This window comes from Ramlibacter aurantiacus (assembly GCF_016722895.1).
In the GTDB taxonomy this organism is placed as follows: Bacteria; Pseudomonadota; Gammaproteobacteria; order Burkholderiales; family Burkholderiaceae_C; genus Ramlibacter; species Ramlibacter aurantiacus.
Window position 1 is genome coordinate 279,423 of the sequence record NZ_JAEQNA010000001.1, and the last position, 57,173, is coordinate 336,595.

Here is a 57,173-nt window from a genome sequence, read left to right on the forward strand (position 1 = left end):
GACGACGCCCGCAACATCTTCGCCCTGACTTCGCTGCTGGAGAACCAGGAGATGGAGGTCATCAGCGCCACCGATGGTCGCCAGGCGATCCGCACGATCGAGGAAACGCCCGACCTCGACATGGTGCTGATGGACATCATGATGCCGGAGATGGACGGCTACGAGACCATGCGCGAAATCCGCAACGACCCCTCGCGGCGCAGCCTGCCCATCCTGGCGCTGACCGCCAAGGCCATGCGTGGCGACCGCGAGAAATGCCTGGACGCAGGCGCCAGCGATTACATCGCCAAGCCCGTCAACACCGACCAGCTGCTCTCGCTCATGCGCGTGTGGCTGTTCCGATAGGAAAGAGGCCAGGATGTCGCTCCTCCACGAAGACCGGCCCGACCCGGTCAACGTCCTGGTCGTCGATGACGAACCCAAGAACCTCACGGTGCTGGAAACCGTGCTGGACGATCCGTCGTACCGGCTGGTGCGCGCCGCCTCCGCCGACGAAGCCCTGCTGGCCCTGGTGGCGCAGGAGTTCGCGGTGCTGGTGCTGGACGTGCGCATGCCCGGCATGACCGGCTTCGAACTCGCGCAGCTGGTGCGCCAGCGCCGCAAGACCTCGCGCATCCCCATCATCTTCCTCACCGCCTACTACAACGAGGACCAGCACATGCTGGAAGGCTATGGCAGTGGCGCGGTGGACTACCTGCACAAGCCGGTCAACCCCACGGTGCTGCGATCGAAGGTGGCGATCTTCGCCGAGCTGCACCGCAAGGAACGGGCCCTGGAGGCCGCCAATCGCCAGCTCACCAGCGAAGTCGCCGAACGGCGGGAGGCGCAGGCCCGCCTGGCGGACCTCAACGCCAGCCTAGACCGCCGCGTGCGCGAGCGCACCCTGGCGCTGCAACGCAGCGAGGCCCAGCTGCGCGAGGCCAGCCGGCGCAAGGACGAATTCCTCGCCACGCTGGCGCACGAGCTGCGCAACCCGCTGGCGCCGGTGCGCAGCGCGGCGCACGTGCTGGGCCTGAAGGTCGGCGATGCGCCCGACCTCAAGCGCGCGGCCACGGTGATCGAGCGGCAGGTCAAGGTGATGAGCCGGCTGATCGACGACCTGATGGACGTCAGCCGGATCAGCCAGGGCAAGCTCGAGCTGCAGTGCGAGCCGGTCGACCTGCACCAGGTGGTGGCCGATGGCATCGAGACCTGCAAGCCGCTGTTCGACGAACTGGGCCACCGGCTGGAGCTGCGCCTGCCCGAGGGACCGCTGTGGCTGAACGCCGACCGCACCCGGCTCGCCCAGGCCTTCATGAACCTGGTGAACAACGCGGCCAAATACACCAACCCGGGCGGCCTGATCCGCCTGGAAGCCCAGGCCGCACCGGACAGCATTGCCGTCACCGTCACGGACAACGGCATCGGCATCGCCGCCGATCGCCTGGGCACGATCTTCCAGATGTTCTCGCAGGTGGAGGATGCGCTCTCGCGCTCGCGCGGCGGGCTGGGGATAGGCCTGAGCCTGACCCAGCAGTTGATCCAGATGCATGGCGGCACCATCGAGGCGCGCAGCGAGGGCCTGGGCCGTGGCAGCGAGTTCGTGGTGCGGCTGCCCCGGCCGCTCGACCGGGACGCCCCGCCCTCCTGCCAGCAGCACCCGCTCTCGCACTGAAGCGGCCACGCATGATCAAGGACCTCTGGTACAAGAACGCCGTCATCTACAGCCTGGACGTGGGGTCGTTCATGGACTCCAACGGCGACGGCATGGGCGACTTCGAGGGCCTGTCGCGGCGGCTCGACTACCTGCACGGGCTGGGCATCACCTGCATCTGGCTGGCGCCGTTCCAGAAGTCGCCGCGCCGTGACCACGGCTACGACATCAGCGACCACTACATGGTCGACCCGCGCTTCGGCACGCTGGGCGACTTCGTCGACTTCACGCACGAGGCCAAGCAGCGCGGCATCCGCGTGATGATGGATCTGGTGGCCAACCACACCAGCGACCAGCACCCCTGGTTCCAGGAGGCCCGGCGCAACCCCGAGTCGCGCTTCCGGGACTTCTACGTCTGGTCGGACACCCGACCCGAGACGCACGACGAAGGCATGGTGTTCCCCGGCGTGCAGGAGACCACCTGGACCCGCGACCCGGTGGCGGGCCAGTACTACTTCCACCGGTTCTACGAGTTCATGCCCGACCTGAACATCGAGAACCCCGCGGTGATGGCCGAGATCCGCAAGATCATGGGCTTCTACCTGGAGCTGGGCGTGAGCGGCTTCCGCATGGACGCGGTGCCCTTCCTGATCGAGACCCAGGGAGCGAAGGGCCGGCACCGCCCCCAGTACGCCATGCTGCGCGAGTGGCGCGAGTTCCTGCAGTGGCGCCGGGGGGACGCGATCGTGCTGGCCGAGGCCAACGTCGAGCCGAGGCAGAACGTGCAGTACTTCGGTGACGACGGCGACCGGCTGCAGATGATGTTCAACTTCTGGGTCAACCAGCGCCTGTTCCTGGCCCTGGCCACCGGCGACACGCGGCCGCTGGCCAAGGCCCTGGAGCAGACGCGCGAACGACCGGCCAACGCGCAGTGGGCGCAGTTCCTGCGCAACCACGACGAGCTCGACCTGGGGCGGCTGACCGACGAACAGCGGCAGGCGGTGTTCGCCGCCATGGGGCCCGAGCCGTCCATGCAGCTGTACGGCCGCGGCATCCGCCGCCGCCTGGCGCCCATGCTGCACGGCGACCGGCGCCGCCTGGAACTGGCCTACAGCCTGCTCTTCACCCTCCCCGGCACGCCGGTGCTGCGGTACGGCGACGAGCTCGGCATGGGCGACGACCTGAGCCTGCCCGAGCGTGACTGCGCCCGCACCGCCATGCAGTGGTCCACCGAGCCCCAGGGCGGATTCACCCGCGCGGCCCGCCCCGTCGTGCCGGTGATCAGCGGCGGGCCGTACGGCTACGAGGAGATCAATGCGGCCGACCAGCGCCGCGACCCCGGCTCGCTGCTGAACTGGACCGAACGCATCATCCGCATGCGCAAGGAAGTGCCCGAACTCGGCTGGGGCGACTTCAAGGTGCTGGACACCGGCAACCCGGGCGTGCTGGCCCTGCGCCACGACTGGCGCAACAACACCGTGGTCACGGTGCACAACCTGCTGGACGAGCCGGCGGAGATCCAGCTGCGGGTCGGGGGCGAACGCGGCCGCGACCTGGTCAACCTGCTCACCACCGACCACAGCCAGGCCAACGGGCGCGGGGTGCACCGGATCATCATGGAGCCCTACGGCTACCACTGGTATCGGGCGGGCGGGCTGGGGTACCTGCTGGAGCGCAGCTCGCAGTGAAGCCGGCCGGGCGGGCCTGCACCGGTGTGACGCCTAGTCGAACTCAGGGTCGCTGAAATCCACGATGCCTTGCTCGCCTACATCGTCCCTGCGCAGATTCATATGGGCATTCAACGCTTCCACCGGAGACTGCCCTTTGAGCGTCTCGTTGAGTTGATCCTTCTTGTTCCCCGTGCCGGTGAGGACGCCCTCCGATTTCGGCACCACGTTCTGCACCGTCGCACGCGTCGCGAGGCCCGCAGCGACGGGCCGGGCCACGGCAGCGTGCGGCTGCCTCGCCGCTCCCGTGGCGGGGGTGACCTCAGGTTTTTTCAGATTTGCCCTGCCGAGTTGCAGCGCGCTGGCTGATGGCTTGCTGGGCTCTTCGGAAGACGCACCCGAGGTGGCCGAAATCCCCGGCGAGGAAACAGAAGCGGCCAATGGATCAGCCTTTCGCAGCGGCTTGCCTCCCCTGATTTCCGCCATCAAATCACCCTGGCCGCCCGCAGGTTGCTGCACCGCGGCACCCTTGCCAGCGGAAGTCGATGCCCCAGAGGCGGCCGGTCGACCGTCGCCTTGTACGGCGGCCGAAACCGTCAGGACCGGTGGGGCGACTGGGATGGTGCCCGCCGCGGCCGACTGACCCTGGGGCGGCAAATTGCCTGTCGCGCGAACAGAACTCGACGACACCGTTGCGGCATGGCCACCGCTGGCGCCGGCGGCCGCACCAGCCGAGGCTTGCTGCTGCTGGGCGTCTGGCTCGTCGTCCGACGGAGGCGGCGGAACTAACTTTCCCTGGTCAAGCTGACCGGCGCGCAAACTGGGCGCGATCATTGGGCCCACCGGCTCGTACTCCGGCGGTCCCGGCGGCACCGGTCTGCGCTTCCCGTCGACGGTGATCCCTTCGTCGCTCTCGAGACGTCGCGCATTCTCCGGCAACAGCAAATCAGCCGAACCGAACTTTGCAGCGTTCACGTCTTCGCGACTACGGCCACCGACCGCCGGAAGGGCTGCACCCTGGTCAGCAACGGCTGGCGCGCCTTCCGCCACCGGTTTGGCGAACATCGTCTGCAGGTTGTCCTTGTCGGTGACGCCACTCGTCTGCGTGCTGACGTCAAACGCCTGCGTTGCGCGCGCCAACGCATCCGGGGTCTTCTCCGTCCAAACGCTCTCGATCAGAAGCGCAAGCTTGGCTTTTTCACTCGGCGACATGTCGGGCCCGCCTTGGGCGTGAATAAGCCCGGACAGCACCTGGACCATCTCTTCATTCGGCAAATCCGCATCGCGCAGCGCCATGAGTGCCCCCTTCATCCGCCCCGCACTGATGCCCCCATCGTTGGCCTCGCCGAGCGCTAGGCCTGCCGCAAAAGCCGCCTCGGACCGGCTTTGGGAGCCCTCTGCTCGAATGTCAATCTCCTCAATCACTTGATGCGGTTGAAGAAGGTCCTCGACAACCCGAATGGCGCCGGACTGCGCCGCTTCGGGGCCGAGAACGCTGGCGCGGCGCCCCTCGATGGGCGTGTACGGGCCGCCCTTCTCCGGCGGGTGGGCGCTGGCCGATGGCGGCTGCGGCTTGGAAGCCGTCGCAGGCTTGGCCGGACTCGATCCCGAACCGACTCGGAACATCGAACCAAACGAACTCAAGGAAGTGCTGATGTTGGGCAACGCAAGCTCCTGAACGGCGGCCTCCAGACCTTCAGCCGACCAGGTCCGCCGAACGGGTGACCTAAGCTGTCAGGAACCTGACTTGCAGGAGAGTTCCATCGCCACCTTGGGTCAGAGCGCCACGCCCGGCCCCGTGCCGGGCTTGAGCTCCAGCGTTCGCTGGCTGCCGTTGATCGCCTGCACCAGGCTCATGCCGTCGCCTCGCATGCTGATCTCCCCCGCCGCCGGCGCCGACAGGCTGCCCCGGATGCTGGCGCGCACCTCGTAGCGAACCGGTGCCGCAGCCAAGGCGGGGTCGTAGGTCTCGACAGTGGCCTGCACCTCGATCGAGCCCTCCGCGGCGTCGGCCGGCGCCTGTGCGCTGTAGTCGGTCAGCGTCATCGAGCTGCCCGTGGACTGGAAGATGGTCTTGGTGCTCATGCCCGTCTCCGCCTGATCGAGCGCGCTGGTGGTCAGGGTGACGTCGCCGTTGCTCTCGCTGCCGGCCTCGCTGAATCGCGCCAGGTTGAACTGCAGTTCGACCCGGCCGCCGGCGCCTGGTCGGCCGGTCATCTCGACCACGCCCGCATAAGCCGCACCGTCAACGCGGCCCCTGCAATCGATGGCCTCCACCGTGAGCTGATCGCCAGGCCGCAGCGCCTGCAGCCGGTTGCCGCTGGTGCTGCCCCTGATCCTGAGCGAACCACCCCCTGCGCAGGAGCCGATGCGCCAGCCGTCCGCCTCGGTTCCTGCGAGGGGGGTGCCCAGCGCCACGTCCATGAACCGGGCCACGGCCTGGCCCGGCAGCAGGCCGATGGCATCGGCCGCGCTCCGGGCTGCTGCCTGCGCATTGGCCGGCGTGATCACCAGCGCCGTGGCCCTGGGCTCCCACAGGCCATGTACCTGGGCGGGCGTGATCGGGGCCAGGGACGCCAGCTGGTCGCTGCCCGGCGCGGCCAGGGACAGCCGCACGAAGTGCTCCTCGGGGACGATCACCAGTTCCGCAGAGCTGCCGGTCATCCGCAGGCTGCTGCGGTTGCCATCGAGGGTCACCCGGGCAGACAGGCCGTAGGTGTACGCCCGCGGCAGCGCCGGGTCTTCGCGCGACACGGTGGCTTCCAGCTGGTACTGCCCGGCCTCGAAGAGCAGATGCAGAGCCTGGAACGAGGTGACCTGGTCAGGGCCCCCGGGACGCAGGTGCACGCGCCGGACACGGATGTCGTGGCCCGAGGCCCGCACATGCGAGTTCTCCAACCGGAAGCGGAGCGCACCGTCGAAGTGGACGGCTTCGTTGTCGTCGGAGATCGAAAACGCCCGCAGGGTAAGCAGGACGTCGGCACCGGCGGGCCCGCCGGTGCGCTCCCACTGCAGGGTCCCCTCGAAGCGGGGCGCGCCTGGTGCCAGGGCGCAGGACTGGAACACGACCGTGCGCGATTCGCCCATCGTCGAATGGGTGTGGCTTTCCGTGGCGCACGCGGGGATCTCCAGGCCGTCGAAGTCCCATGGCGACCGGGCAAGCGGCGTGGCCTTGCGCCCGACGTGCCACGAGGGGGTGGGTACGCCAGCTGCGAGCTGCTTCGCCACGATCCCCGCATGGAGCTGGTCGGCCAGGCCGACCAGCGTGGCGATGTGCTTCTGCGCCAGCAGCCCCTCCGCCGCCGCGGCCCGGGCGTTCTGGTCACCGATGGCCAGGCGATCGTCGTCGGGGCCCGAGCCGCCCGTGCAGGCCACCAGGACCAGGACGAGGGCCGCGCTCCAGGAGCGCAGGCGAGGAGCAGGGGAGCGGGAATCAGCGAGGGATCTCATGGCGAGCTCTTTCGGGTTACTTTCATCGCGCAATGTAAACCCCGCGTTTCCGGTGCGACAACTCCGCCGGCGTTGCGATGTCGCCTCATCTAGTCCGAACGGGCCACCCCCCCAAGCCACCTTCCTACGGCAGAGCCCCGGGCGCGACCGCACCATTTGTCGCAGGCAAGACGAGAGGAGGCCAGCCATGTTCGACATCCCCGCCAGCGACGCGCACGCGCCCGTGAAGCGCCTGTTTTCGTCCTCGGCCAGTGCGCTGGCCGTCTACACCAATGGCGATGGCGACGTGGTGATCCGGCACCGGGACGTGCTGGAGGACTGCGACACCCTCATGGTGATCCCTCCCGAGTTCGCGGCGCGCCTGGCCCAGGCCATCGGCCGCGCGGCGCGCCGGGCCGCCCCCGGAACCGGGCGAGCCTAGGGGCCGTCGCCCGCCATGGCCACCCTGCCCGCGACCGGCGCCACGACCGCCGACGCCCTGGCGGCCTGGGACGCGCTCGATCCGGTCGACGTGGCGTTCATGCTCGGCGCATGGAGCGGCCGCAGCTGGCGCAGCGGCCATCCGCTGGATGGCGTGCTGGAGGCCTACGGCTGGCACGGCAAGCGTTTCGACGATGCCGACACCGTGCATCCGCTGGTGTTCGACCGCGCTTCGGGCGCGCCGATGCGCCTGTCCCCGGGCAGGCTCGCGCCGCTGCTGCCGGCACTGCTGGGTTTCGCCCCGCTGCGCACCGGGCTCGCCGCGCGCCTGGCCCGGCCGCTGCTGGCGGTGTTCGCCACCCAGGCCCCGGGCGGGCGGCTGCGCATGATGCGTTACCGGGGCCGCGACTCCGCCACCCTGGTCTACGACCGCCTGGCCCTGCTGGACGTGTTCCGGCGCGTGGATGACGACACCGTACTCGGCCTCACCGACCTGCGCGGCATGCCGCGGCCCTACTTCTTCGTGCTGCGGCGCGAGGTGCCAGCGCGCGGCGGTGCGGCCGGCGTATAACCGATCGCTCGATCAGGCTGGACCCGCATGAGAAGAACGCCCCCCCTCCTGGCCCTTGGCGCCATCGCCGCCTGCAGCACGGCCGCCCTGGCCGCCGAGCCGTCCCCCACGTCCAGCGTCAAGCTCTATGGCTCCCTGGACCTCGGCGTGCTGGACAGCAACCGCGGACGGCCGCAGATCGGCACCATCCAGCGCAGCTATGTCGGCATCCGTGGCGAGGAGCAGCTCGGCGCGGGCATGGCCGCCACCTTCCACCTGCAGTCGCGATGGGAGCTCGACTCCGGAACGCGCGAGGCCAGTGGTGCCCAGCCCGCCTTCTACGGTGAGTCGACCGTGGGCTTGAAGGGCGGCTTCGGCGCCATTCGGCTGGGTCGCGCCCTGTCGCCGCTGTGGGCGCAGGACTGGGCGTTCGATCCGTGGAGCAACTTCAACCGCGTGTCCTCGCCGGCGTGGCAGGTGTTCCATCCGTCGTACCGCACCCAGCCGCACCACAACGGCCCGATCGGCGACTACTCGCGCCTGAACAACGGCATCTTCTACGACTCGCCGGCTGTCGGTGGCTTCACGCTGCACGTGGCGGCAGGGCTGGAGAAGAGGGAGACGCCCGACGCCAACGGCCTGGTCGACACCCGGCGCAACATTGGCGCCTCGATCAACTACGCGGCCGGCCCCTGGGCGGCGATGCTGGCCGGCGAGCGCAACAGCGCCGACGACAACACGGGGTTCGCCGGCCTGGCGTACGAGTTCGGCGCCACCAGGCTCATGGGCAGCTACAACCACACGGGGCTATCCGCCACCAGCCAGGCCTTTCTCGGCGACACGAGCCGCACGCGCCGCGCGGTGACGATGGGGGTGACGCACGTCATCGGCGCCCACACCCTGCGCCTGGGCTGGGGCCGCGATTTCGAAGGCTACGGCACCGCCGGCGCCACCCACCACGCCGGCTTCGGCGTGAGCCACGCGCTGTCCAAGCGCACCTCGCTGTATGCGGACCTGGGCGCCAGCTATCCCGACGCAGGCGACCGCACCACGCGCTGGGGACTGGGCGTGAACCACTCGTTTTGATGAACCTGGCGGCGGCCTCGGTGCTGGGCCGCCGCCACGCTCCTAGGTGCCTCCCAGCCGCTTCAGCATCTCGGGCACCACCATCTTCTGCATCACTCGAACGACCCTGGCTTCGGCGCCGATGAACCGGCTCGCGGCGTCAGGCGCGCGCTTCTGCCGCTCCTCCAGGGCCGCGGCCTCCCTGGCCAGGGCCGGCGGCAGCTTCGCCACGATTTCCCGCAGGATGCGCTGGGCCGCGGGGGTCGGCACCCCCAGAGCACGGCCCGCTTCGAGCACGCTCCTGGCCGTCACTTCTCCAAAACTCGTCGCTGCGGGAAGCGCGAATCCCATCGGCCCGCCGGGCCAGGTCTGCCTGTCGTCCGCGAATGCTCGCGTGTTCCAGACACTGGTGGCCAGCAGGTCGTAGTGGGGGGCGAGCCGCACCCCGTCCGCGCCCACGAAGAAAGACAGGTTCTTCAGGTGGCAGTCGTCGTTGCCGGCGACGATGTTGAACACCAGCCATCGGAACAGCTGCAAGCGCGTCGCGACCTTGTTGGTGCTGCGCTCGATGATGTGCTGCAAGGACTCCAGCGTGGCGCCTGTGTGCTTGAAGCCGCGCGCACGATTCAGCAGTTGGCAGGCATCGATGATGTGCCGGCGATGCACCTGGAGTTCGGCAAGCGGCGCGCCCTTTTTCAACGGCTCGACGCGCCGGTCGAATCGCTCGACGAGGTACACGGGTTCGGGCACGTAGCGTATCTCGACCGGGGGGACCTGCAGGCCACAGGCGGCGGCCAGCCTCATGGTGACGAACTCGTTGGCCACCGAACCGGGGTACTCGGCGGCCACCGGATGGCTGGGCTTGAGGATGTGGGTGGAAGGTGTCGCGCCCGCCGGTTCGTAGAGTTGCTCACCGAACTTCACGACCAGCAGCTTGTGCTGAGCGCCGGCGAGCGACATGCGCTTGGGAGCGTCCGCCGTCAAGGTCGATCGAGGCAGCTTCCCGATGCGCGCGCTGAGGGCCTCGTCGGGCAGCGCCTTGAACCCTCGAGCGATCGGACACGGCTGACCAGGGGGCAGCAATGTCAGCGAACCCGCAGACTCGGCGCCCAGGTACTCGAGGAGCGCGAAAGCGTCCTCGCCCTTGATGCCCGCCTCCCGGGAAATCGCTTGCCGCAGCAGCTCTTCGGGCAGCAGGTTGTCGAAGTACCACTGCACCGGGCGCTGCGTGCCGCCATCGACATGCCTGAGCGTGTCGCGCGCCAGTGCGGGCGAGAGGTCGAAACCCAGCGGCGACTCGGCCCAGGCCTCCTCGTACTCGAACGCCCAAAGGTCTTCTCCCTCGGAGAGGGTGCCGACCGGCGCTTGGTCGAGGTAGACCTTCAGCTGGCGCATCATTCGCCCCCGGCTTCGTCGCGCTTCTTCATGTGCAGCGCGTCCAGCACCGTGGCGGCTTCGTCCGGAATATCGGCGGTGAGGGTGATGCCGAGCTCCTTGAGCAGCAGCAGGACGCGACCGAGCTGAGCGGTCGGCTTGCCGCGCTCGACATCGACCGCGAACTGCCGGCTGACGCCGGTCACGGCAGCCAAGTCGTCCTGGCGGACTTTCGCGCTCTTGCGCACCGCTCGGATCACGAGCCCGAGGTCTTGCGAGGAGGTGATGATCTTTTTCATACGGCAGTGCCTACGATCGCGGGCATTCTAGGCACCACAGCGAGCGAAAGTCACAAAATATCTACGATCTTAGACATTTCAATGTCTACCTCGTCTCGCTGTCCCCCATGTCTGCGCTCACAGACGTTCCTCTCTGGAGCCGGGCGGTACAGCCCAAGGCAGGCGATTCAGCCGCCGCGCAGCGGCCGGCCCTTCCAGAGCCACCGCGGAACCGGCCTGGCCGGGCCGCCGGTGGCTCCCCTCGAGGGGAGCCGCCGAAGGCGCCCCGGGGCTCATCCTTTCGCCAGCGGCACCAGGAAGTCGCGGGTGATGCGAAGGCCCAGGTCGTTGACCCGGTCGAGGAACCTCGCGAGGTAGGCGTGCAGCCCGTCCGCCAGGATCTCGTCGATGCGGCCATAGGCCAGCTCGGCGCGCAGCCGGCCGGCCAGGCGCCGGGTCTCGGCCGCCACGCCGTCGCTGCTCACCGCCTCCAGGCGCGCGACCACTTCGTTCAGGCTGGCATGGAGCGAGCGCGGCATGTCCGCGCGCAGGACCAGCAGCTCGGCCACCCGGTCGGGGCGGATCACGTCGCGGTACACCTTGCGATAGATCTCGAAGCAGGAGCAGCTGCGCAGGATCGCGCTCCAGTGATAGAAGTCGTAGTCCTGGTCCTGCTCGGTGGCCACGCCGAAGAACTCGCTGTGCACCGCATGGAACTTCACGTCCAGCAGCCGCGCGGTGTTGTCGGCACGTTCGAGGAAGGTGCCCAGTCGCAGGAAGTGCAGCGCCTCGTCCATCTGCATGGTGCCGGCGGTGACCCCTCGCGATAGATGCGACTGGTGCTTGACCCATTCGAAGAACTCGCCGGGGTCGCGTTCCAGGTGACCGTCGATCAGCTTGCGCCGCAGTTCCAGCCAGGTCTGGTTCTGCGTCTCCCAGACCTCGGTCGTCAGCGAGCCGCGCACCGCCCGCGCGTTCTCGCGGGCAGCCCGAAGGCACGAGACGATGGACGACGGGTTGCTCGCGTCGCGCACCATGAAGTCGATGACCTGCGGCGCGCTGATGGCGTCATGCCGCTCGCGGTAGGCGGACAGCAGCTCGCTGATGGACAGCACGCTCTGCCAGCTCAGCTCGGTGACGGCCCGCGACTGCGGCAGCAGCGAGGTCTGGTAGTTGACGTCCAGCATGCGGGCGGTGTTTTCCGCACGCTCGGTGTAGCGGGCCATCCAGAACAGATGGTCGGCGGTTCTCGACAACAAGGCGCTTTCTCCTTTGCGGCTGCTCATGCTTCCAGCACCCAGGTGTCCTTGGTGCCGCCGCCCTGCGACGAGTTGACCACCAGCGAGCCTTCCCGCAGGGCCACGCGGGTGAGCCCGCCGGGCACCATCCGCACCTCGCTGCCCGAGAGCACGAACGGGCGCAGGTCGATGTGCCGCGGGGCCACGCCGCTGTCCACGTAGGTTGGGCAGGTGGACAGGCTGAGGGTGGGTTGGGCGATGTAGCCGGCCGGGTCGGCCAGGAGCGCCGCCCGGAAGTCCTCGATCTCCTGGCGCGACGCCGTGGGGCCGATCAGCATGCCGTAGCCGCCGGCGCCGTGCACCTTCTTGACCACCAGCTCTTGCAGGTTCGCCAGGATGTACTGCAGCGACTCCGGCTCGCGCCCCATCCAGGTGGGGACGTTCTTCAGGATGGCCTGCTCGCCCAGGTAGAACTCGATCATGCGCGGCACGTACGGATAGATCGACTTGTCGTCGGCCACCCCGGTGCCCACCGCATTGCAGATGGCCACGTTGCCGGCCGCATACGCCTGCATCAGGCCACGGCAGCCCAGGGTGGAATCGGCCCGGAACACCGCCGGGTCGAGGAAGTCGTCGTCGAGTCGCCGGTAGATCACGTCCACGCGGCGGGGTCCGCGCGTGGTCTTCATGTAGACGAAGTTGTCCTTGACCAGCAGGTCCTGGCCCTCGACCAGTTCCACGCCCATCTGCTGCGCCAGGAACGCATGCTCGAAATAGGCGCTGTTGTACATGCCGGGGGTGAGCACCACCACGGTGGGGTCGGCCGCGCCCGCCTGTGCACAGGACCGCAGGGTCTCCAGCAGCAGGTCGGGGTAGTGCATCACCGGTGCCACCCGGTGCTGCACGAACAGCTCGGGGAACAGGCGCATCAGCATGCGGCGGTTCTCCAGCATGTAGCTCACGCCGCTGGGCACGCGCAGGTTGTCCTCGAGCACGTAGTAGTCGGCCTGGCCGGCGGCGTCGGGTGCGCGCACGATGTCGATGCCGGCGATGTGCGCGTAGATGTCGCGCGGCGTGGCCAGGCCCACCATCTCCTTGCGGAACTGCGCATTGCCCAGCACCTGCTCGGCCGGGATCACGCCGGCGCGCAGGATCTCCTGGCCGTGATAGATGTCTTGCAGGAAGCGGTTGAGCGCGGTCACGCGCTGCACCAGGCCTTGCTCCAGCGCCCGCCACTCTTGCGCCGGAATGATGCGCGGGATCAGGTCGAAGGGAATCAGCCGCTCCGTGCCGCCCTGCTCGTCGTCGGGTTCGCCATGGATGGCGAAGGTGATGCCGACCCGGCGAAAGATCATCTCGGCCTCGGCCCGCCGCGCCTGCATCACGGTGTCGGGCTGGCGTGCCAGCCACTGGCTGTAGGCGTGGTAGTGCCCACGCACGGTTTCGCCACCCTCCCCGCCCGGCGCGCGCATCTCGTCGAATCGTTCCATGGTTCCGTGTCGTCCTTGCTGCAGAGCCTGCAAGTTCCGGGCCGAGGCCGGCGTCTTGCCGGCCTCGCCTGTGCACTGCCGAGCCATCGTAGCCTGCGCGCCGGGCGGACGCAGCCGCGACGCGTCAGAACACTCGCGCGCGACAGTCGCAGCCCGCGTGCCGTGGCCTTTGGCCAGGAACGGATCGATCAGCGCCAGGTCCCAGCCGTCACGGTGGTCGGCCAGCCAGTCCAGCGCGGCGTGCTGCGTGTGGCAGATGCGCACGCGAGGTGGCGGACGACGGCTGCGTCATCCTCGATGACGACCACCCGCAGGTCTGAGGCCTCTTTTCGTTGTCGGTCCAGCCGCGGACCCTCACCGATGTTGTGCATGCGCCGGGATGGTAAGTAGATCTGCCTGCGCACCATGTAGGAGCAGACGGCCACGCACCGGCAGCCGGCAGCCCATGCAGCGCCGCCACCCGGCCGCAGCGCGCATTTCCTACGCATCACGCGCGGGTGTGCAGCGATGATGGCCCGGCCCTTCTGATCGACTGCACCCGTGAAGCTCTTCAACTGCCAGGTCTGCGGACAGGCCCTCTACTTTGAAAACGACCGATGCCTGGGCTGCGCGAGCCGCGTGGCCTTCCTGCCCGACGGGCTGGCCATGGCCGCCATCGAGCCGGCCCGCGAAGGCGGTGAGGAGTGGCAGGTGCGCCCAGGTACCGGCCATCGCGGCGGGCCGCCGCGTTACCGCCTGTGCCGCAACGCGCAGGAGCACGGCATCTGCAACTTCTGCGTGCCGGTGCACGACCCGAATACCTATTGCGTGGCCTGCCGGCTCACCCGCGTGCTGCCCGACCTGTCCCGCGAAGGCAACCTGCAGCGCTGGTACGCCATCGAGGTGGCCAAGCGGCGGCTGTTCTACACGCTCGCGCGCCTGGGGCTCATCGCCGTCGATCCGCCGCCGGGCCATGTCGAGAAGCTGTCGTTCGAGTTCCTGCAGGACCAGCCGGGGCAGGCGGTGATGACCGGGCATGCGGATGGCCTCATCACCCTCAATGTGGCCGAGGCCGACGACGACGAGCGCGCCCGCCGCCGCGTCCAGCTGCACGAGCCCTACCGCACGCTGCTGGGGCACCTGCGGCACGAATCCGGCCATTACTACTGGGACCTGCTGATCCGCGATGGCGGACGCACCGAGGGCTTTCGCGCCGTGTTCGGGGACGAGTCGGCGGACTACGGCGAAGCCTTGCGCCGGCACTACGAGACGGGCGGCTGCCCGCCCAGCTGGCAGGCCGCGCACGTCAGCGCCTACGCCACCTCGCACCCCTGGGAGGACTGGGCCGAGACCTGGGCGCATTACCTGCACATGGTCGACCTGGTGGAGACCGCCGGCGCGCACCAGACGCGGGTGGCGCTGCCGGCCGGCGGCGGCCCGCACGACACGCCCGAGGTCATCGACCCGTTCGAGGCGACCGGCGTCGAGTTCGACGACCTGGTGCGGCGATGGGCACCGCTCACCCTGCTGGTCAACAGCCTCAACCGCAGCCTGGGCCAGCCCGATGCGTATCCCTTCGCACTCAGCCCGGGCGCGCTGCGCAAGCTGCGCTACGTGCACGACGTGATCGAGGCGGTGCGCCTGGCCGGACACGTGCCGCACGCGGCGGCTTGAGCCGCGCGCGATTCAGGCCAGCGCGCGCAGTTTCTTCACCAGGTCGGCGATGCGGTACGGCTTGGACAGGAACTCGAAACCGTGGAGATCGCCCGAGTCCTGCAGCGCCGGCTTCGGGTAGCCCGACACCAGGATGATCTTGAGGTCGGGCCGGATCTGCCTGGCCCGCTGGCCCAGCTGGATGCCCGTCATGCCCGGCATCACCACGTCGGTGACCAGGAGCCGCAGGTCGGGCGTGCGCTGCAGCACCTCGAACGCCTCGGTGCCCGAGCGGGCGACCAGCACCTCGAAGCCCAAGGTGCGGAACAGCTCCGCGGCCATCTCCAGCACGTCCGGCTGATCGTCGACCAGCAGCACCTTCTCGGCGCCCTCGGTGTCCTGCGCTTCGACCGTGTCCTCGGCCAGGCCCGGAAAGTACATCGTGATCGTCGTGCCCCGGCCCGGCTCGGACACGATCTTCAGGTCACCGCCGGACTGCTGCGTCAGGCCATACACCTGGCTGAGCCCCAGGCCCGTGCCCTTGCCGACTTCCTTCGTGGTGAAGAACGGCTCGACCGCGCGTTCGATCACCTCGGCCGACATGCCGGTCCCCGTGTCCTGCACGCACACGCTGGCATAGCGTCCCGGCGGCAGCTGGCCGACTTCGGATGGCCCGAGGTCCACCGTCCCGGTGCCGACGACGATCTGCCCGCCATCGGGCGTGGCGTCACGGGCATTCACCACCAGATTGAGCAGCGCGGTCTCGAACTGCGTGCCGTCGAGCATGGCCAGGGGCACCCCGGGCTGCAGCCGCAGGTCGAACTGGACGGCGCTGCGGGACCCCCGCCGAAGCACCGGCTCGAAGTGGGTGATGAGGCGGTTCAGGTCGCGCGGTTCGCTGCGCAGCGGCTGCTGCCGCGCGAAGCTCAGCAGCTGCTGGGTCAGGGCGGCTCCGCGCCGGGTGGCCTGGTCCACCGAATCGAGCACGCGCAGGTCGGCCGGCTCCTTCAGGCGCTCGCGCAGCAACGCCACGCCGTTGCCGACGACGCTGAGCAGGTTGTTGAAATCGTGCGCGACACCGCCGGTCAACTTGCCGATGGCCTCGAGCTTTTGCGACTGGAACAGCGCTTCGCGCGCACTGGCCAGCGCCGCCTCGGTGTTCCTGCGCTCAGTGATGTCGCGCGTGATCTTGGCAAAGCCCACCAGCTCGCCGGCGTCATCGCGGATGGCATCGATGATGACGTGGGCCCAGAAGCGGCTGCCATCCTTGCGCATGCGCCAGCCCTCGGCCTCGAAGCGGCCGTGTTCCCGCGCCTGGGCCAGCGCTGTCGCCGGCTTGCCGGCCGCCTGGTCCTCTTCGGTGTAGAACCGCGAGAAGTGGCTGCCCACCACCTCGTCCTGCTCGTACCCCTTGATCCGCCGCCCGCCTTCGTTCCAGTTGGTGATCTCGCCCGACGGCGAGAGCATGTAGATGGCGTAGTCGGTGACACCCTGCACCAGCAGCCGGAAGCGCTCCTCGCTCTGGCGCAAGGCGTCCTGCATCAACTTGCGATCGGTGATGTCGCGGGTGATCTTGGCGAATCCCAGCAGCCGTCCCGTGGCGTCGCGGATCGGGTCGATCACCACGCTGGCCCAGAAGTGCGTGCCGTCCTTGCGCACGCGCCAGCCCTCGGCCTCGAACTTGCCCGTCTCTTCGGCGATGCGAAGCGCCCGCCAGGGCAGACGCGTGTATTGGTCCTCGGCCGTGTAGAAGCGCGAAAAATGCTGGCCGATGATCTCGTCGGCCGTGTAGCCCTTGAAGCGCTGGGCGCCGGCGTTCCAGCTCACCACGTGGCCCTCGGGGGAGAGCATGTAGATCGCGTAGTCGGTGACTGAACCGATGAACAGCCGAAGGCGCTCGGCCTCTTCGGCCGTCGAGACCCAGAGCGAGGGGCCGACCACGGACGATGATTCAGCTAGAAGGTCTTGAGCCACTTGAAACAGAGCGCTACGGCTCCCTGGGAAGCAGCTCAAATTATGAGCGAACGACCCAGCGGTGAACCGCAAACGCGCCCCAATCGGCGATGGGCCCGGGAACTGCCTACGCCCGCGTAGGACCGCTCCGACGCGCCTGGCACCGATACTTCGCCTTTCACCGAAATACCACGTGCTGAGAGAAGACTCCCGCCTGCTGAAGGCCATCACCTTGAACGCCAGCGTCGCCCTGTTCGTCATGGACCCGCACCAGCAATGCGTGTTCATGAACCCGGCCGCCGAGGCATTGACCGGCTATACCTTCGCGGAGGTCCAGGGCCGTCCGCTGCACGATGTGATCCACCACACGCACCCGGACGGTCGGCCCTACCCGCTGCACGAATGCCCGATCGATCGGGCGTTTCCAGAGCGCCATCGCATGCAGGGCGATGAAGTGTTCGTCCACAAGCAGGGCCACTTCTACGACGTCGCCTTCACGGCGAGTCCCATCCTGGACGACGACGGACGGCCGATCGGTACCGTGATCGAGGTTCGCGACATCACGGAGCGCAAGCGACAGGCCGCGCTGGTGGCAGCGGAGGCGGAACTGCTCGAGCTGCTCAACGAGACCTCCAGCCAGATCGCGGCGGAACTCGAACTGGACAAACTGCTGCAGCGCGTGACCGACGCGGCTACCCGGCTCACCGGGGCCCAGTTCGGAGCGTTCTTCTACAACGGGCAGGACGACCAGGGCGAGGCCATGGTGCTCTACACCCTGAGCGGAGCTCCGCGCAGTGCCTTCGAGAGTTTTGGCCATCCGCGAGCCACGCCGCTGTTCGCACCCACCTTCCACGGCGAACCGGTGGTGCGCATCGAGGACGTGCGGGCCGATCCGCGGTACGGCAAGTGGGGGCCGCACTTCGGCATGCCGCCCGGCCATCTGCCGGTGCGCAGCTACCTGGCGGTGTCCGTGCACTCGCGGCGCGGCGACACGATCGGAGGCCTGTTCTTCGGGCATTCCGCACCGAGGATCTTCACCGAACGCAGCGAGCGCCTGGCCCTGGGGATCGCGGCCCAGGCCGCCACGGCCATCGACAACGCACGCCTGTACGCGGAAGCCCAGCGCGTGGCGCGGCAACGCGACGTGCTCCTCACCAGCGAGCGGGCGGCCCGCAGCGAGGCGGAAAGCGCGAGCCGCCTGAAGGACCAGTTCCTGGCGACCCTGTCGCACGAGCTGCGCACGCCCCTGAGTGCCATGCTGGGATGGCTGCACATCCTGCGCACGAAGGGCGTGGAAGATCCGGCGGTGCTGGAACGCGGGCTGAACGTGATCGAGCGAAGCGCCCGCACGCAGCACCAGCTGATCGAGGACCTGCTGGACATGAGCCGCATCTCCACCGGCAAGCTCCACCTCGAGCCGGCGGTGATGGACCTGCGCGAGGTCCTGGATGCCGCACTCGAGCTGATCGAGCCGGCCGCCGCGGAAAAGCGGCTTGTCCTGTCGCTGGACCATGATGGCGCGGCCGAGCCCGTCCTGGGCGACGCGGCCCGGCTCAAACAGGTGTTCTGGAACCTGCTGTCCAACGCGGTGAAATTCACGCCGGACGGTGGTCGCATCCACGTGCGGGTGCGCCGGCTCCCGCAGGCCGTGCAGGTCGCCATCGAGGACACCGGCGTGGGCATCCGGCCTGAATTCCTGCCCCACCTGTTCGAGCGATTCCGGCAGGCCGATGGGACCACCAGCCGCCGGTACGGGGGCCTGGGGCTGGGACTGGCCTTGGTGCACAAGCTGGTGCACCTGCACGGGGGCAGCGTCGAGGCCCGCAGCCCCGGCGAAGGCCAGGGCGCCACGTTCACGGTGTCGCTGCCGCTCGCCAGTCACGCCGCGGACGACAGGCCGGAGCGGGACGAACGCGTTGCCGAAGCGTCGCCGCTGGCGGCACGCGTCCTGCTGGTCGAGGACGATCCCGGTACCCGCGAATTCCTGGAGAGGTTCCTTGCCGACGCCGGTGCCCAGGTGCAGGCCGCGCCCGACGCGGCGGCGGCGATGGCCTGCATCACCGGGCAAGGCCCTTTCGATCTCGTCATCAGCGACATCGGCATGGCCGGGCTGGACGGATATGGGCTGGTCCGCTGGCTGCGGCGCCAGTCCTCGCATGCGGCCGACATTCCCGCCATCGCGCTGACTGCATTCGTCCGCTCCGAGGACGTGGATGCCGCCAGGCGGGCCGGCTTCGATGAGCACGTGTCCAAGCCGATCGATCCCCAGCTCTTGTTGCGAACGGCCATGGCGCTCCTGGCCCGGCGCGCATCCGCGCGGACCTGATGCCGGCGAGCCTGCGCGTGCGCTGCCGCGCCGGGCAGCCGCCGTCGGCCGCGTCGCAGCCGGTCACGACCGGTCATTCGACCGGTCGGGCGGATCGCGGCTCCATCAACAAACCCGGAAGTCCAGCACGCGCGCCTGGTAGAACGGGAAGTACTCGGGCGTGCCGAAGAAGTTGCCGCCGTCCACCCGGAACGGCACCTGGAACCCAGCGACGCGCCGGAAGTCCCCGACCTCTCCTCCGAAGGGCTGCAGCCGGTACACCCCGTCCGGGTTGGCATGGCTCCAGCGCGGCATGCGAACCCACAGCGGCTGGCCTTGTGCGTCGACCCGGATCTCGACCTCCTGCGTGAGCGACCCGTGCGTGACGGTGGCCCGCGCGGTGTCGGCGTCCACCGCGCTCCACGACACCGACGGGCCCGGCAGCAGGAAGGCCGGGGACCAGAACGCCGCCTCGGCGACCACGCGGCCAAAGCTGGATCTCAGGTGGTCGGCATCATCGCCCGCCCGCACCACCGGCCAGCTGTGCCAGAGCCAGAAGCGGGTCCAGGAATGCCCACCCACCATGGCGTCCGATCCCGCCAGGCGCAGCGCACCCTGGCCCGCGCGCACCTGCCACAGCAGGCCGTGGGGCGGCGCCAGCACCTGCCGCGCCTGCATCGGCAGGAAGCGCGGGTCTTCCCGCGAGCCCAGCGACAGCCGCCCCGCCATCCGGATGTCGACCACCGTGCGCAGCGGGGTGCCGGGCTCGATGGCGAACAGGAAGAAGCGCCGAGCCGCCTCCGGCAGCCCGTCGACGCTGGCGGGGTCGAAGCGATGGGCGACGCGATCGCCCGCCCGCGAAAGCAACTCGCGCCGTGCCTGCTGCTCCACCCGCCGGTCGGCCGCCCACCGCCCCAGCTGCCAACCCAGCGCCACCGGCAAGGCCAGGGCTCCCAGGCGCCACCCGAACCTCATGTCAGTCCCCCTGGCCCAGGTCCAGCCGCATCGTGCAGCCTGCTTCGTCGCCCTCGAGCTGCAGGCCCAGGCCCCGGGCCAGCCTGACCATCGCATCGTTCTCGGGAAGGCAGGTGCCCACCACCCGCTGCACACCCCGCCCTCGCAGGTACTCGAGCAGCTTGGCCATCAGCCGATGGCCCAGCCCCCGGCCCTGCCAGTGCGGCGCCACCTGCACCGCGAACTCGGCTTCGATGCGGTCGGGGTCGCACACCGCGCGCGCCTCGCCCACCATCCGCTCCCCGTCCAGCGCGATGAAGGCCATTTCCCGCTCGTAGTCGATCTGGCAGAAGCGCGCCAGCTCGGAACGCGGCACCTCGCGCCGTGAGCACAGGAAGCGCCTGCGCAGGTCGGCCGGGCCCGCGGCGGCATAGAAGTCGACGAGGCGCTTGCCGTCCTCGGGCCGGATCGGCCGCAGCAACAGCACCCGCTGGGCCAGCGACACGGTTTCTTCCAGCTCGGACGGATAGGGCCGCAGCGCCAGCCGGCCATCGGCCGCCCCGGTGGCGCGCGCCAGCCGGACCCGCGCGTCGACCGCGCGCACGCCGTGGGCGTCGGCCACCAGGGGGTTGATGTCCAGCTCGGCCACCTCCGGCAAGTCGCAGGCGATCTGCGACACCGCCAGGATGGCGTGGACCAGGGCCGCCTCGTCCACGCCGGGCAAGCCCCGATGGCCGGCCAGGAGCGGCCCGATGCGCGTGCGCGAGACCAGCTCGCGGGCCAGCGCCGCGTTCAGTGGTGGCAGGTCCAGCGCCCGGTCCTTGCGGATCTCGACGGCGGTGCCGCCCGCCCCGAACAGCACCGCCGGGCCGAACACCGGATCGGTCGCCAGGCCCACGATCAGTTCGTGCCCGTGGGTGTTGCCGGCCATGCGCTGCACCATGAACCCGGTGATGAGCGCCTGCGGCTGGCGCGCCGCCACCCGCTCGCGCATCTGCGCGATCGCCTGGCGCAGGTCGTCGGCCGACGCGATGTCCAGCGCCACGCCGCCCACGTCGGTCTTGTGCTGGATCTGCGGCGAGACCACCTTGAGGGCCACGGGATAGCCGACCTCGTTGGCGGCGGCGACGGCTTCATCGGCGTCGCGCACGCGCCGGGTGCCGAGCACCGGCACGCCGTAGGCCGCCAGCAGCGCCATCGCGTCGGCGGCGTCCAGCCATTCGCGGCCGCTCTCACGCGCTCGGGCGAGCACCCGCTCGGCGGCCTGCCGATCGGGGCGGATGCGCTCGGGCTGCGCGTCGGGCAACTCGAGCAGCGCCTGCTGGTGCCGGTGGTATTGCACCAGCTGCAGCCAGGCCTGCACCGCATGCTCGGGCGTGTCGTAGCAGGCCAGTCCGGCGGCGCTGAAGGCCTGCCGGGCCGATTCGACCGAGCGGCCCCCGAGCCAGCAACTGAGCACCGGCTTGCGCATCTCGCGCGCCAGCGGCAGGCAGGCCGCGGCGATGTCGTACGCGGGCACCACCGCCGTGGGCGCATGCATGAAGACCACCCCGTCCACCTCGGCTGCGGCCGCCAGGATGCGCAGCGCCTCCCGGTAGCGGGCCACCGGGGCGTCGCCCACCAGGTCCACCGGATTGCCATGCGACCAGTTCGCCGGCAGCACCGCATCGAGCGCCGCCAGCGTGTCCGCGCCCAGCTCGGCCAGGGTGCCGCCACCCAGCGACAGGGCATCGGCCGCCAGCACCCCGGCGCCGCCGCCGTTGGTGAGCAGCACCAGCCGCTCGCCACACCAGGGCCGCGGCCGTGCCAGCGTCTCGGCCGCACCGAACAACTCGTCCAGCGTGAAGACCCGCAGCATGCCGGCGCGGCGCACGGCCGCATCGAACACCGCGTCCGATCCGGCAAGGGCCCCGGTGTGCGAGGCGGCCGCCCGCGCGCCCTCGGCCGCGCGTCCCGCCTTGACCACGATCACCGGCTTGTTGCGGGCCGCGGCGCGCGCCGCCGACATGAACTTGCGCGCGTGCTTGACCGATTCCATGTACATGAGGATGGCGCGCGTGTCGCCATCGCTGGCCAGGTAGTCGAGCACGTCGCCGAAGTCCACGTCGGCACTGTCGCCCATGGAGATGAAATGCGAGAAGCCGATGCCGCGCGTGCCGGCCCAGTCGAGCATGGCCGTGGCCAGTGCGCCGGACTGGGTGACGAAGGCCAGCGGGCCCGGCGTCGCGTGGCCGGGCGCGAAGCTGGCGTTGAGCCCGATGCCGGGCACCAGCGCGCCGATGCAGTTGGGCCCCAGCACGCGCAGCAGCCAGGGCCGGGCGGCCTCCAGCATGGCCTGCTCCAGGGTGCGCACGCCGTCGGGAGCGACCTGCTTCAGCCCGGCCGACACCACGATGGCCGCCCGCGTGCCCTTGCGTCCGAGTTGCTCGACCAGCCCGGGCACCGTCGCGGCCGGCGTGCAGATGACGGCCAGCTCGGGCGCGGCCGGCAGCGAGTCGACGCCCGGCCACACCTGCAGCCCGTCCACCTCGCCGGCCTGCCGTGCCACGGCCCACACCGGGCCTGCGAAGCCGGCACCGCGCACGTTGCGCAGCACGATGGCGCCCAGGTTGCCGGGCTTGTCGGAGGTGCCGATCACGGCCACCGAACGGGGCGCGAACAGGAATTGCAGGTTTCGGATGCTCAAGGAAACTCCCAGGCCGGCGGCGCCGGCGCGTCGCAGGCAGGTTATCCGGCCCGCCCCGCCGGCGCTTGCGACAGATCAAGGCCGGCGCGGTGACCGACTTCCAGCCACCGGACCGGGATGTCCCTAGTCGGTGCCCGCACCAGGCCCGGCTGGGTCAGAATGCCCGGCCTGCGCTTTCCCTACCCTGCCCCACGTGATCGCCCCACCTATTGCCGAGAACGAGTCCGCGCGACTCGCCGATCTCCAAGCCTATGAAATCCTGGACACACCGGCCGAAGCCGTGTTCGACGAGATCGCCGAACTCGCGGCGGCGATCTGCGGCACGGCCTATGCCGCCATCACCTTCGTCGACCGCGACCGCCAGTGGCTCAAGAGCAAGCACGGCCTGACGTTCAGCCAGAGCAGCCGTGACCAGAGCGTCTGCGGCCACGCGATCCTGGAGGACACCTTCTTCGAGGTGCCCGACCTCTCGCTCGATCCGCGCTTCAGCGGCAATCCCCTGCTCTTTCCGCGCGGCGGTCCGCACATGCGCTTCTATGGCGGCAGCCAGCTCACCAGCGACCGCGGCAACAACCTGGGCATGCTGTGCGTGCTGGACGAGCAGCCGAGGCAGCTCACGGCGCAGCAGCGCCGCGCCATGGCGCAACTCGCCGATGTGGTGATCGCCCTGGTCGAGGCCCGCCGCAACCGCAGCCGGCACGAAGTCCTGGGCCAGGTGCTCGACCATTTGCGGGCGTCCATCACCGTGTTGGACGCCCAGACACACCGGCACCTGCACGCCAACACGGCGGCCCTGCAGGAAACCGGGCATTCGCTGGAGCAGCTGCGAGCCCTCACGCCGCCCCAGGTGCTGCAGGGGCTGCCCCAGGCGCGCTTCGAAGCCGCCATGCAGCGCTTGCATGGCGGAGCGCGCCAGGCGGTGGAGGACTACAGCGTCGCGGGGGCCGATGGTCGCCCGATCCCGATGGAAACCCGCTGGGAGAAGCTGGAGGCGCTGCAGCGCGAGCTGGTCGTGGGCATCGGCCGCGACATCAGCGAGCGCAAGGCGCTGGAGCGCATGAAGGACGAACTGGTGTCCCTCATCAACCACGAGCTGCGAACGCCGCTGACCTCGATCCGGGGCGCGGTCAAGCTGCTGGAAAGCGGCGCCGCCGGCCCCTTGCCCGACGCGGCCGCGAAGCTGATCGGCATCGCTTCGCAGAGCACCGACCGGCTGCTGGCCATCGTGGGCGACCTGCTCGACCTGGACCGGCTGGCCTCGCAGCAGATGACCTTCCGGCTCGACAGGCTGGACGCCGCGGCGGTGCTGGCCCAGGCCGCCCAGCTCGCGCGGCCGCTGGCGCTGGACGCACAAGTCCGCCTCGACGTGCAGGCGTCGCCTCGGTTGCTGTTGCGCGCCGATGCGCAGCGGCTGCAGCAGGTGATCGACAACCTCGTCTCCAACGCCATCAAGTTCGCCCCGAACGACAGCGCCGTGACGCTTGCGGCCACCCGCGAAGATGGCGGCTGGGTGCGCCTGGCCGTGACCGACCGGGGACCTGGCGTGCCCGAGTCGTTCCGCTCGCGGATCTTCCAGCGCTTCGCCCAGGCCGACGCGCGAACCACGCGGGCCAAGGGCGGTTCGGGCCTGGGCCTGTCGATCGCCAAGCAGATGACCGAGCAGATGGGCGGCCGCATCGGCTTCGACTCCGAGCCGGGCCGCACCAGCTTCCACCTGACTTTTCCGGAGGCGACGCCATGACGCGCACCCGCATCCTCCTGGTCGAGGACGACGACGGCGTCCGCAACGTCGCCCAGACGACGCTCGACATCCTCGGCGGCTACGACGTGCTGGCGCTGGCTTCGGGCGAAGAGGCGTTGGCCCGGGCCGAGGCCTTCGCCCCGCGACTGCTGCTGCTGGACGTGGCCATGCCCGGCATGGACGGCCCGCAAACGCTGGCCGCGCTGCGCCGCATCGAGGCGCTGGCCGCGGTGCCGGCGGTGTTCCTCACCGCCCGCACCCAGGCGCGCGAGGTGGTGCACTACCGCTCCCTCGGTGCCCGCGACGTGATCGCCAAACCCTTCGAGCCGGCCCAACTCTGCGAGCGGGTCCAGGCCGTGCTGGCGGACGACGGCGCGCCGGCCGCCCCCGACAGCGGCGACACCCGCACCGCCCTGGTGGTCGAGGACGATCCCACCATCCGCTACCTGCTCGGATACGTGCTCGAACAGAACGGCTGGCGCATGCGGGTCTGCGAGGGCGGCGACGAGGCCCTCGCGGTCATCGAAGCCGGCGAGCTGCCCGATGCGGTGCTGCTCGACGTGCAGCTTCCCGGCGTGGACGGCCTGACGCTGCTGCAGCGGCTGCGGGCCCGGCCCGAGTGGGGGCAGGTCCCGGTGATGATGCTCACCGCCGGCGGCGACGAATCACAGGTGACCCGCGCCCTCGCCCTCGGGGCCGACGATTACGTGGGCAAGCCCTTCGACTTCACCGAGCTGGTGGGGCGGCTGCAGCGCCTGCGGCGCCGCTGAATCGCCGCTTTCATTTCTTGGCTTTCGACCGCGTCGTCACCACCCAGGTGGTCTCGCCCAGCGCCTCCTTCAGGTGGGCGATGCGGTTCCAGGCGTTCTTCAGGCCCGCGTAGAACAGCACCGACGTCACCAGGTAGAAACCGAACCAGCGCGGGTGCCGGCGCAGCTGCGGGTCGGCCAGCTTCCAGGTGAACCAGACCTGTCCCGGTCCCGTGGTGAGCGTGAACAGAGAAGTCACCACGAACAGCGGCACGAACCAGTCGATGCGCGACAGCGACCCGGCCTCGACCGCCCACCAGGCGATCAGCGGCAGGATCTGCATGGACACCCACGGGTACACCTCGCGCCAGGCCAGCAACTGCAGCATGCCCAGCTTCTGCTGCAGCGTGAGCCGTGGCGAGCGCATCGCCGGCAGCACCCACTTCAGCGAAATCTGCAACCAGCCCTGGGCCCAGCGCAACCGCTGCTTGGCCAGCGCCTGCAGCGTCTCGGGCGCCAGTTCCCGCGACACCAGGTACGGGTCCGACACGATGCGCCGCCCCCGCAGCACCGCCCGCATGGACGAATCGATGTCCTCGGTCAGCATGAACCCGTGCATGCGCAGCTCCCGCAGCAAAGGCGTTCGCCAGTAGCCATTGCTGCCGCCGAAGATGCCGAAGCCGTGCAGCCGCGCGCGCCCCGGATGGCTCACCGCGTAGATCTGCTCGAACTCCACCGCCACCATGCGCGCCACCCAGGACGAAGCCCCGTTGCGGATGTAGCAGTGGCCCTGGATCACGTCGGCCCCGTGCGACAGCCAGCGCCAGGCGCGGCGGAAGCTGTCGGGGTCGGGCTGGTGGTCGGCGTCGAACACCGCGGTGAACTCGCCGGTCGCGTACGGCAAGGCCGCGTTGACGTTCTGTGCCTTGGACGTGCTGGTGCGCACCCGCATCGGCAGGAAACGCGGGTCCTCGCGGGCGATCTGCTGCAGGCGATCCTCGATCTCCGGCATGTCGCGCGGCGTGTTGTAGGCCAGGATGATCTGCAACGGACCGGGGTACTGCACCCGCAGGAAGGCCTGCACCGTGTCCTCGATGATCGGCGCCTCGTTGGGCAGGTACGCGGCGATGATGGCCGACGCCTTCGGGTACGGAGCCGCGGGCTGGCTGGGTGGATCGACCCGTTTCATCGCCAGCCATCCCTCCGCCCAGATCGACAGCGCCGTGAGCGTGAGCGACACCACCACGAACACATACACCCCGCGGCTGATGTCCATGCCGTGGCTCCCCAGGCCCCAGTACACGAGGAAGGGCAACCCCAGCCCGAGCAGCATGGTGATGGCGTACTGCACCAGCAGCGCATGCCGTGCCTGCAACTGGCTGAGCCAGCCGAGCAGCGCCGAACGCGGCGGCGGCTTGGGCGCGGTTTCGCGCGCCGCCCGGTACAAGGCCGGCTGCAGGTCCAGGTGCAGCGCCGACTGGCGCGCCGCGGCCCGCGCGTGTTGGACGGCCTGCACCGCGTCGGCGCTGCGGCGCACCGAGGCATAGCCCAGCGCCGGGGTGTATTGGGTCGACTGGCCCTGCAGGTCGAAGCGATGCCCCGCGATCCGTCGGCTCAGCATCCGCAGGCGCCGGCCCGCCGCGCGGGCCGAGGTGCCGGGCATCAGCAGGAGCAGGTCCCCTTCGGCGCCCAGGCTGACCTGCTCGTCGGCCAGCGCGTCCAGTTGCGCGAGTTCGGCCACCTGCCGCCAGAGGTGGTGCATGGCAGCGCCGGACAGGCGGCCGGCGAAGCGGGCCAGCTCGTCGAGCAACACCGCCGCGACGAAGCTGTCGCCGGGCACGCGCCCGGCGAGCAGGTCCTGGCGCTCGGCGCCGATGTGCTCGAGCAGCTCGGCCTCCTGCAGCACGCTGAGCTGCGCGTCCTGCGGCACCGGCGGCGGCGTCGTGGCTTCGGGGCGCGAGGCGTCGCGCAGCATGGACTGCACGCGGCCGACCAGCTGCGTCGGCTCGAACGGCCAGGCCAGCCCGCGCACATGGGGGCCGCCGGGCTGCGCCTCGCGCAGCGCACCCGATGCCGCCAGCTGCTCGCCCGGACCGATCACCAGCAGCCCACCGGCGGCCGGGGTCTCCTCCCCGCGAAGGGCCGACAGCAGCTCCAGCGAGCCCATGCCGGGGATGGAGGGGGCCGCGATCACCAGGCCCCACGGCCCGCCGCGCGTGAGGTCGAGCGGACCGCCCAGCCGCACCGTGTAGCCCGCCGCCGCCAGCGGGGCGATCACATCGGACGCGGTGTCGCTGCCCAGGCCCACCAGCAGCAGCGGCAGGCGGGTCCAGTCGACGACCGGCGGCGTGTTCGGCAGCGCGCTCACCAGCGTTGCTCCAGCCGCAAGCCGACGGTGGTGCGCTCGAATCCGCTCGTGCCGCCGGCGCTCTGGGTGCGTGAGCTGAAGCGCTGCACGCGCGCTTCCAGGCGGGTGTCGCGGGTCAGCTGCCGGCCGATGGCCAGGCTGGCGTCCCAGGCCGGCTTGCTGCCGTCGGGCACCGCGTCCTCCCGGCCCAGGGCCAGGAAGGCGGTCACGTCCCACGGCCCCGCCTCGGCTGGCAGCCGGTGCTGCAGCCTGGCGGTGGCCTGGGTCACGCGCACCCGGTCGGGGTTGAAATAGCCGTTGTCCAGCTGCTGCTCGAAGTCCTGCCGGCCATGGCGCACGCCCAGCCAGACCTCCGGCTTGAGCCGCATGCGCCACTCACCACTGGCCTGCCCCGCCCAGCGCCGGTTGCCGTCGGAATAGATGCCGCGCTCCAGCCGCAGGTTGTAGCGCTGGCGCTCGCTGGGGGTGAAGTCCACGGACGCGCCGTTCTGCACCGCCGTCAGGCCTTGCCGCAGCGAGCGCAGGTTGTCGAACGTGGTGCGCGAGGAGCTGAAGTCGATGCGCACCTGGTCGCCGGGCCACCAGGTGAACCAGCTGGCGTAGATCCAGCGGTCGAACGACGGCGTGCCGCGCGGGTCGATGCGCTCGGCGCCCAGTTCGGCATTGAGCTCGGCGGCATCGCTGAAGCGCCAGCGGCCGAAGACGGACGGGCGCGTCAGGCGCACGTCGTCGGTGCCGTCCCCGCGCTCGAAGTCCAGCTGGGTCAACCGCAGGCCGGCCGCCCCGCGCCCGTCCGCCAGCGACGCTTCGTGCCCGAGCCGCCATTGCCGGATGTCCAGCTCGTCGGACTGGCTGGAACGCTGGGCGTCGACCCAGGTGCGCGGCCGGGTGGAGCGAATCCCCTCGTCGCGCAGCCGGGCGGCCTTCTCGTCGCCTTCCAGCCGCGAGTCGGCGAGCGTGCGCCGGGCCAGGTCCGGCCGCCCCATCCATTGCTGCGACTCGGCCAGTTGCACGCGCGCTTCGCGGTCGTCGGGCCGCTGCTGCAGCAAAGGCTCCAGCACGGCGATGGCTTCGCGCTGGCGGCCGCTCCAGCTCAATGCGCGCGCGAGGTTGCGCTGGGCATCGAGATCACCCGGCTGCTCGCGCAGCAGCTCGCGGTACACCCCGCCGGCTTCGCCCGGCTGGTCCGACCACAGCAGCGCCAGGCCCAGGCCCTTCAAGAGGCGCTGCCGCTGCGGCGCATCGACGGCGCCGGTGGCCAGGGCTTCGCGGTACAGCGGCACCGCCTGGCGCGCACGTTCCGAGTAGGTGAGCTGGTCGGCGTATTCCGGCAGGAGCTCGGGGCGCCGGTGGGGCGCCTGCCGCAGCAATTGCTCGAACAGGTCGGCCGACGCGCGATTGCGGTCCTGGCGCGCCGCTTCGCGGGCCTGTTGCAGCAGCTGGTCGGCTTCCTGGGCCTGCAGGGGCACGCCACAGCTGATGACCAAGGCCGCCAGCACCGCGGCGGCTGGTCGGCGGATAGAAGAAGTTCGCGACATCGTGGGGAGCGCAGGCACGCGCGGAAATCGAATGGTCGGGTTGGAAAGCGGTGCGCATCCTAGCTCGACAATTCAATGTCCCCGGCCGCCCGTCGGTGGGGCCGGGAAAGCCGCACGGGGCTGTGCAATAAGTCGGCCCCGGCGGAGGTCCGGCGCTGCCGCCCGGCCCTGGCGACAGCCCACCGGGGCGGTGGTCCCGCCCTTCCCCGATCCGGCCACCTGGGATTCAATGCGGCCATGACGCCCACCACCATGCTCGCCATGGCCGTCGACCCGCAGGCGCACGTCCTGCGGCCGGTGCGGCGCCAGGTCCCCCGTCCCGCCGCCGGCGAAGTCCTGCTCCGGGTGCTTGCCTGCGGGGTCTGCCGCACGGACCTGCACATCCTGGACGGCGACCTGCCCCCGCACCGACCCGGCGTGATCCCGGGCCACGAGATCGTCGGCACCGTCGTCGGCCGTGGCCCCGGCGCGGTTCGCTTCACCGACGGCCAACGCGTGGGCGTGCCCTGGCTGGGCCGGGCCTGCGGGGTTTGCGGCTTTTGCGGCAGCGGCCATGAGAACCTGTGCGACGCCCCCGCCTTCACCGGCTACGACCGCGACGGCGGCTATGCCGAGTACGTGGCGGCCGACGAGCGCTTCTGCCTGGAACTGCCGCCCGGCTGCGACGACGCGCATGCCGCGCCACTGCTGTGCGCCGGGCTCATCGGCTTTCGCACCTGGCGCCTGGCCGGCGGCGCCGAGCCGCGCCACATCGGCCTGTGGGGCTTTGGCGCCGCCGCGCACATCGTCTGCCAGCTGGCCAGCGCGCAGGGCCAGCAGGTGTACGCCTTCACGCGCTCCGGCGATTCGGCGGGCCAGGCCTTCGCGCGCGAACTGGGCGCCACGTGGGCCGGCGGCAGCGACGAGGCGCCGCCCCGGCCGCTTGACGCGAGCCTGATCTTCGCGCCCGTCGGCGCGCTGGTGCCGGCGGCGCTGGCCAGCGTGCGCAAGGGCGGCCGGGTGGTCTGCGGCGGCATCCACATGAGCGACCTCCCGTCCTTCCGCTACGAGCTGCTCTGGGGCGAACGCGAGCTGCGCTCGGTGGCCAACCTCACCCGCGAGGACGGAGCCGCTTTCTTCGAGCTGCTGCGGCGGATGCCCCTGCGGACCCACGTACAGGTCTTTGCGCTGGAGCAGGCCCAGGCCGCGGTCGATGCGGTGCGGTCCGGACGGGTCAATGGCGCGGCCGTGCTGGTTCCGCGCGGCGTCCGGCAGCCCTCACCGAATGCCCCTTGACCAGGATCAAGGCGGCTTGTCCAGGCCGTTCCTACAGTGGCTGCGTGCCCGCGACCCACGGGTACGCACACCCTCAAGGAGACCGTCATGAGCAACCTTCGCCTGATCGACCCCGTCTTCGGCGACAACCTCGAATCCGCCTGGCGCCGCTTCTTCCCGCCCGGCCTGCTCGACAAGGAAGCCGAGGCCCTGCGGATGCGCCTGGACGTGACCGAGAACGACAAGGCGTATGTGGTCAAGGCCGACATCCCCGGCGTGAAGAAGGAAGACATCGACGTGCAGGTCGACGGCAACGTGGTGTCCATCCGCGCCGAGACCCGTAGCGAGAAGGAAACCCGCGGCGATGGCGACCGCGTGCTTCGCAGCGAGCGCAGCTACGGCACGATCTCCCGCAGCTTCAGCCTCGGCCAGGACGTCGATGCCTCCCAGGTGCAGGCACGCTACGCCGATGGCGTGCTGAGCCTGGAGCTGCCGAAGAAATCGCCCGCCGACTCACGGCGCATCGCCATCCAGTAACGCCGCCGGCATGCCGCCTGCCGCCGACCCGCATCCGCCCATCCTGCAGGCCCGCAAGCTCTGCAAGGTGTACGGCAGCGGCGAGGCCGCCGTGCATGCGCTGCGCGACGTCGACCTGGACGTCGCGCGCGGCGAGTTCGTGGTGCTGCTGGGCGCATCGGGCAGCGGCAAGTCCACGCTGCTGAACATCCTGGGCGGGCTGGACCGGCCCAGCTCCGGCACGCTCAGCTTCGCCGGCCAGCCCCTGACCGGCGTCGGCGAGGACGCGCTCACCACCTACCGCCGCGAGCACGTGGGCTTCGTCTTCCAGTTCTACAACCTCATCCCCAGCCTCACGGTGGCCGAGAACGTGGCGCTGGTGACCGACATCGCCCGCGATCCGATGCCGGTGGACGAGGCCATCGCCCTGGTGGCCCTCTCGCCCCGGCGCAACCACTTTCCCTCGCAGCTCTCCGGCGGCGAGCAGCAGCGCGTGGCGATCGCCCGCGCCATCGCCAAGCGGCCCGAGCTGCTGCTGTGCGACGAGCCCACCGGCGCGCTCGACTACGCCACCGGCAAGCTGGTGCTGGAGGTGATCGCGCGCATCAATGCCGAGCTGGGCACCACGGCGCTGGTGATCACGCACAACGCCGCGATCTCGGGCATGGCCGACCGGGTGGTGCGCGTGGCCGATGGCCGCATCGACCGCATCGAGCGCCCCGAGCGGCGCCTCACGCCGGCCGAGCTGGCCTGGTGACCGGCATGCGCGCCCTCGACCGCAAGGTGCTGCGCGACCTGCGCCTGCTGTGGAGCCAGGCGCTCACCATCGCGCTGGTGGTGGCCAGCGGCATCGGCGGCTTCCTGGCCACGCTGTCGGCCGTCGACTCGCTGGCGCGGGCCCGCGACGACTTCTACGCCAGCGGCCGCTTCGCCGACGTGTTCGCCGCCGTCAAGCGGGCGCCCAACGCCATGGCCTCGCGCCTGCTGGAGGTGCCCGGCGTGCTCGACGTGCAGACCACGGTGGAGCACTTCGCGCGGGTCACGGTGCCCGGCAGCCCGGACCCGGTGATCGGCCAACTCATCGGCCTCGATGCCGAGCGGCCGCAGCGGCTGAACCGGGTGCAGCTGCGCTCGGGCCGCTGGCCACAGGGTGCCAGCGGCGGCGAGCTGGAGGCGGTGGTGACCGAAAGCTTCGCGCAGGCGCACGGCCTGCGCCCCGGCGCCGCGGTCTCCGCGCTGGTCAACGGCAAGCGCCGCAACCTGCGCATCACCGGCACCGCGCTCTCGCCCGAGTACATCTTCGGCGGCCTGTTCGGCATGCCGGACCTGCGCGCCTTCGGCGTCTTCTGGGTGGACCACGACGAACTCGCCGCCGCCACCGACATGGCCGGCGCCTTCAACCGGGTGGCGATCAAGCTGGCCCCCGGGGCTTCCGAGCCGAGGGTGCTGGACGAGGTGACGCGGCGGCTGGCCGGCCAGGGTGGCGCGCCCGCCCACGGCCGCACGGAACAAGCCTCGCACGCCATGCTGGACAACGAGATCCGCGAGCAGCGCGTGCTGGGCACGGTGCTGCCGGTCATCCTGCTGGCCGTGGCCGGCTTCCTGCTGCACGTGGTCAGCGCGCGCCTGGTGGCCACCCAGCGCGAACAGGTGGCCGCCCTCAAGGCGCTGGGGTACGGCAACGCGTCCATCGCGCTGCACTACCTGAAGCTGGTCGCGCCCATGGTGCTGGGCGGTTTCGTGCTGGGCCTGGCGCTGGGCCATTGGATGGGCACCGGCCTCACCGGGCTGTATGCCGAGTTCTTCCGATTCCCCGATTTCCACTACCGCCTGGCGCCGGGGCTGGCTCTTGTCGGGCTGGTGCTGGTGACCGTGACCGCCGTGCTGGGCACCTTGACCGCCGTGGCCGCCACCGTGCGGCTGTCCCCGGCCGAGGCCATGCAGCCGCCGGCACCGGGCCGCTATCGCCGCGCCCTGCTCGAGCGCATTCCCCACCTGCGCCTGGCGCCCAGCCTGCGCATGATCGTGCGCAACCTGGAGCGTCGGCCCTTGCGCGCGGCGGTCACCATCGGCGGCATGGCCGTGGCGGTGGCCATCGTGATCATGGGAAATTTCCTGCGCGACGCGATGGACGTGATCGTGGACACGCAGTTCAATCTCGCAATGCGCGGCGACCTGATCGTGTGGACCACCGAGCCGGTGCACGCGATCGCCGGCCGCGAACTGGCCCGGCTGCCCGGCGTGCTGCAGGTGGAGGCCGGACGCCGGCTGGAAGTGCGCTTCTCGAACGGATCGCGCAGCGAAAAAGGCCTGCTCGACTCCTACCCCGCCGCGCCCCGGCTGCAGCGGGTGGTGGACGTGGACCAGGTGAGCCGCCCGCCCGGCCACCACGGCGTGCTGATGACGGACCGGCTGGCCCGCAAGCTGGGGCTGCAGCCCGGCGACTCCGTGACCGTGGAGGTGCGCGAGGGGGCGCGCGAGGTGCTGCGGCTGGTGGTCGAGCGCACCGTGCGCGACATGATGGGGCTGAACGCCTTCATCGAGCGCGACACCCTCAACCGCGCGCTGGGCGACGGCGACCTGGCCAACTTCTTCAGCCTGCGCACCGGCGCCGGCGGCGTGACCCCCGTGCTGGAGGCGACCCAGCAACTGCCCAAGGTGGCCGGTGCCTTCAGCAAGGCGACCCTGCTGCGCAACATGCAGGAAGTCAGCGCGCGCAACGTGCTGATCATGAGCTCCATCCTCACCGCCTTCGCCGCGGTGATCGCCGTCGGCGTGGTCTACAACAACGCCCGCATCGCGCTGGCCGAGCGCACCTGGGAACTGGCCAGCCTGCGGGTGCTGGGCTTCACCCGCGCCGAAGTCTCGGTGCTGCTGCTGGGCGAGCTGGCCATCGGCATCGGGCTGGCGCTGCCACTGGGCATGGCCCTGGGCTGGGCGCTCACGCACGGCGTGGTGGGGTTGATGCAATCCGACCAGTTCATGTTCCCGGTGGTGATCCGTCCGCGCACCTACGCCTGGGCCGGGCTGTGCGTGGTCGCCGCGGGGGTGGCCAGCGCCATGGTGGTGCGCCGGCGCATCGACCGGCTGGACATGGTGGCCGCCTTGAAGACAAGGGAATGACGATGAACAAGCGCAGGGTCCTGGTGTGGGGCGGCACGGCGGTGGCCGTGGTCGCCGTCCTGGCGTGGGCGTTCGCGCCGCGCCCGGTGCCGGTCGAGACCGCGGTCGTGATGACGGGGCATTTCGAGGAAAGCATCGAGGAGGACGCCCGCACCCGCGTGCGGGACCGCTACACCGTCTCGGTGCCGGTGGCCTCGCGGCTGGTCCGCATCGTGCTGCGCGAGGGCGACCGGGTGGCCGCGGGCGACACCGTGGCGGAGCTGCTGCCTGCCCTGCCGTCCATGATCGACGAGCGCAGCGCGCGCGAGGCCGCCGCGCGGCTGGCGGCGGCGCGGGCCGGCGTGCAGCGGGCCGGGGCGGCCGTGGAGCGGGCCCGCATCGCGGTCGACGAGGCCCGCATCGAACTCGACCGCAACGAGCGGCTGGCCCGCGATGGCTTCGTCTCCGGCGCCCGGCTCGACACGCTGCGGCTGGCCCTGCAAACCGCGCAGCGCGGCCACGAGGCCGCGCGGGCCGAGCGCGAGATGGCGCTGCAGGAACAGGCCCAGGCCGCCGCCGTGCTGCAGCCCGTGGGGCAGGCGCGGACCGGGCAGCCGCTGCCCGTGCGCGCGCCGATCGACGGCGTGGTGCTGAGGATCGCGCAGCAAAGCGAGGCCACGCTGGTGGCCGGCACCCCGCTGCTGGAGATCGGCGACCCGGCGCGCATGGAGGTGGTGGCCGAGCTGCTGACCACCGACGCGGTGCAGGCCCGGCCCGGCCGGCGGGTCGTGATCGAACGCTGGGGCGGACCGCCCGTCGAGGGCGTCGTGCGGCGGGTCGAGCCGGCGGCGTTCACCAAGGTCTCGGCCCTCGGCGTCGAGGAGCAGCGGGTCAAGGTGCTGATCGACCTGCAGCGCCCGCCCGAGGGCTGGCAGGTCATGGGCGACGGCTTCCGCGTGACGGCCCGCATCGTCACGCAGAGCGTGGACCGGGCGGTGCTGGTGCCGGTGGGCGCCCTCTTCCCCTTCGCCGACGGCGGCCTGGCCGCCTACCGCATCGACGGCGGCCGCGCGCGCCTCCAGCCGGTGGAGGTGGCGGGCCGCAACGGCAGTGAGGCCTGGGTGCGCGAAGGCCTGCAACCCGGGCAGAGCGTCATCGTCTATCCACCGCCTTCGGTGTCCGATGGCCAGCGGGTACAGGTGCGCAAGCCATGATCGAGTCCATGACCCTCCTGACTTTCACGCCCAACCCCGCGGTGGACCTGGCGACCCGCACGCCCAGGATCGAGCCCACGCACAAGCTGCGCTGCACCGCGGCGCAGGTGCATCCCGGCGGCGGCGGCATCAACGTGGCCCGCGTGATCGCGCGGCTGGGCGGCACAGCCACGGCCGTGTACCCGGCCGGCGGCCCGGCCGGCGAGCGGCTGCAGCAGCTGGTGGCGGCCGAAGGCGTGCATGCGCGGGTGGTGCGCATCGCCGGCGAAACCCGCGAGAACTTCTCGGTGCTGGACGAAGGTTCGGGCGACGAATACCGCTTCGTGCTGCCCGGGCCCACCTTGTCCGGACGCGAGTGGCTGGCCTGCCTGGAGCATGTCGCCGCGGCGGTGCCGGACTCCGGCTGGGTGGTGGCCAGCGGCAGCTTGCCGCTGGGCGTCGCCTCCGATGGCTACGCCCAGCTCGCCGGGCTGCTGGCACCCCACGGCGCCCACCTGGTCCTGGACGCCTCGGGCCCCAGCCTCGCCAGCGCGCTGCAGGCCGGGGTGCACCTGGTCAAGCCCAGCCTGCGTGAGCTGCAGGAACTCACCGGCCACGCCCTGCCGGACACCCCGTCGCGCCTGGCCGCCTGCCGCGGCCTGATCGAGCGCGGCCAGGCCCGGTGGGTGGCGCTGTCCATGGGGGCGGAAGGCGCCTTGCTGGTCGGCGCCGGCGGCGCCTGGAAGGCGGACGCCGTCCCGGTGACGGTGGCCAGCACGATCGGCGCGGGCGACAGCTTCCTGGCCGGGCTGGTGTGGGTCCTGTCGAGAGAGGACCACCCGGAAGAGGCGCTGCGGTTCGCGATGGCGGCGGCGGCGGCGGCGCTGCTGCAGCCGGGCACGGCCTTGTGCGACCCGGCGCAGGTGCAGCGGCTGCTGCCGCAGGTGCGGGTGGAGGCGGTGGCGTTCTGAGGCTTGCCAAGACCGCCGGAGCTAACGGCAAGAGGAAGTCTGGCTTCAACCCAGGGCCGAGCGCAGCGACGGCCCGTGAAGAAAATCCCCTGTGGCTGCGCCGAGGAGCGCCGGGTGGCGGGGGAAAAGAAGCGCAGATGTCTGAGCCCCGCAGGAGCTCAGGGCGAACGGAGTGGGTGCAGGCTCGCGGCGAACGCGGTGGGTGCAGGCTCGCGGCGAACGGAGTGGGCGGGCTCAGGCGAGTACCACCCGCTGCCCCTGCTCCGGCACCGTCACCGCCCACCCCAGCCGCCGCTCCAGCCGCTGGCGCAAGGCATCGGCCGCATCCGGCTCGCCATGCGTCACGAAGGCGCGGCGCGGGGCGTGCGCCATCTGGCGTAGCCACGCCTCCAGCTGCGACGCATCGGCATGGCCCGACAAGGCATCGAGCACCGCCACCTCGGCCCGGATCGGGATGTCCTCGCCGTGGATGCGCACCGAGTCGGCCCCGTCGCGCAGCTTGGCCCCGCGCGTGCCGCCGGCCTGGAAGCCCACCAGCAGGATGGTGTTGCGCCGGTCCGGGCCGAAGGCCTTGAGGTGATGCACCACCCGCCCGCCGGTGGCCATGCCACTGCCGGCGATGATCACCATCGGCCCACGGCGCGCGTTGAGTTCACGTGATTCGTCGACCGTGCGCACGATGTGCGCCGCCTCCTCCATCGCCCGGCACTCGGTGCTCGACAGGCGCAGCTCCTGCGAGTGGCGGCTGAAGACGCCCAGCGCGTCGGCGGCCATCGGGCTGTTCAGGTAGACCGGCAGGTGGTGGATGCGACCCTGCTTCTTGAGCAGGTCGATGCAGTGCAGCAGCGTCTGCGCGCGCCCGACCGCGAAGGCCGGGATCACCACGGTGCCGCCACGGGCCGAGGTTCGGTTGATGACCTGCGCCAGCTGCTCCAGCACGTCCACCTCCAGGTGCAGGCGGTCGCCGTAGGTCGATTCGGTGACCACGTAGTCGGCGGCCGGCGGCGGCTCCGGCGCGCGAAGCACCCGGTCGTCGGGGCGGCCCAGGTCTCCACTGAACAGGACCGAGGTGTGGCCGTCGGCCAGTCGCAGATGCGCGGCGCCCGGCATGTGGCCCGCACGCCCCAGACGGGCATGCAGGCCGCGCACCGGCTCCCAGTCCTGGTGCCAGGGCACGGTCTCGAACAAGCGCAGGCTGTGTTCGGCATCCTCGCGCGTGTACAACGGCAAGGCCGGCGTGTGCTTGCTGAAGCGGTGCCGGTTGGCGTACTCGGCCTCCTCCTCCTGCAGCCCGCCGCTGTCCGGCAGCATGATGCGGCACAGATCGCGGGTGGGCGCGGTGCAGTACACCGGGCCGCGAAAGCCCTGCTTCCACAGCCGCGGCAGATAGCCGCTGTGGTCGATGTGCGCATGCGTGAGCACGATGGCGTCGAGACGCGCGGCCGCCGCGGGCAGAGGTTCCCAGTTGCGCAGGCGAAGCTGCTTGTAGCCCTGGAACAGGCCGCAGTCGACCAGCAGGTGGCGCCCGCCCGAGGCCACGAGGTATTTCGAACCGGTGACGGTGCCGGTCGCGCCGAGGAAGGTGAGGTCCATGGCGAATCAGCATACGCCCGGCACAGCCACGATCCCGGCTCATCACGGGGTGCGCGGGCGACGATGTGCCCGGGACTTGACGCAGCTCAACTCGAGCGGCACGACCCCCCCGAAGATGGCGGGCGACAGGAGGTGAACATGTACAAGCGAATCATGGTGGCCGTCGACGGCAGCGACCCTTCCAACCAGGCGCTCGCAGCGGCCCTGCAGCTGGCCGCCGAGTCCGGCGGGCAGGTGCGGCTGGTGCACGTGCTGGACGAACTCGACTTCGTCTCCGGCTATGGCTGGGCCCCCGACCTGGTGGCCACCGCCAGGCGGCAGGCCGGCGAGCTGCTACAGGCGGGCGAGCGGCGCGCCGAGGCGGCCGGTGTGCCGGTCCATTCGCACCTGATCGACGCACCCGGCGAGCGGGTGGGCGACCTGATCGCCCGGGACGCCGAGGACTGGGACGCCGACCTGCTGGTCACGGGCACCCATGGCCGGCGCGGCGTCGCCCGTGCGGTGCTCGGAAGCGGCGCCGAACAGATCCTGCGCGCGGCCCCGGTGCCGGTGCTGGTGGTCCGCTCGGGCGACCCCCTGGCCTGCGACTGAGGCGGCATGCGCGCCGACGAGTCCGACGGCGAATGGGTCCGCCGCCTGGCACGGTCGCTTGGCGCCGAGCTCGTCGAGACCCACATCTCCTGGGTGCTGCTGACCGGCACCGAGGCCTACAAGCTGAAGAAGCCGCTGCGCCTGCCCTTCCTCGACTACTCGACCCCCGGGCAGCGGCAGCAGGCCTGCGAAGAGGAAGTCCGGCTCAACGCGCGCCTGGCACCCTCGCTCTACCTGGGCGTGTCACGCGTGACCGGGCCGCGCGAGTCACCGGCCATCGACGGCCCCGGCGAGCTGCTCGACCACGCGGTGCGGATGCGGCGCTTTCCCCGCGGCGCGCTGTTCAGCGAGCAGCTGGCCGCCGGCGTGCTGCGCGAGGAGTCCGTCGATCGGCTGGCCCGTCGCATCGCCGGCCTGCACCGCACGGCGGCGGCCTGCACCGAAGGCTTCGACCCCGACGAGCCTGGCCGGCGCGCCTTCGCCGCCCGCGAAGGCGCAGCGTCCCTGCTGGCCGCGCCAGATGCCGAGTTCCTGGGCGGCTGGCTGCGGGACAGCGCGCGCGACTCGCTGGCGCTGCGGGCGCAGCGCTTTCACGGCGGCCACGTGCGCGAAGGCCACGGCGACCTGCACCTGGACAACCTGGTGACCCTGGACGGTGAAGTCACCGCCTTCGACTGCATCGAATTCGACCCGGCGCTGCGCTTCATCGACGTCATCGACGACGCCTGCTTTCCCTTGATGGACTTCGCCGCGCGCGGCCGGGCCGACCTCGGCTGGCGCTTCTTCAATGGCTGGCTGGACGAGACGGGCGAGCACGGCGGGCTGCCGCTGCTGCGGCATGGGCTGGTTTATCGCGCCCTGGTGCGGGCGCAGGTCGAGTCGCTGCGGGGTCGCGCGGCGGCGGCGCAAAGCTATGCAGCGACCGCCTTGTCGTTTGCCCGGCCTGCCGCGGCGCGGCTGGCCATCACCCACGGCCTTCCCGGCTCCGGCAAGACCGTGGCTTCGCAGCGGATGCTGCAGGCGGGGGGCGCGATCCGCCTGCGCACCGACGTCGAACGCAAGCGGCTGTTCGGCCTGAGGCCGCTGGACCGCTCGGCCGATCTCGGCGTGGACCTGTACAGCGCCGAAGCCACGCGCCGCACCTACGCGCACGTGCTCGAGCTGGCTGGCCAGGCACTGGCCTGCGGCTGGCCGGTGGTGATCGACGGCGCGTTCCTGCGGCACGCCGAACGAGACCGGGCGCGCGCCCTGGCAAGCCGCCTGGGCGTGGAATTCGGCATCGCCCACTGCGCGGCGCCGCTGGCTGAACTGCGGCGGCGACTGATGGCACGACAAGGCGATGCCTCCGAAGCGGACGTGCAGGTCCTGGAGCAGTTGAGCCTGCAGGCCGAGCCGCTGTCGACGGACGAGCAAGGCCTGGTGCTGGATGTGCCCTGATCCCGCGTGGCAGCGCCCGCGGCAACCCGGACGCCGCGATTCGCGGCACCATCGCAGGCGTTGAAGGCCCTGGAGCGGGGCCGTGCCCAAGGGACATCCGGACGATGCTGTACGTAGCCGGTGTGGTCGTGTTCGTGCTGTTGGCGCTGCTGGCCCTGCTGGTGGCCGTGCTGTGGTCCATCCGCCGCCAGCGCGACGTGCAGCTGAGCATGACCAGCGACGCCGGCATCGCCCAGCTGCTGCCCTCGCTGGCCGGCGTGACGCTGGCGCCGCTGGTGGATGGCAATACCGTCGATCTACTGGAGAACGGCCGCTACTTCGACGTGCTGCTCGATCGCATCCGCCGCGCCCGGTGCTCGGTGCACCTGGAAACCTTCCTGTGGAAGGACGGCGAAATCGGGCGGCTGCTGGCCCGTACCCTGGCCGATGCCGCGCGTCGCGGCTGCACGGTGCGACTGGTGCTCGATGCCAACGGTTGCCGGCGCATCGGCCAGGCCAACGTCGACCTCCTGCGCGAGGCCGGCTGCCGCGTCGCCTTCTTCCACGACAACGCCCTGCGCAACATCGGCGTGCTGAACAACCGCGACCACCGCAAGCTGGTGGTGCTGGATGGACGCGAAGCCATCGTCGGCGGGCATTGCGTGGTCGATACCTGGCTGGGCAACGCCGAGGACCACGTGCACAACGCCGACCTCAGCGTGCTGGTGCGCGGACCGGTGGTCCATGCGCTGCAGGGCGTGTTCAGCGAGAACTGGATCGCCGAGACCGGCGAGGTCTTCAGCGGAATTGACGAGTTTCCGCCGCTGCAGCGGGCGGGCGACATCGCCATCCACCCGGCCTACCTCAAGCCCGACGGCTCGGCGCCGGCGGTGAAGATCCTCCACCACACCGTGATCGGCCTGGCGCGCGAGCGCATCCGCATCCAGAACCCGTACTTCATTCCGCAGCCCGCGGCCATCGATGCGTTCGGCGATGCGGTGGCCCGCGGGGTGGACGTGCAGGTGCTGGTGCCGGCGACCACCGGCTCGGACAACCCCAAGGTGCAGCACGCGGCGCACCGCAATTTCGAAAAGCTGCTGCGCTGCGGCGTGCGCATCTTCGAGTACCCGCACACGCTGCTGCACCAGAAGGTGATGACGGTGGACGGGGTGTGGAGCGCCATCGGTTCGAGCAATTTCGACGACCGCTCGTTCGAGACCAACTACGAACTCACGCTGGGCATCCTGGACGCCAAGCTGGCGGCGCGGCTGGACGCCATCTTCGCCCGCTACGCCGAGCGCGCCGAGGAGATCGAGCTGGAGGCCTGGAGCCGGCGCGGCGCCTGGCACAAGCTGAAGGACAACACCTGCTACCTGTTCCACCTGCTGCTCTGACGGGCCGGTCGCCCGACCGGCCGGGGGTCAGGAGCATCGGCAGCGCGACCGCCGTGACCCGCTGGCCCAGCCGGCCGGAGAGGCCACGCGGGGACCGCGGCGGCCACTTCATGGAACGGGTTCAGTGCGCCGCGCGGTCCGGCAGCCGCACCAGCACGGTGGTCCCGGCCCCCGGCGCGCTGCGGACTTCCACGGCGCCGCCCAGCAGGTGCGCCCGCTCGCGCAGGCCCAGCAGGCCCAGCGACTCCGGCCGCCGCGCCGCACCGGTCGCAAAGCCGACGCCGTCGTCCCGCACCGACAGGACCAGCGCGTCGGCGTCGCGGTCGAGCCGCACCCGCACCCGGTGGGCACGGGCGTGCTTGCGCACGTTGACCAGGGCTTCCTGCACGATGCGAAAGACCGCCGTCGCGTGCGGCTCGCCCACCTCCAGGTCTTCGTCCATCTCGAGCTCGCAAGCCACCTCGGCACGCTGGCTGAAGGACTGCGCCAGCCACTGCAAGGCGGCGGCCAGGCCGAGGTCGTCGAGCACCGGCGGCCGCAGGTCGGCGGCGATGCGCCGGGTCGCGGCCGCGCTCGCGTCGAGCAGCGACTCCATTTCCTGCAGCTTGCGGTCCATCGCCTCGGGATCGCGCCCGCGCTGCCCGCGCAGCCAGTGCAGGTCCATCTTGAGGGCGGTGAGCGACTGCGCCAGCTCGTCGTGCAGTTCGCGGGCGATGCGCGCCTTCTCCTGCTCACGCGCCTGGCTGGCTTCGCTGGCGAAAGCCATCAGCTCCCGCTGCGCCTGCACCCGCTCGGACACGTCGCGCAGGATCACCGAGTAAAGCTTGCCCTCCTCCGTGTCGATCTGCGAGATGGACGCCTCCATCGGGAACTCCTGCCCATCGGCGCGCAGCCCGACGATCACCGAACCGGGGCCACCTCCCATGCGACGGGTGGTGGTGCCGGTCTGGCCGAAGTGCCGCACCGCCGCGGCGTGCGCTCCGCGGAAGCGCTCGGGCAACAGCAGCGCCAAGGGTCGGCCCAGCGCCTGCTCGGCCGGCCAGCCGAAGATCTTTTCGGCAGCCCGGTTGTAAAGGACGATGTGCTGCGACTCGTCCACCGAGATGATCGCGTCCATGGCCGAGTCGAGCAGACTCGCCAGGCGTATCGCGACATGGGCCTCGGCCTGCCACGCGGAACCTGCCATGAAGCACCCCCTGCACCTGGATCGGAGCCAAACAGACTAGGCGCCGGGAGGGCCTGATGCAAGTCGGATCGCCCTGCCCGCCTTTGCCCCGGAACGCATGGGCTCGACAGCCGTGGCTCGGTGCCTCAGGCCGGGAACACGTCGCGCCCTGGCAGCGGCGGTTCGGCAGAGGGTAAAGGCCGCGTCGCTTCGCCCGCCCGGTGCGCCCGCACCTGCAGCACACCTGCCCCCAGGCCGGCCAGGCTCAGCAGACCCACGAACAAGCCGCCGGCCACCGGCACCAGCCCGAGCAGCAGCACCACCACCCCGGCGAGCGCGAACGGGACCAGGCGGCTGGCGGTGCGGGCCGCGCCCGCCCGCTGCCGCAGCCCGGCCGGCAGCAGGCGCGCGAGGCCGAGCACGCCGAGCACGAAGCCCGCCAGCAGCAGCACCGGGTAGGCCATCAGCAGCACCATGCCCAGCGGAATGCCGAGGACGGTGACGAACATGAGCACCGCCAGCAGCGGCAGCGCCAGCGTCGTCGCCAGGCCAACGCCCAGGCAGGCCCAGGGCGAGCGGCGCAGGCGCTCCGGCGCAGCCGCGGTGAAGCGCGGCAGCAGCCAGAGGAACAAGGCCGCGAAGGCGAACACGGCCAGCGCCATGAACACCGCCCCGGATACGCCGAGTCCGGGCGAGGCCTGCCGCGGCGGACGGGCCGGCGGGCTCGCGGCGGTCGCTTCGCGGGTCACCGCGCCGGACACCACCGCGCCCTCGGCACGGACGATCTCGGCCGGCGAGCTGTACGACAGCGGGCCCATCAGCCGCGCCCTGGGGCCGAGCTCGATGCGCTCGCCCGCCAGCCGCGCCGGGCCACGCACCTCGCCATCGATCAGGATCTTCTGCGCCCGCGCCCGCAGCGCGCCCTCGACCCGCCCCTGCACCGTCACGCTGGCGCCGCTCAGGTCGGCCGCCCCGCCGACCACGGCGTTGGGCCGCACAGCGACGTCGGCCCCGGCCGCGAAGAGATCGCCGCCGACCTGGTCCTCGATGCTGATGGCGCCGCCCACCACCCGCAGGTCTTCGGCGATGCGGGCGCGCAGGTCGACCGCGCCAGCGGCCAACGCGGCGTCGCCACCGACGGGCTGGTCGATGACGATGCGCCCACCCGCCGCCATCAGGTCCCCGGTGACGGGGCCGGGACGGACCTGTCCGCCGGCGGTGTAGACATTGCCCGAGCTTGGCGCCGGCGCCGGGTTGCCGGACCCGGCCAGCGCCGAACCGGCCAGCCCGAGCGCGAGCGCGAACACGGCCGCCTCGAACAGGCGCGGGCAGGCGCGCGACAACACCTTCGAAAGGGTCATGAGGAACTCCTGTGCAGGGTTGGAACCCCGGGCAGCAGCGGCTCGGGGAACCCCAATCTATCGCCGCGGGCGCGCGCCGCGAATGATCGACGTCAAGTCGCGGCCAGGGCGCGCGGCCGATGCCCTCATCGGCAACTGACCATCACCTGCTTCAGGTCGAGCTCGCCAGCCAGGATCTTCTCGATCGCGTCCTGCTCGAAGGTGCGCATGCCGCCGGCGATCGCGCGCCGCAGGATCTCGGACGAGGACATCCGCTGCTGGAGAGCCCGAAGTAGAGCAGGCGCACCACGCTCTCGGCGGCGGTGTTGGCATGGTCGAGTGGCCCGGCATCTGACGCAGGTCAAGGCTCATGCGTGGAACGGGCGTCGCCCGAGCCCCGCCCCCCGCGCGTCAGGGGCGGCCGGACGCGGTGTCGAAACGGTCCAGCGGCGCCGGGCCCGCTCCGGGCGAGTCCGCACCGCGCCGCCGCGTCAGCCACTTCTCGGCCTCCAGCAGCAGCATCAGCGCCACGCCCGCACCCATGGCCATCGCCAGTTCCGCGAGCGACAGCGGCACGGTGGCGAACCAGCGGTTCATCGCGGGCAGGTAGGTGAAGGCCGCCTGCGCGAGCACCAGTGCGCCGATGGCCAGCAGCACCGCCGGCGTGCCCAGCGCCCCGCGCCAGGTGAAGGAACGCATGCCCAGGTAGCGCACGTTGAACAGGTAGCCGATCTCCATCGCGATCAGGGCATTGACGACCAGCGTGCGCGCGGCGTCCACGCTTTCGCCACGCTGCAGTTCCACCTGCAGCAGCCCCAGGGTGGCCGCGGCGAACAGCACCGACACCAGCACGATGCGCCAGAGCATGAAGCCCGAGACCAGCGGCGCCCCCACGTCGCGTGGCGGGCGGTCCATGACGCCGGGCTCGGGGGGCTCGAACGCCAGCGCGAGCCCGAGCGTGGCCGAGGTGGCCAGGTTGACCCACAGGATCTGGGCCGCCGTCATGGGCAGGGTCAGACCGAACAGCACGCAGATCACCACGCCCAGCACCTCGCCGCCGTTGGTGGGCAGCGTCCAGGCGAACACCTTGCGCACGTTGTCGAACACGGTGCGGCCCTCGTTGACCGCGTGGACGATGGAGGCGAAGTTGTCGTCCAGCAGCACCATCTCCGCCGCTTCCTTGGCGGCCTCGGTGCCCTTGATGCCCATGGCCACGCCCACGTCGGCCTGCTTCAGCGAGGGCGCGTCGTTGACGCCGTCGCCCGTCATCGCCACCACCTGCCCGCGCTGCTGCAGTGCGCGCACGATGCGCAGCTTGTGCTCGGGGCTGGTGCGGGCGAAGACCTGGGTGCGCAGCACGAGTTCGGGCAGGTCGGCATCGGCCACCTCGTCCAGGTCGGCGCCGGTGATCGCCACGGGCTCGTCGGCCAATCGGAGCTCGCGGGCGATGGCCGCGGCGGTGGCGGCATGGTCGCCCGTGATCATCTTGACCTGGATGCCGGCGTCGCGGCACTCGGCGATGGCGCGAAGCACCTCGGGGCGCGGGGGGTCCATGAAGCTCACCAGCCCCAGCACCTCGACGCCTTGCACCAGGTCCTCGAAGCGCAGCTGCGTGGTGCCGGCGGGCATGGCCTTCCAGCCGAAGGCCAGCAGGCGCTCGCCTTGCGATGCCGCGGCGTCGATGGCCTCGGTCCAGCGTTGGCGCCCGGCCGGGTCCGTGCCCCCGGCCATCTCCAGCAGCCGCTCCGGGGCGCCCTTGACGAAGGCCATGGCCTCGCCACCCGGGCCGCGATGCAGGGCGGCCATGAACCGGTGCGCGGCATCGAAGGGGATCTCGTCCAGCCGCGGCCACTGCGCCCGCTCGTGGGCCGGGTCCAGGCCGGCCTTGGCACCGAGGGCGAGCAGCGCGCCTTCCATGGGATCGCCCACCACCGACCAGGTGCCGGCCTGCAACCGCAGCTGGGCATCGTTGCACAGCACCGCGCAGCGCAGCAGCCCGGCCACCTCGGCCAGGGCGCCCGCGTCGTCGCCCTCCTGCGCCTGCAGGCTGCCGTGCGGCGCATAGCCCTCGCCTTCGACCAGCAGGACGCGCTGCTGACCGACGATGCGGCGCGCGGTCATCTCGTTGCGCGTGAGCGTGCCGGTCTTGTCGGTGCAGATCACCGAGGTGGCGCCCAGCGTCTCGACCGCGGGCAGCCGGCGGATGACCGCGTTGCGCCCCGCCATGCGCTGCACGCCGATGGCCAGGGTGACCGTGATCACCGCCGGCAGCCCCTCGGGGATCACGCTGACCGCGATGGCGACCGCCGCCAGCAGCGCCTCCACCGGATCCCAGCCCTGCAGCCAGACGGCGTAGGCAAAGAGGAGCGCTCCCGCCACCAGCACGCCCAGCGCCAGCAGCCGCCCGAAGCGGTCGACCTGCCGCAGCAGCGGCGTGGTCTCGGCCTCGACCGAGGCGACGAGCTTGCCGATGCGCCCCAGCTCGGTGCCCGACCCGGTGGCGACCACCACGCCGCTGGCCTGGCCCGACGCCACCAGCGTTCCCGAGTACGCCATGCTGTGCCGGTCGCCCAGCGGCGCCTCGGGCGGCACCGGCTGGTCGTGCTTCTGCGCCGCCATCGACTCGCCGGTCAGCAGCGCCTCGTCGATCAGCAGCCCCCGCGCGCGCAGCAGCCGCAGGTCGGCCGGCACGCGGTCGCCGGCCTCCAGCAGCACCACGTCGCCGGGAACCAGGTCGGCCACCGGCACGCTCAGGCGCTGGCCGCCGCGCAGCACATGCGCGCGCGGCGACACCAGGCTGCGGATGGCGGCCAGGGCCTTCTCCGCCTTTCCTTCCTGCAGGAAACCGACCACGGCGTTCACCAGCACCACGGCCAGGATGACGGTGGCGTCGAGCGCGTGGCCCAGGAATCCGGCGATGAGCGCGGCCGCGAGCAGCACGTAGATCAGGGTGCTGTGGAACTGCAGCAGGAAGCGCAACAGCGGGGGCCGCGCCTTGCCGACCGGCAGCTGGTTGGGTCCGTGGCGGGCCAGCCGGGTTGCGGTTTCGTCGTGGCTGAGCCCCTCGCGCTGGCTGTCGAGCGCCTGCAGCACATCGTCGGGCGACTGCGCATGCCAGGGGCGGTCTTGGGTGGAGCGGCGGTGGTCCATGCCGCCAGTGTGCGTGGCCAGGGCGGCGCGGGGTTGATGATCGTCAAGCACGGCGTGCACCTCATCGCTAAGGCGTCCCGTATTCAATAAGTAGTTACACTTCGGGCTAAACCGGCTCCTCCGAAATGTCCAAGCCTGAAAAAATCCTCGAGCGAATATCACGCAGACCGGCGGTGGCTGACATCCGGTGGGCTGAATTGAAAACAGCCTTGGAGTGGCTTGGGTTCCGGCCCATCAGCGGGAGCGGCTCCCGCATGAAATTCTTCCATGCCGACAAAAATGTGCTGATCAGCCTCCACAAGCCGCATCCAGCGCCTGAGATCGGCAAGAAGACGATCGACGATATCAGGGACTCCTTGCAACAAAACGGATTTATTTGAGACGAGGACTTGCTATGAATTTGATGCGATATCTCGGCTTCGACGGCACCGCCGAGATCGATTTGGACCGTGGCACCTGCTTCGGGAAGCTGCTCTTCATTGACGATTTGGTGACTTACGAAGCGTCTGATCCACGGGCGCTGAAGGCAGAGTTCCATGCCGCGGTCGACGACTACCTGGAAACCTGTCGTCAACTCGGGCGGCCTCCCAAGAAACCACATAGCGGGCTTTTCAATGTGAGAACGACGCCCGAGAAACACCGGGACCTGCTGCTGTGCGCAGCAGAAAGAGGCATCTCCTTGAATGCCGTCGTCAACGAAGCCATCGCGCAGTTCCTGTCTGCAAAATGCTCCGACGGCATCCCGACACCCAGCTGCACGGTGGCTGTGAACCTGGTCGACACCTTCGTCCCCAGCACCGACCCTCGGAACTTCGTCACCGTGTCGCCGAGCGGTGACACGGTCACCCCGACTCTCTTCATCGAGGCGTTCGGGGGCAGGCAGAAGGAAGCGCCGGCAAATCCGCATTAGAGGATCCCTATGAGCAAGTCGGATCGCAACATCCCTTCCAGCAGGCCCAAGACCCCGCTGCGAAAACCCACCAAGCAGAAACCGCGACAAGAACTCAGACCGACAGAGGATGGACCAACCGCGCGATTGTTCGTCGCCGACCAATTCAGAACGGAAGTCAATGGGAAAGTGCTCGCCATCGGGCTTTACACCGATAACGTGATCGTCATTCCTTACGACTCGCCCGATCCATCCACCGAAAAACCGCTGGCATTGAATCCGCTGTCGATCCTGATCAACATCGGCGGGATCGTCGGCAAGGGTAGAGTCGTCGTGCACCTCCATCCAATGGGCGAACGGGAGCTGGAAGTGCAGCTCGCTCCGCTTGGCTCGGCGAACCTGGTCATCAACTTTCAGCCGCTGATCATTGAATCAATTGGGAGGAAAGACGTGCGGGTGACATTCGCCGGACAGACAAAGGAGCTTACTTTCGAGATTCGGAAGGCCACGGCGGAGGAAGCCGGCCGACCAGCAGGCTGACGTGGCAGCGACAAGGCGTCAGAGCAGCCGATCCTTCAATGGAGCCGTCGCCAGGGCTTGCGCCACGACCCGCTGCAGCTTGCCGGTGTGCCCGCGAACGCGCACGCCGCCGGGCGCCGCCGACACGCGCACCGCCGGCAGTCCCTGCTGCCGCAGGAAGCCCAGCAGGGCCGTGCGGGCCCGCGACATGGCGGCCGCTCCGCCCCCGACGCTGAGCGTCAGCTCCTTCGGCCCGACCTGCACCAGCTGGAAGTCGAACACCCCGGCGTCGTCCTCGAGGGCGGTCGTCAGCGCCAGGGGTGGCAGGTGCACCGGCGCGGCGCCGGCCCGCGCGATGACCAGCATGTCGTCCTCGCGCCCCTGCACCTCGATGGCGGGCAGGGGCGAACCGCAGGCGCAGGGCTGCGGCCGCACCAGCACGCGGTCACCCAGGTCGTAGCGGATGATGGGCTGCACGTGGTTGGCCAGATTGGTCAGCAGGGCCGTGTGTCCGGCCACGCCGGGCGGCACCGGGCGGCCTTGTTCGTCGACGGGCTCCAGGATGGCCCAGTCGGCATTGAGGTGCAGCACGCCCAGTCGGCACTGCGAGGCCAGCGGCAGGAACTCCGAGGCGCCATAGCTGTTGATGACCGGACAGCCGAACCGCGCTTCGACCAGCCGGCGCATGCCGGCGGTGAGTGTCTCGCCGCCGGCCCAGATTTCGCTTGGCGCGATGCGCAGGCGCCCGGCCGAGGCTTCGTGCGCCAGCAGCACGGCCACCGTCGGATAGGTCGAAACCACCGAGGGCCGCAGCCCGTTCAGCTGCGCGACCAGCCGCGCCGTCGGCTGCATGAACGACAGCGCGTGGAGGTTGGCGGCCATGGCCGGGTTGAGCCGCCGCAGCCGCTGCGCGGTGACCGTGCTGGCGAAGTGCCCCTCGATGGCGCCGATGAAGGCGATGCGCGCGCCCAGGTACCACGGGTCCCACCGGGGCTGCAGGCGGCGGCAGGCCTCGAGAGCGTCGTAGACCGCCATGGCCCGCGCGTCCTGCACGAAGACGGCCGGCTCGCCGCTGCTGCCGGAGCTCTGCCAGACCATGAACTCGCCCAGGAACGGCTGTCCGATGCGCGAGGGGTCGGCGAGGAACACCTGCAGTTCGGACAGGCGCAGCCGCGGGTCGGTCGGCCAGGCATCGAAGTCGCGCATCAGGTCACGCTTGGAGGCGGGTTCGATGTCGGCCAGGCGCGCCGGCGTCGCGCGCCCCAGGCGTTGCCGGTAGAACGCCGACCCCCGCGCCGCCACCAGCAGCGCCGCGAGCCGCTGGCGGCGGCGTTCGAGCCAGCCTGCGGGCGCGCCCTGCCCCGCGGCGCAGACGTCGAAGGCGTTGGCGCCGGTCAGCCACGGGTCGAAGCAGCCCATCATCATTTCGGGCGGCCCGCGCGGCTCATGGCCGCGCCTGGTCGCGCGGTCGGCGCCCCATGGCCGCCTCGGCCTTCGCGATCTCCTCGGTGGCCTTGAGCAGGGCGTCCGGGGTGACGCTGACCGAGTCGATGCCCAACTCGACGACGAAGGCCGCCATGGCCGGATCGTCCGACACGATCTGGCCGCAGATACCCACGTGCCGCTTGTTTCGACGCGCCCCCTCGATCGCCATGCGCAACATGTCCTTGACGCCCGGATCGTGCTCGTCGAAGTCGAAGGCCACGATCTCCGAGTCGCGGTCGACGCCCAGCACCAGCTGGGTCAGGTCGTTGGAGCCGATGCTGAAGCCGTCGAACAAGCGGGCGAAGGCGTCGATGCTCAGGACGTTGTTGGGGATCTCGCACATGACGTAGACCTCCAGCCCGGCGTCACCGCGTGCCAGGCCGTGGCTGGCCATGGCCTGCAGCACGCGCTCACCCTCCTCCACCCGGCGGCAGAAGGGCACCATCACCTTGAGGTTGCGCAGGCCCATCTCGCCACGCACCCGCGCGATGGCCGCGCACTCCAGCCCGAAGCCTTCGGCGTAGCCGGGATGCGCGTAGCGCGAGGCGCCGCGCCAGCCGATCATGGGGTTCTCCTCGCGCGGCTCGAACCAGCGCCCGCCCGGCAGGCTGGCGTACTCGTTGGTCTTGAAGTCCGACAGGCGCACGATGACCGGCCGTGGGTAGAAAGCCGCCGCGATGGTGCCGATGCCTTCGGACAACTGCCGCACGAAGTAGTCGGCCCCGCCGGCGTGGCCGGCCGCCAGCCGCTGCAGTTCGGCGCGCACGGCCGGTTCGTCGATCCGCTCGGGGTGCAGCAGCGCCATCGGATGTGCGCGCACGTGCTCGGTGATGATGAACTCCATGCGCGCGAGCCCGACCCCGTCGCAGGGCAGCAGCGCCGCGTTGAACGCCGCGTCCGGATCACCGATGTTGACCATGACCTCGGTTTGCGGCCGGCGCAGCTGGGTGAGGTCGACCTCGCGCCGGCTGAAAGGCAGCAGCCCGGCCAGCACACGGCCGCTGCTGCCCTCGGAGCAGACCACCGTGACTTCGTCGCCGGTGCGGATGGCGCTGGTGGCATCGACGCAGCCGACCACCGCCGGTATGCCGATCTCCCGCGCGACGATGGCCGCGTGGCAGGTGCGCCCGCCCCGGTTGGTGACCACGGCGGCGGCCGACTTCATGACCGTTCCCCAGTCGGGCATGGTGGTCTCGGCCACCAGCACCTCACCAGGACGGAAGGTGTCCAGGGCCGCCGGGTCGGTGACCACGCGGGCGCGGCCGCTGGCGATGCGTTCGCCCACGGCACGCCCTTGCGCCAGCACCGGCCCGTGGCCTTCCAGCCGGTAGGTTTCCAGCGCCCCGGCCTTCTTGCGCGAAGCGACGGTTTCGGGGCGGGCCTGCAGGATGTAGAGGCTGCCGTTGACGCCGTCGCGCGCCCATTCGATGTCCATGGGCATGGGCATGCCCGCCCGTTCGCTGTAGTGCTGCTCGATGCGCACTGCCGATTCGGCCAGCTCGATCACTTCGGCATCGGTCAGGCAGAAGCGTTCCCGGTCGTGCGGCGCGGTGGGCATGTTGCGGGTGCCGTCACGGCCGGCCGTTCGCGCGTACACCATGCGCACCTCCTTGCTGCCGAGCTTGCGGCGCAGCACCGTTCGGTGCCCCTCGCGCAGGGTGGGCTTGAACACCAGGAACTCGTCGGGATCGACCGTGCCCTGCACCACGTTCTCGCCCAGTCCCCAGGCGCCGGTGACGAACACCACGTCGCGGAACCCTGTCTCGGTGTCGAGCGTGAAGATGACGCCGCTGCAGGCCAGGTCGGCGCGCACCATCTTCATCACGCCCACCGACTGGTACACCTTGAAGTGGTCGATGCCGCGGTCCGCGCGGTAGGTGATCGCGCGATCCATGAACAGGCTGGCGAAGCAGCGTCGCACGCTGTCCAGCAGGTGAGCCTCGCCCGAGACGTTGAGGAAGGTTTCGTGCTGTCCGGCAAAGCTGGCCGTGGGCAGGTCCTCGGCCGTGGCCGAACTGCGCACCGCCACACTGAGGTCGCCCCCGTACTCCTCGCGCAGTTGCCGGTAGGCCGCCACGATCTCGCCGGCCATCTCGGGCGGCAGCGGCGACTGCAGCACGATCTCGCGCGCCGCCCGGGCGCGCACCGCGAGGTCTTCCACGTCCCGCACGTCGAGGCCGGACAGCACCTCGCGCAACCGGTGCTCGGCACCCGAGCGCTCCAGCACGTCACGGTAGGCCTGGGCCGTGACCGCGAAGCCGTCGGGCACGCGGATGCCCTGCGGGGCCAGCGAGCGAACCATCTCGCCCAGCGATGCGTTCTTGCCGCCGACGAGCGGCACGTCATCGATGCCGGTGTCACGGAACCAGCGGATCCAGGGGCCCGATGCGCGGGGTGGATTCAGGTCCATTCGGGGTTCTCCTGCTGAAGATGCGCGGCGGTCGCCGGCACGGCGCGGCGCGCCGTGCCGCGCAGCGACTCGGCGATGGCGAGCGCCGGGGCATCCGCCGCGCCCGCGCGGACATCGCTGGCGCGGAAGGCCGCCTTGAGCACGGGCGCTCGACCGATCAGCCGCTCGATTTCTAGGAATACGTGGTCGGCGCCGCCGGAGCCCATGGTGAGCAACACGGCAACGTGGTGGACGCTGCCGGCCTGCTGCACCAGGAAGCTGCGCATGGGCGCGGCGAGCCGCGACATCCAGACCGGCGCGACCAGCAGCAGCGTATGGAAATCGCCGGGGTCGGGACCGTGGTAGCGGATCGCCGGATCGCGACCCATGAGCGAATCGACCACGCAGCGAAGGGTGCCCAGCGCGCCGGTGCGCGGCCGCGCGTCGGTGACCAGCCCCAGCGGCCACTGCTGACGCGCACAGACGCTGTCCGCCAGCCGCCGAGAGGTGCCGGTGAGCGAATACGCCACGACGAGAACGGTGTCCATGTCATCGTCTCCCCGGCCGGGCCGCCGCCGGCCCCCGGCGCACGCGTCGCCTTCGGATGTGTGTCATGGCCGTCTCCTCATGGGCAATGCCGTGAAGCATCGTGGCCCCTCAGTCACGCGCCCACATTGACCTGGATCAAGGCGCAGGGCGCGGGCGGGCTCGGCGGCGCTTCGCTCGCCGCAGCCGAGTCACACACACGCGGCATCGGCCTGCGATCACGTCGGAACAGGCCGACACCAGCCGCATCGTGTTCTGCACACCATCGCCGATCGTCGCCGCGCCCCGGACCCTGCCAATGCCCTGCGGCCCGCGGCACAGCCTGATGTCCCTTCGCCATGGAGTCCCGATGACCGACATCCACACCAGAAGCCGCGAGGCCTTGGCCGGTCCGCGCGTGATCGAAGACCTGAACCGCCTGCTGGAGATCGCCCGCCGCGAGCACGGCCCGCAGGCGCGGTCGGCGCGCTACATCGAGGAAGCCCTGGTCCGGGCAGAGGGTGAAGCCCGCGAAGGGACCGCCCGTGCGACATCACCCGCCTGGTACGGTCCGGCGCCCGCGGCCTGAGCTTGGGACCGCACCTCAGCGCCGGCTGGCCCTAAGCAGCCAGCCGCCGGCAGCCAGCATCGCCACTCCGACGATCAAGCCACCGACATCGGCGGCGATCTCGCCGACCTGTTCCCACTGTTCGGCGAAGAGCCTGCCCAGGCCGCCGAACAGCAGGATCCAGACCGCCTCGCCGGCACACGCGGCCAGCGCGAACCGCAGCAACGAGTAGCGGGTGGAGCCGGCCAGCAGGTTGACCGACCACGCCGCGGGCGTGATGGCGAAGCGGGTCAGGAACACGCTCCAGCCACCCCAGCGTGCGAACAAGGCGGTGGCGCGCTGCCACCCGGGCGCCTGCAGCCAGGCGGCCGGCACCAGCCCGATACCCAGGCGGCCCAGTGTGTAGCCGCCGAGGTCGCCGGCGACCGAGCTGGCGAACGCGGCAACGATGGCTGTTTCCAGCGCCAGCACGCCGCTGCGGGTGAACGCGCCGGCCGCCACCAGCAGCATGGTGGCCGGCAGCGGCACGCCCAGCGCGGCCAGGAACAGGGTGCCGCCCAGCAGCAGTTCGCCGTGGTTCAGCAGGCCCGTGAGAAGTCCGTCGGCCACATCACCCATCGGTGCGGCCCTTGTCGAGGATGACCTGCTCGAGCCGCTGCCGGCCGGTCAGCGGGTCGAGCTGCAGGACCGAGAACCAGGTGCGCAGGCTGCGCTCGTCGCCGCCAAGCGGCGGCGCCCCGATGGCCTCGCGCAGCCGGGCCTCGGGGACGCCGTACACCTGGGCGATGTACGGCAGGGTCATCCAGCCGCGCAGCGTCTCCACGCGGATCTCGCCCGCTTCGAGCCGCCGCGCGAGCTGCCAGGCATGCCAGGCCTGCAGGCCCGAAGCCGCGACCAGGGCCGAGCCCGCCACCAGCAGGGCGATGGCGAGCCACCGGCGGGCGCGGCGGCTCATCAGCCCTGCGGGCTTTCCGCCATCGGCCGGCAGTACTTGTCCAGCTCCTCGGGCAGGTCGACGGGGCAGACGCCGCAGGCGCGGTTGCCCGGCACGGCGGCGTCGATGAACTTGGGGTACGGCAGGTTCAAGCCGGCCATGATCCGCTCGAACTCGTCCAGGGTCCTGCCGGCGCCCAGGCGGGGGTTGCGGGCCTTCTCCTGGGCGATGGACGACACATGCCGGCCGGCGTAGTCGTGGGCCGGGTACACCAGCGTCTCGTCCGGCAGGGCGAAGAGCTTTTTCGTCACGCTGTGATAGAGCGCCTTGGCGTCGCCGTTCTGGAAGTCGGTGCGGCCGCAGCCGTCGATCAGCAACGCGTCGCCGGTGAACACGCGCTCGCCCACCACGTAGGCGAAATGGCCGTCGGTGTGGCCGGGGGTGTGCAGCCCGGAGACGGATAGGCCCCCCACCTGCAGCGGCCGGCCCTCCTCCAGGCCGAAGTCGACGCAGGGCAGGCGGTCGAAAGCCGGTGCGGCGATGCGGCTGCCGGTGCGCTTCTTCAATTCAAGCGCGGCGGTGATGTGGTCGGCGTGGATGTGGGTGTCCACCGTGCAGGCCAGTCGCAGGCCCAGTTCCTGGATCGCCTGCAGGTCGCGGTCCATCGAGTTGACGACCGGATCGATCAGCACCGCCTGCCCGGTGTCGGGGCAGCCCAGAAGGTAGGTGTAGGTGCTGGAGACCGGCTCGAACAGTTGCCTGAAGATCATGCGGGGGTCCTTTCGGGTTCTCGTGGCGGGGTGGCGCGGCCCTGACCCGGTCGGCCCGGGGCGAGCTTCTCGACGGCGGCGTGCAGGCTGAGGAAGGCCGGGTGCGACAGCCGGCCGGGCAAGCCGGTGCGCACCAGCCGGTCCATCACCGGCCCGCGCACCTCCGCCAGGTGCAGGTCGATGCCGCGATCGCGCAGGTCGGCGTGAAGGCGCTCCAGGGCCTCCAGGGCGGTGAGGTCCACGTGCCCGACGGGCGCCATGTCCAGCACCAGGTGGCGCACGCCGGGGCGGCGGGCCAGCTCCTGCTGCACGCGGCGCACGACCTCGGCCACGTTGGCGAAGAACAGGCTTTCATCGACACGGATCATCAGCAGCTCAGGCTGCGTCTCCACGGCGAAGCGCTTTTCGTTGCGGAAGTGCTCGGTGCCCGGCACCCGGCCGACCACCGCCAGGTGCGGGCGGCTCGCACGCCAGAGGAAGGTGCCGACCGACAACGCGACGCCGACGCCGACGCCGGCTTCCACGCCGAGCACGAGCACGCCGGCGGCGGTGGCGCCCCAGGCGAGCGCATCGGCCCGGTCGTAGTGCCAGGCATGGCGCGCGGTGGCCAGGTCGACCAGGCCGACCACGGCCACGATGATGGTGGCCGCCAGCACCGTGAGCGGCAGGCGCTCGAACAGGGCCGTCATGCCCAGCAACACGATGGCCATCAGCGCGGCGCTGATCACGCCGGACAAGGGCGTGCGGGCTCCGGCCGCGAAATTGACGACGCTGCGGGCGAAGCCGCCGGTGACGGGAAAGCCGGCCGAGAACGCGCTGGCGAGGTTGGCGGCGCCGAGGCCGCGCAGCTCGGCATCGGGGTCGATGGCCTCGCCGCGCTTGATGGCCAGGGACTGCGCCACCGAGACGCTTTCGACGAAGCCCACCAGCGCGATCATCACCGCCGGCACCAGCAGCACCTGCAGCTGCGTGAGCGACGGCATGGCCAGCCCCAGCGAGGGCAGTCCGGCGGGGATGGCGCCGACCACCGCCACGCCGAAGGCACGGTCGAGGTCGACCGCGACCACCAGGCCGATGGCCGCGAGGACGATGCCCATGGGCGCCAGCTTGGCCGCGATGTCCGCCGATGCGGGGCCCAGCCCGAGGCGGCGCAGCCCGCCGGCGAGATGGCGGCGCGCCGCCCACAGCAGGACGACCGCGGCCGATCCCAAGGCCGCGGTGGGCAGGTGCAGCTCGCGCGCATGGGACAACAGCGACACCAGCAGGTGCAGCGCGGTCTCGCCCGAGGCCCGGATGCCCAGCAGCGGCTTGAGCTGGCCCAGCGCGATCAGCACCGCCGATCCGCTGACGAAGCCACTGATCACCGGGTGGCTGAGCAGGTTGGCCACGAACCCCATGCGCAGCAGCCCGAACAGCAGCAGCACCACGCCGCCCATCAACGCGAGCAGCACGGCGAGCTGCGCATATTCGGCGCTGCCCGGCGCAGCCAGCGGACCGATGGCGGCGGCCGTCATCAACGAGGCCACCGCGACCGGGCCCACCGAGAGCGTCATGCTCGAGCCGAACAACGCATAGGCCAGCAGCGGCAGGATGCTGGCGTACATGCCCACGTGCGGAGGCAGCCCGGCCAGCATGGCGTAGGCCAGGCTCTGCGGCACCAGCAGCATGGTGACCACCAGGCCGGCCACGCCGTCCTGCACGGCCTTGCCGCGGTCGTAGCTGGCCATCCAGCCGGGCATCCAGCGGGCGGCGTTCATGACCTGTCCTGTCCCAGGCGGTGCAGCGCCGCCGAGCGGCGGCCCGTGCGGCAGAAGGCGAGCACCGGCTTGGGCAATTCGGCGACGGCGCGCGCCATGGCCTGCGCCTGCTGGAGCGTGTGGCCCGAGGGCGGCACCGGCACCCACCGGTAGTCGAGCCCGGCCGCGCGGGCCGCCTGCTCGATCTCGTCGCTGGTGGGCTGCGCAGCGCCGCCCTCGTGGTCCGGCCGGTTGTTGATCACGGCACGGAACCCGGCAGCGGCGACCGCCGCGAGGGCCTGGGGCACCAGCTGCCCGGTGATGGCCAGGTCGTCGTCGATGCGCTCGCAACGAAGGGAATCGGTCATGGCCTCGCCCTCCCCTCAGGCAGTCGGCACGGCCTGCCTGGGCAGCGCGTTGATCGGAATGCGCAGGTAGGACACGCCGTTGTCGTCGGGTGGCGGCAGGTGGCCGGCGCGCACGTTCACCTGGATCGACGGCAGGATCAGCATGGGCACGTCCAGCGTCGCGTCGCGCGCGTTGCGCATGGCGACGAAGGCCTCTTCGGTCACCCCCTCATGC

General features: G+C 70.8%; 48 protein-coding genes (2 of these 48 cut by a window edge). 23 read left to right on the top strand and 25 right to left on the bottom strand.

From position 1 onward, the window contains the following. The 3 genes in view from JI739_RS01350 to JI739_RS01360 are tightly spaced (at most 13 nt apart) and all read left to right on the top strand, a layout consistent with a single transcriptional unit that may run on beyond the window. A protein-coding gene (locus JI739_RS01350; protein ID WP_236589252.1) for a HAMP domain-containing protein crosses the window boundary here: on the top strand, positions 1-345 show its 3' end. Its footprint begins 6,108 nt before the window's first position; 345 of the gene's 6,453 nt are visible here — the last part of the coding sequence; its start codon lies off the left edge, out of view; the stop codon is at positions 343-345. A gap of 13 nt (positions 346-358) precedes the next feature. After that, complete coding sequence (locus tag JI739_RS01355; protein ID WP_201682044.1) at positions 359-1,654, top strand: hybrid sensor histidine kinase/response regulator; 1,296 nt, start codon at positions 359-361, stop codon at positions 1,652-1,654. An 11-nt stretch (positions 1,655-1,665) separates the two neighbouring features. Then, positions 1,666-3,321, top strand: coding sequence for an alpha-amylase family protein (locus JI739_RS01360; RefSeq protein ID WP_201682045.1), 1,656 nt, complete (start codon positions 1,666-1,668; stop codon positions 3,319-3,321). 33 nt (positions 3,322-3,354) lie between these two features. On the opposite strand, the gene JI739_RS01365 is transcribed toward JI739_RS01360, so the two are convergent. Together JI739_RS01365 and JI739_RS01370 are read right to left on the bottom strand one after the other, a co-directional pair. After that, on the bottom strand, positions 3,355-4,965 hold the full coding sequence (locus JI739_RS01365) for a hypothetical protein (RefSeq protein ID WP_201682046.1): 1,611 nt from the start codon (positions 4,963-4,965) through the stop codon (positions 3,355-3,357). Positions 4,966-5,076: 111 nt separating this feature from the next. Further along, positions 5,077-6,750 carry a hypothetical protein gene (locus tag JI739_RS01370; RefSeq protein ID WP_201682047.1) on the bottom strand — a complete coding sequence of 558 codons (1,674 nt, stop codon included), beginning with the start codon at positions 6,748-6,750 and terminating at the stop codon, positions 5,077-5,079. Positions 6,751-6,937: 187 nt separating this feature from the next. On the opposite strand from JI739_RS01370, the gene JI739_RS01375 reads away from it, so the two are divergent. Genes JI739_RS01375 through JI739_RS01385 form a run of 3 tightly spaced genes read left to right on the top strand, consistent with a single transcriptional unit; the run spans position 6,938 to position 8,806 of the window. Beyond that, the gene (locus JI739_RS01375; RefSeq protein ID WP_201682048.1) at positions 6,938-7,171 is read left to right on the top strand and encodes a hypothetical protein; all 234 of its coding nucleotides are present in this window, start codon (positions 6,938-6,940) and stop codon (positions 7,169-7,171) included. A gap of 15 nt (positions 7,172-7,186) precedes the next feature. After that, positions 7,187-7,741 carry a DUF4334 domain-containing protein gene (locus tag JI739_RS01380; protein ID WP_201682049.1) on the top strand — a complete coding sequence of 185 codons (555 nt, stop codon included), beginning with the start codon at positions 7,187-7,189 and terminating at the stop codon, positions 7,739-7,741. Between the two features lie 27 nt (positions 7,742-7,768). Continuing rightward, positions 7,769-8,806: a porin gene (locus JI739_RS01385; protein ID WP_201682050.1), complete on the top strand. Its 1,038-nt coding sequence runs from the start codon at positions 7,769-7,771 to the stop codon at positions 8,804-8,806. Between the two features lie 42 nt (positions 8,807-8,848). Here the strand turns inward: JI739_RS01385 and JI739_RS01390 are convergent, their stop codons facing one another. From JI739_RS01390 to JI739_RS01405, 4 genes are all read right to left on the bottom strand, one after another. Next, positions 8,849-10,183: a HipA domain-containing protein gene (locus JI739_RS01390; RefSeq protein WP_201682051.1), complete on the bottom strand. Its 1,335-nt coding sequence runs from the start codon at positions 10,181-10,183 to the stop codon at positions 8,849-8,851. Further along, a complete protein-coding gene (locus JI739_RS01395) occupies positions 10,180-10,458 on the bottom strand; it encodes a helix-turn-helix domain-containing protein (RefSeq protein WP_201682052.1) in 279 nt (92 codons plus the stop codon). The genes JI739_RS01390 and JI739_RS01395 overlap by 4 nt, the downstream gene beginning before the upstream one ends. 272 nt (positions 10,459-10,730) lie before the next feature. After that, positions 10,731-11,696, bottom strand: a complete 966-nt coding sequence (locus JI739_RS01400) for an alpha-E domain-containing protein (protein ID WP_201682053.1) — start codon at positions 11,694-11,696, stop codon at positions 10,731-10,733. Between the two features lie 23 nt (positions 11,697-11,719). Beyond that, on the bottom strand, positions 11,720-13,165 hold the full coding sequence (locus tag JI739_RS01405) for a circularly permuted type 2 ATP-grasp protein (RefSeq protein ID WP_201683267.1): 1,446 nt from the start codon (positions 13,163-13,165) through the stop codon (positions 11,720-11,722). 540 nt (positions 13,166-13,705) lie between these two features. On the opposite strand from JI739_RS01405, the gene JI739_RS01410 reads away from it, so the two are divergent. After that, positions 13,706-14,818 carry a zinc-binding metallopeptidase family protein gene (locus JI739_RS01410; RefSeq protein WP_201682054.1) on the top strand — a complete coding sequence of 371 codons (1,113 nt, stop codon included), beginning with the start codon at positions 13,706-13,708 and terminating at the stop codon, positions 14,816-14,818. Positions 14,819-14,830: 12 nt separating this feature from the next. Here the strand turns inward: JI739_RS01410 and JI739_RS01415 are convergent, their stop codons facing one another. After that, the gene (locus JI739_RS01415; RefSeq protein ID WP_354003656.1) at positions 14,831-16,738 is read right to left on the bottom strand and encodes a hybrid sensor histidine kinase/response regulator; all 1,908 of its coding nucleotides are present in this window, start codon (positions 16,736-16,738) and stop codon (positions 14,831-14,833) included. A gap of 205 nt (positions 16,739-16,943) precedes the next feature. Between JI739_RS01415 and JI739_RS01420 the strand changes: the two genes are divergently transcribed. Then, positions 16,944-19,076 (top strand): PAS domain-containing hybrid sensor histidine kinase/response regulator, encoded by a 2,133-nt coding sequence (locus tag JI739_RS01420; protein WP_354003657.1) that lies wholly within the window; start codon positions 16,944-16,946, stop codon positions 19,074-19,076. 105 nt (positions 19,077-19,181) lie between these two features. Here the strand turns inward: JI739_RS01420 and JI739_RS01425 are convergent, their stop codons facing one another. Together JI739_RS01425 and JI739_RS01430 are read right to left on the bottom strand one after the other, a co-directional pair. Then, positions 19,182-20,030, bottom strand: coding sequence for a DUF6544 family protein (locus JI739_RS01425; protein ID WP_201682056.1), 849 nt, complete (start codon positions 20,028-20,030; stop codon positions 19,182-19,184). A 1-nt stretch (position 20,031) separates the two neighbouring features. After that, on the bottom strand, positions 20,032-22,695 hold the full coding sequence (locus tag JI739_RS01430) for a bifunctional acetate--CoA ligase family protein/GNAT family N-acetyltransferase (protein ID WP_201682057.1): 2,664 nt from the start codon (positions 22,693-22,695) through the stop codon (positions 20,032-20,034). Positions 22,696-22,888: 193 nt separating this feature from the next. On the opposite strand from JI739_RS01430, the gene JI739_RS01435 reads away from it, so the two are divergent. Both JI739_RS01435 and JI739_RS01440 read left to right on the top strand, forming a co-directional pair. Continuing rightward, entirely contained in the window at positions 22,889-24,436 is a 1,548-nt protein-coding gene (locus JI739_RS01435; RefSeq protein WP_201682058.1) for a GAF domain-containing sensor histidine kinase, read from the top strand. After that, a complete protein-coding gene (locus tag JI739_RS01440) occupies positions 24,433-25,206 on the top strand; it encodes a response regulator transcription factor (protein WP_201682059.1) in 774 nt (257 codons plus the stop codon). Before JI739_RS01435 ends, JI739_RS01440 begins: the two co-directional genes overlap by 4 nt. 10 nt (positions 25,207-25,216) lie before the next feature. Here the strand turns inward: JI739_RS01440 and JI739_RS01445 are convergent, their stop codons facing one another. Both JI739_RS01445 and JI739_RS01450 read right to left on the bottom strand, forming a co-directional pair. Continuing rightward, complete coding sequence (locus tag JI739_RS01445; protein ID WP_201682060.1) at positions 25,217-27,553, bottom strand: glycosyltransferase; 2,337 nt, start codon at positions 27,551-27,553, stop codon at positions 25,217-25,219. After that, on the bottom strand, positions 27,550-29,091 hold the full coding sequence (locus JI739_RS01450; protein ID WP_201682061.1) for a tetratricopeptide repeat protein: 1,542 nt from the start codon (positions 29,089-29,091) through the stop codon (positions 27,550-27,552). The genes JI739_RS01445 and JI739_RS01450 overlap by 4 nt, the downstream gene beginning before the upstream one ends. A 252-nt stretch (positions 29,092-29,343) precedes the next feature. Here JI739_RS01450 and JI739_RS01455 point away from each other — a divergent pair, with 252 nt between their 5' ends. From JI739_RS01455 to JI739_RS01480, 6 genes are all read left to right on the top strand, one after another. Beyond that, positions 29,344-30,366, top strand: a complete 1,023-nt coding sequence (locus JI739_RS01455; protein ID WP_201683269.1) for a zinc-dependent alcohol dehydrogenase family protein — start codon at positions 29,344-29,346, stop codon at positions 30,364-30,366. 87 nt (positions 30,367-30,453) lie between these two features. Next, positions 30,454-30,882, top strand: coding sequence for an Hsp20/alpha crystallin family protein (locus tag JI739_RS01460; protein ID WP_201682062.1), 429 nt, complete (start codon positions 30,454-30,456; stop codon positions 30,880-30,882). Positions 30,883-30,892: 10 nt separating this feature from the next. Continuing rightward, a complete protein-coding gene (locus JI739_RS01465) occupies positions 30,893-31,618 on the top strand; it encodes an ABC transporter ATP-binding protein (RefSeq protein ID WP_201682063.1) in 726 nt (241 codons plus the stop codon). A 5-nt stretch (positions 31,619-31,623) separates the two neighbouring features. Then, positions 31,624-33,984, top strand: coding sequence for an ABC transporter permease (locus JI739_RS01470; protein WP_201682064.1), 2,361 nt, complete (start codon positions 31,624-31,626; stop codon positions 33,982-33,984). A 2-nt stretch (positions 33,985-33,986) separates the two neighbouring features. After that, positions 33,987-35,177, top strand: a complete 1,191-nt coding sequence (locus JI739_RS01475; protein WP_201682065.1) for an efflux RND transporter periplasmic adaptor subunit — start codon at positions 33,987-33,989, stop codon at positions 35,175-35,177. Between the two features lie 8 nt (positions 35,178-35,185). Then, positions 35,186-36,127 carry a 1-phosphofructokinase family hexose kinase gene (locus tag JI739_RS01480; RefSeq protein ID WP_201682066.1) on the top strand — a complete coding sequence of 314 codons (942 nt, stop codon included), beginning with the start codon at positions 35,186-35,188 and terminating at the stop codon, positions 36,125-36,127. A gap of 234 nt (positions 36,128-36,361) precedes the next feature. Here JI739_RS01480 and JI739_RS01485 read toward each other — a convergent pair whose 3' ends face one another. Continuing rightward, positions 36,362-37,720 (bottom strand): MBL fold metallo-hydrolase RNA specificity domain-containing protein, encoded by a 1,359-nt coding sequence (locus tag JI739_RS01485; RefSeq protein ID WP_201682067.1) that lies wholly within the window; start codon positions 37,718-37,720, stop codon positions 36,362-36,364. A gap of 138 nt (positions 37,721-37,858) precedes the next feature. Between JI739_RS01485 and JI739_RS01490 the strand changes: the two genes are divergently transcribed. From JI739_RS01490 to JI739_RS01500, 3 genes are all read left to right on the top strand, one after another. Beyond that, positions 37,859-38,311, top strand: a complete 453-nt coding sequence (locus JI739_RS01490) for a universal stress protein (protein WP_201682068.1) — start codon at positions 37,859-37,861, stop codon at positions 38,309-38,311. 6 nt (positions 38,312-38,317) lie between these two features. Beyond that, a complete protein-coding gene (locus JI739_RS01495) occupies positions 38,318-39,748 on the top strand; it encodes a bifunctional aminoglycoside phosphotransferase/ATP-binding protein (RefSeq protein ID WP_201682069.1) in 1,431 nt (476 codons plus the stop codon). 104 nt (positions 39,749-39,852) lie between these two features. After that, positions 39,853-41,121, top strand: a complete 1,269-nt coding sequence (locus JI739_RS01500) for a phospholipase D-like domain-containing protein (RefSeq protein WP_201682070.1) — start codon at positions 39,853-39,855, stop codon at positions 41,119-41,121. A gap of 121 nt (positions 41,122-41,242) precedes the next feature. Here the strand turns inward: JI739_RS01500 and JI739_RS01505 are convergent, their stop codons facing one another. The 4 genes from JI739_RS01505 to JI739_RS01515 all read right to left on the bottom strand — a co-directional run bounded on the left by JI739_RS01505 (position 41,243) and on the right by JI739_RS01515 (position 46,776). Then, positions 41,243-42,307 (bottom strand): PAS domain-containing sensor histidine kinase, encoded by a 1,065-nt coding sequence (locus JI739_RS01505; RefSeq protein WP_201682071.1) that lies wholly within the window; start codon positions 42,305-42,307, stop codon positions 41,243-41,245. A gap of 125 nt (positions 42,308-42,432) precedes the next feature. Continuing rightward, complete coding sequence (locus JI739_RS01510) at positions 42,433-43,647, bottom strand: bactofilin family protein (protein ID WP_201682072.1); 1,215 nt, start codon at positions 43,645-43,647, stop codon at positions 42,433-42,435. Between the two features lie 125 nt (positions 43,648-43,772). Continuing rightward, positions 43,773-43,898: a hypothetical protein gene (locus tag JI739_RS24680; protein WP_255520152.1), complete on the bottom strand. Its 126-nt coding sequence runs from the start codon at positions 43,896-43,898 to the stop codon at positions 43,773-43,775. Between the two features lie 139 nt (positions 43,899-44,037). After that, the gene (locus JI739_RS01515) at positions 44,038-46,776 is read right to left on the bottom strand and encodes a cation-translocating P-type ATPase (protein ID WP_201682073.1); all 2,739 of its coding nucleotides are present in this window, start codon (positions 46,774-46,776) and stop codon (positions 44,038-44,040) included. A 125-nt stretch (positions 46,777-46,901) separates the two neighbouring features. On the opposite strand from JI739_RS01515, the gene JI739_RS01520 reads away from it, so the two are divergent. From JI739_RS01520 to JI739_RS01530, 3 genes are read left to right on the top strand one after another with little or no spacing between them, the layout of a single operon-like run. Continuing rightward, a complete protein-coding gene (locus tag JI739_RS01520) occupies positions 46,902-47,156 on the top strand; it encodes a type II toxin-antitoxin system HicA family toxin (RefSeq protein WP_201682074.1) in 255 nt (84 codons plus the stop codon). 14 nt (positions 47,157-47,170) lie between these two features. Continuing rightward, positions 47,171-47,686, top strand: coding sequence for a type II toxin-antitoxin system HicB family antitoxin (locus JI739_RS01525; RefSeq protein ID WP_201682075.1), 516 nt, complete (start codon positions 47,171-47,173; stop codon positions 47,684-47,686). 9 nt (positions 47,687-47,695) lie between these two features. Then, complete coding sequence (locus tag JI739_RS01530) at positions 47,696-48,205, top strand: hypothetical protein (protein ID WP_201682076.1); 510 nt, start codon at positions 47,696-47,698, stop codon at positions 48,203-48,205. Between the two features lie 18 nt (positions 48,206-48,223). Here JI739_RS01530 and JI739_RS01535 read toward each other — a convergent pair whose 3' ends face one another. Genes JI739_RS01535 through JI739_RS01545 form a run of 3 tightly spaced genes read right to left on the bottom strand, consistent with a single transcriptional unit; the run spans position 48,224 to position 52,606 of the window. Then, positions 48,224-49,603 carry a phenylacetate--CoA ligase family protein gene (locus tag JI739_RS01535; RefSeq protein WP_236589021.1) on the bottom strand — a complete coding sequence of 460 codons (1,380 nt, stop codon included), beginning with the start codon at positions 49,601-49,603 and terminating at the stop codon, positions 48,224-48,226. Between the two features lie 25 nt (positions 49,604-49,628). Then, positions 49,629-52,079 carry a phosphoenolpyruvate synthase gene (gene ppsA / locus JI739_RS01540; protein ID WP_201682077.1) on the bottom strand — a complete coding sequence of 817 codons (2,451 nt, stop codon included), beginning with the start codon at positions 52,077-52,079 and terminating at the stop codon, positions 49,629-49,631. Beyond that, positions 52,070-52,606, bottom strand: a complete 537-nt coding sequence (locus JI739_RS01545) for a flavodoxin (protein WP_201682078.1) — start codon at positions 52,604-52,606, stop codon at positions 52,070-52,072. Before JI739_RS01545 ends, ppsA begins: the two co-directional genes overlap by 10 nt. 347 nt (positions 52,607-52,953) lie before the next feature. Here JI739_RS01545 and JI739_RS01550 point away from each other — a divergent pair, with 347 nt between their 5' ends. Further along, entirely contained in the window at positions 52,954-53,172 is a 219-nt protein-coding gene (locus tag JI739_RS01550) for a hypothetical protein (protein WP_201682079.1), read from the top strand. A gap of 15 nt (positions 53,173-53,187) precedes the next feature. Here the strand turns inward: JI739_RS01550 and JI739_RS01555 are convergent, their stop codons facing one another. The 6 genes in view from JI739_RS01555 to JI739_RS01580 are tightly spaced (at most 15 nt apart) and all read right to left on the bottom strand, a layout consistent with a single transcriptional unit that may run on beyond the window. Next, on the bottom strand, positions 53,188-53,769 hold the full coding sequence (locus JI739_RS01555) for a DedA family protein (protein WP_201682080.1): 582 nt from the start codon (positions 53,767-53,769) through the stop codon (positions 53,188-53,190). Continuing rightward, positions 53,762-54,106, bottom strand: coding sequence for a hypothetical protein (locus tag JI739_RS01560; protein ID WP_201682081.1), 345 nt, complete (start codon positions 54,104-54,106; stop codon positions 53,762-53,764). The genes JI739_RS01555 and JI739_RS01560 overlap by 8 nt, the downstream gene beginning before the upstream one ends. Continuing rightward, positions 54,106-54,855: an MBL fold metallo-hydrolase gene (locus tag JI739_RS01565; RefSeq protein WP_201682082.1), complete on the bottom strand. Its 750-nt coding sequence runs from the start codon at positions 54,853-54,855 to the stop codon at positions 54,106-54,108. Before JI739_RS01565 ends, JI739_RS01560 begins: the two co-directional genes overlap by 1 nt. Next, the gene (locus JI739_RS01570; protein WP_236589022.1) at positions 54,852-56,612 is read right to left on the bottom strand and encodes a SulP family inorganic anion transporter; all 1,761 of its coding nucleotides are present in this window, start codon (positions 56,610-56,612) and stop codon (positions 54,852-54,854) included. The genes JI739_RS01565 and JI739_RS01570 overlap by 4 nt, the downstream gene beginning before the upstream one ends. Further along, positions 56,609-56,959 carry a protein tyrosine phosphatase family protein gene (locus JI739_RS01575; RefSeq protein WP_201682083.1) on the bottom strand — a complete coding sequence of 117 codons (351 nt, stop codon included), beginning with the start codon at positions 56,957-56,959 and terminating at the stop codon, positions 56,609-56,611. The genes JI739_RS01570 and JI739_RS01575 overlap by 4 nt, the downstream gene beginning before the upstream one ends. A 15-nt stretch (positions 56,960-56,974) precedes the next feature. Continuing rightward, a protein-coding gene (locus tag JI739_RS01580) for an MBL fold metallo-hydrolase (protein ID WP_201682084.1) crosses the window boundary here: on the bottom strand, positions 56,975-57,173 show its final stretch. 692 nt of this gene lie beyond the right edge of the window; 199 of the gene's 891 nt are visible here — the last part of the coding sequence; its start codon lies beyond the right edge, outside the window; the stop codon is at positions 56,975-56,977.

Bases quoted from the DNA above. Each gene is read 5' to 3' on its own strand.
- JI739_RS01515 (WP_201682073.1), bottom strand. From the start codon at position 46,776: ATGGACCACCGCCGCTCCACCCAAGACCGCCCCTGGCATGCGCAGTCG.
- JI739_RS01460 (WP_201682062.1), top strand. From the start codon at position 30,454: ATGAGCAACCTTCGCCTGATCGACCCCGTCTTCGGCGACAACCTCGAA.
- JI739_RS01375 (WP_201682048.1), top strand. From the start codon at position 6,938: ATGTTCGACATCCCCGCCAGCGACGCGCACGCGCCCGTGAAGCGCCTG.
- JI739_RS01485 (WP_201682067.1), bottom strand. From the start codon at position 37,720: ATGGACCTCACCTTCCTCGGCGCGACCGGCACCGTCACCGGTTCGAAA.
- JI739_RS01475 (WP_201682065.1), top strand. From the start codon at position 33,987: ATGAACAAGCGCAGGGTCCTGGTGTGGGGCGGCACGGCGGTGGCCGTG.
- JI739_RS01500 (WP_201682070.1), top strand. From the start codon at position 39,853: ATGCTGTACGTAGCCGGTGTGGTCGTGTTCGTGCTGTTGGCGCTGCTG.
- JI739_RS24680 (WP_255520152.1), bottom strand. From the start codon at position 43,898: ATGTCCTCGTCCGAGATCCTGCGGCGCGCGATCGCCGGCGGCATGCGC.
- JI739_RS01425 (WP_201682056.1), bottom strand. From the start codon at position 20,030: ATGAGGTTCGGGTGGCGCCTGGGAGCCCTGGCCTTGCCGGTGGCGCTG.
- ppsA (WP_201682077.1), bottom strand. From the start codon at position 52,079: ATGGACCTGAATCCACCCCGCGCATCGGGCCCCTGGATCCGCTGGTTC.
- JI739_RS01550 (WP_201682079.1), top strand. From the start codon at position 52,954: ATGACCGACATCCACACCAGAAGCCGCGAGGCCTTGGCCGGTCCGCGC.
- JI739_RS01555 (WP_201682080.1), bottom strand. From the start codon at position 53,769: ATGGGTGATGTGGCCGACGGACTTCTCACGGGCCTGCTGAACCACGGC.
- JI739_RS01570 (WP_236589022.1), bottom strand. From the start codon at position 56,612: ATGAACGCCGCCCGCTGGATGCCCGGCTGGATGGCCAGCTACGACCGC.
- JI739_RS01535 (WP_236589021.1), bottom strand. From the start codon at position 49,603: ATGGGCTGCTTCGACCCGTGGCTGACCGGCGCCAACGCCTTCGACGTC.
- JI739_RS01455 (WP_201683269.1), top strand. From the start codon at position 29,344: ATGCTCGCCATGGCCGTCGACCCGCAGGCGCACGTCCTGCGGCCGGTG.
- JI739_RS01560 (WP_201682081.1), bottom strand. From the start codon at position 54,106: ATGAGCCGCCGCGCCCGCCGGTGGCTCGCCATCGCCCTGCTGGTGGCG.
- JI739_RS01520 (WP_201682074.1), top strand. From the start codon at position 46,902: ATGTCCAAGCCTGAAAAAATCCTCGAGCGAATATCACGCAGACCGGCG.
- JI739_RS01395 (WP_201682052.1), bottom strand. From the start codon at position 10,458: ATGAAAAAGATCATCACCTCCTCGCAAGACCTCGGGCTCGTGATCCGA.
- JI739_RS01450 (WP_201682061.1), bottom strand. From the start codon at position 29,091: ATGTCGCGAACTTCTTCTATCCGCCGACCAGCCGCCGCGGTGCTGGCG.
- JI739_RS01385 (WP_201682050.1), top strand. From the start codon at position 7,769: ATGAGAAGAACGCCCCCCCTCCTGGCCCTTGGCGCCATCGCCGCCTGC.
- JI739_RS01360 (WP_201682045.1), top strand. From the start codon at position 1,666: ATGATCAAGGACCTCTGGTACAAGAACGCCGTCATCTACAGCCTGGAC.
- JI739_RS01510 (WP_201682072.1), bottom strand. From the start codon at position 43,647: ATGACCCTTTCGAAGGTGTTGTCGCGCGCCTGCCCGCGCCTGTTCGAG.
- JI739_RS01490 (WP_201682068.1), top strand. From the start codon at position 37,859: ATGTACAAGCGAATCATGGTGGCCGTCGACGGCAGCGACCCTTCCAAC.
- JI739_RS01470 (WP_201682064.1), top strand. From the start codon at position 31,624: ATGCGCGCCCTCGACCGCAAGGTGCTGCGCGACCTGCGCCTGCTGTGG.
- JI739_RS01505 (WP_201682071.1), bottom strand. From the start codon at position 42,307: ATGGCAGGTTCCGCGTGGCAGGCCGAGGCCCATGTCGCGATACGCCTG.
- JI739_RS01495 (WP_201682069.1), top strand. From the start codon at position 38,318: ATGCGCGCCGACGAGTCCGACGGCGAATGGGTCCGCCGCCTGGCACGG.
- JI739_RS01380 (WP_201682049.1), top strand. From the start codon at position 7,187: ATGGCCACCCTGCCCGCGACCGGCGCCACGACCGCCGACGCCCTGGCG.
- JI739_RS01355 (WP_201682044.1), top strand. From the start codon at position 359: ATGTCGCTCCTCCACGAAGACCGGCCCGACCCGGTCAACGTCCTGGTC.
- JI739_RS01530 (WP_201682076.1), top strand. From the start codon at position 47,696: ATGAGCAAGTCGGATCGCAACATCCCTTCCAGCAGGCCCAAGACCCCG.
- JI739_RS01480 (WP_201682066.1), top strand. From the start codon at position 35,186: ATGACCCTCCTGACTTTCACGCCCAACCCCGCGGTGGACCTGGCGACC.
- JI739_RS01390 (WP_201682051.1), bottom strand. From the start codon at position 10,183: ATGATGCGCCAGCTGAAGGTCTACCTCGACCAAGCGCCGGTCGGCACC.
- JI739_RS01370 (WP_201682047.1), bottom strand. From the start codon at position 6,750: ATGAGATCCCTCGCTGATTCCCGCTCCCCTGCTCCTCGCCTGCGCTCC.
- JI739_RS01565 (WP_201682082.1), bottom strand. From the start codon at position 54,855: ATGATCTTCAGGCAACTGTTCGAGCCGGTCTCCAGCACCTACACCTAC.
- JI739_RS01575 (WP_201682083.1), bottom strand. From the start codon at position 56,959: ATGACCGATTCCCTTCGTTGCGAGCGCATCGACGACGACCTGGCCATC.
- JI739_RS01465 (WP_201682063.1), top strand. From the start codon at position 30,893: ATGCCGCCTGCCGCCGACCCGCATCCGCCCATCCTGCAGGCCCGCAAG.
- JI739_RS01405 (WP_201683267.1), bottom strand. From the start codon at position 13,165: ATGGAACGATTCGACGAGATGCGCGCGCCGGGCGGGGAGGGTGGCGAA.
- JI739_RS01440 (WP_201682059.1), top strand. From the start codon at position 24,433: ATGACGCGCACCCGCATCCTCCTGGTCGAGGACGACGACGGCGTCCGC.
- JI739_RS01525 (WP_201682075.1), top strand. From the start codon at position 47,171: ATGAATTTGATGCGATATCTCGGCTTCGACGGCACCGCCGAGATCGAT.
- JI739_RS01545 (WP_201682078.1), bottom strand. From the start codon at position 52,606: ATGGACACCGTTCTCGTCGTGGCGTATTCGCTCACCGGCACCTCTCGG.